Genomic DNA, 57,671 nt, shown 5'->3' on the forward strand with positions numbered 1-57,671 from the left:
TTGTTTCTGTAAACGTTTCGAAATCCTGCGTAGTGGTATAATACATCCGGTGATTATTTCTTTCCTCCTCTTCTCCTTTCGGGAAACGCTCGGGAATGGTTGACGCCCAGATAATAATAAACCGGTCTTCCTCGTCATCGTAGAACAGTTCCGGTGCCCATATATTAACCGTCGTGGCTTCATGTTCCATAACCGGCACGATCTTCTTATTCTCCCAATGGATAAGATCTTTAGAAGAAGCATAGCCGATACCTTCATTCCCTTGCCAACCTATCGTCCAAACCAAATGATAGACACCCTTTTTATCGCGTACCATGGATGGATCACGCATAATCTTTTGTTCGCCCAATTCGGGTTTCAGAAAGACACCGTCAATCGCTGTCCACGAATAGCCATCTTCACTATATAGATAGCGTAGTCCTTCATCGGCAGGTTCATGAAAAGAAGTAAACATATAAACATCCCTCTGGCAAGAAGCCAAAAGGGATGCCGCTAACACAACAACTAAAAGATTTAATTTTGTTCTCATTATAAACTATCTAAAATCAGCACCCAATCATTCCCGTCTTTCTCTTCACCCGCTGGTTTGAATGTCTGTACACCTGTATTTTCTACCTCACCAATAACGGTCTCTTCACCACTGCGTGGATCGAACCAAGAGGCTTTCACTTTGTCTCCGTTGATTTTACCCATATTGATTTTCATTTCTCTACCGTTGTAGTTGTAGATGAATGCATAATTATCGGTACGGGTTGCTAACAAGCGATTATATTTCTCGCCATTTTCGGCAATCAAGGTTTGGTCTGGAATCCGCTCAAAATAGGCATCTCTGGACAACATCAGATCTTTTAGATATTTCATTTGCGATGCTCCCGGTGCGTTTAATCCCTCTGTCCATAGCTCCGATGAGCCGTATGCTGTAGTAGAATCGGACGCCGAATGCATCTGCATGACTGAATTCTGCCCATACGTATATCCGAAAGCGCCTGCAAATACCGACCAATATCCATAGCGACGCACATCGTGATCTTGCCAACATGGTTCTTTAATATCATGCAAACCTTGCGGAATACCCTCATACGACGGTTCGCCATCGATCGTTGGTTTTACGGGACTTAATGCCCAGTCAACCTCCATAAACTTCCAGTTGTCCTCTCCGTAATGTTTCTTTTCGTTGCTCGAAGTATCCTGGTCATAGCGTCTGTGACCCGACTGCACCATATTAAAATCTAACCACGGTTCATTGTGGAACCAATCCGAAGAAGCGGTCCGACCGCGTGGATGGTATGTCATTAGATGATTTTGATCAATGGATTTGATGGTTTTTCCCATTTCCAGCCAAACAGCCGTGGAGTCCGAACCGGGAATATCCCCACCATTCAACCAGATGATATTCGGTCTGTCTTTCCAACGCTCAGCGAGGAAAGTAGCGTATTTTGTTGTTTGTTCAACAGAAACTTTACCATCTTTTACCGGCGAGCCCCATACCGGTACAAGCGCCATATACATTCCTTTTTCGGCCGCTTTGTCAATAATGTAATCGATATGATCCCAATAATCATATTCTTCGGCTACCTCGGGGTTGTTCCCTTCGGTCACCAATGGATGCGAAATATCCTTATTCACAATGGATGAGTCCCCGTACACATTAACCGACGGTACCGTGTGCAATACCATGGCCTGCACGACATTGAATCCTTTTTGTTTCCGGTCTTCCAGATACTGTTCCGCTTCGTCCCTATTCAATTTATTAAATAACAACCACCCCGTATCGCCAAGCCAAAAGAACGGTTTGCCATCATCGGTGGTTAAATACCTTCCATTTTCCGATACCTTCAGTGCAGGCATTTCCGTAGACGATGCTTCTTGATCAGAAGAAGAAGTACAGGAAGAAAAGAGTGCTCCTGCCAATGCAAATGGTAATAATTTTTTACGAATAGCGTTCATATTATTTCTTGGTTATCCAGATAATCTCTGGAGCATTTTTAAAATTCTTGATGGTTACGTTCTGTCCTGTTTTTATTTTCTCTGTAGCTAAGATAGCACCAGATTTAGGATGAATATGATACATCTTATAATCTCCCTTCCACGGGGTTAAATCCGCCTGTAACGGCTTCTTATCATTGTTGTAAAAGATAGCAGCATCTTTTCCCTGTAATGTCCATACGCCTTGCTGGACTTTAGTCTGCATAGCGGAGGCTTCTTTGTAAAAATCGGCATGTGCTACACGCGGAACATTGGCCATCGATCCCCCGGCCATAAAGACTGCCCATGCTTGCTCGGGAAAGCCATTACTATGGTAGACAACCGCTTTGTCGGGAAATTTTGTTCGGTATTCGGAAACCGCCCGATACACTTGCTCCGCCGATGTCTTTTTTGATTTTATCTGGCGTGCATGTTGGCGGGGAGCCAAGTTTGCGCCTCCAGGCGGGGCATACGCCTCGCCATCTTCCTGATAATACCAATAACGGATATCAATCACTTGGATTTCTTTTGCTCTTTCTGTGTCCGCTAAGATCGCATCCTGCACATCCTTCGTCGCACTAAGCCCGATGATGGGGTTGTGACCCGTTTCTGCTTTCCACTCCTTGATCACATCGATCCAAAACTCAACAAAATGCAGTGGACCGGTGTATTCGGCGCTGATCAGCTGAATGACGCCGGTATTATCTTTAAAATTCTCCAGACATTGACGAATATAAGCTCGGTGCAATTCCCGTCGTACCGAATGGGTAACATCATAGAATTGCTCCGCCATAAAAATCCGTTTATCACCTGCGTACGGTACCGGTTCGGGGAAACCTACATTATTGATATTATTTGCTGTACGCCAAGGAGAATCCGTATAATGCGCACCTGCTTCCAGGATATTGTGCTGAAAGTAGTTCTGATGCAGCAGTACCAATCCTTTTTGATCTGCCAAATCCGCAAACTGCTTCAACCGATTCCAGTAAAAGAGATTGTATTTCGTTAAATCATATTTCGATAGGCCATCATACGCCAATCCCTGTCCGCTCCTTGCGAAAGGCAATTCATAGAACGGTGGCCACACTTCGCCATCCATACGCCGGATACGTTCGTGGTCATCCCTTCGCCTATCATACCAAAGCCCGTAATTATGGTCTATACTCAACACATGGTTTGCCAACATACTATCAGCAACTTCGTTTAGATCATCGGTCAAACCTGTTCCTATCTCTCCGGGAACATAGCGGGTAATATGGGGTTTTGCGTTCTCCAAACCATGGGGGCGAATATTGCCGTTCCACCATGGTACATCGTTCTTATAGCCAACCAACACCTCATTTCCCCGCACTAGCCAACCATTCTGAATCACCATATCCGGTGCTTTTGCGGGTTCACTGTGCCGTGGAACATCTTTCTCTGCTAACACTTTGGCACCTTTGGCACTTATATCCAGTGGCTCCCGCTGCGTTGCCTGTACTATAAAATCTTTTAATTGTACGGGTGGTTCATACGCTATTTTTGTCAACTCTTGCGCTACGGCTATTGTCGGACTACTGGAGGCATCGGTTAGCATAGGCAATACGATGTTTCTCTTTTTAGCATCCGCTCCGACACGTTCCTCCAGCTGTGCATAATATAAACTTCTTGGTTTGATATGGCTGTTAGATTCTGTCCAATACGCGTCCCCTTGGAACTGCGCCCACAAGCCAAATCCCCAATTCTGCGCTGTTGGCGGATGTACATTTTCGATAAGCGCAGCTGTACATTGCCAGAAAACGCTATTAACAGCTGTCCAACCGGCCCCTTTGCCATCTTGCCCTCTATTCTTATAGCTTAGTGCCTGCGCATCCATGTCGACAATGTCGAATAATACGCCCGAAGCCCAACTATCTATCGCACCGCTAAAACTGTATGGTTCTACTGCCTGACATTGTACAAAAGCATTCGGACCAGCGGTCGCAAAACCGACAGCGAAATCATGGTAGCCTTTTTCAGCATATAGACGTTGAAACAAGGTTTGTTGCCCACGGGTATAAAATGTATATCTCCGCTGCCCACCGATTTCAGACACCGGATCAAGAGAGATACAGTCCTCTACAGTGAGCTTACTCGCTGTCTCTTGTGCGTATACCGCTGAACCGGCAAAATGTCGGAATTGCATTTGGCGAACCCAAACATTCTGTGCATTTTCAACGGTGATCGCCATCCACCGATGATCTTCGTCTTTTGGATTATCTGCATTAAAGGTGGATTTTAATTGTATATTTTCTATACCGATTTGTTCCACCCGGCCGCTCCAAGTATATTTTTCCACTGCCGCACCACCGTAACGCTGGTCCAAGGCAGTCGTTATCGGTACATCTACTGTCACTGTATTCCCATCTATACGAACAATCTCCCGATCCCACGTCGTATTCCAGTATCCGGGTCTCCATCCCAAAAACGACATTCCGCCGCCAAATTCCTCGGCTTTCAAATCTTTAATCCATTCCTTGGTAGACGGACGTGTGATCATAATACGGTCGCCGGTTTGAAGACCGGAAATGTTATCTAGTTGAAAAGTTACTGCATTAACAGGCACATAATCGTTCTGCACCTGCCGTTTCTCTTCCCGCACAACGTCACGCTTTCCGGCTATACGGATCAATGTTTCCCGGGTTGTGCCTTCACCTATCAGTACCGTACCGCTTTCTGTAAAGCCGGAACCTCTCAACACCACACCGGACGTATGCAACTTTAAAGAACCAGACAGATGATATTCACCGGGCAGCAACAATACAGTTCCTCGCAAACCGTGTTCATCCTTCGGTAATTTTGAAACATAATCTATCGCCGCTTGAATACGACGAGTTGCATCCCCTGTATGTATAGGCACAACAATTTTTACTTGTGCTTCTGGAATAGCTTTATTTCCTCCTTCATATCCTGCGTAGGAAAAATCGGGAATGCGGTTACCCAGGCTATCTGCTTGGTATACCAATTTCCCTTCTTTCCAAACTAATGGTCTATGTTCTTCTTGCGTATATCCTACAAAATAGCTCGCCATAAGCAAGCTGACAGCAAACAAGAATTTACCTAGAAACAATCGACTATATGTGTGTATATTGTTCAATGCCAAAACAATTTAAAAAAAGATTTACAAAGCTCAAAATAAAGGAGTTGCCAATATCTTATATCGCTTCAACAACACCTTGATAAACTTATCCATCCCTTATACAAACATAGCCAAATGGGCAGGGCTATGTTTGTAGTATTTTCTCCAGCTATTGTATCATTTTGTCGGTAGCATCTAGCCTACATTAGCTTATCGTATCGACGTTATTACCGAGATTGCGATAATCGATTTTCTCTTTCGGATTTGTGCCATTCAAATATTCCTCCACATTGGTATAACCGTCTCCATCGGCATCTTTTGCACCATCTGTAGGATCCTTTGGGTCTAAGCCGTATTTTATTTCCCATTCGTCTGGCATACCATCGCCATCTGTATCAACAGGCACTTCGGCCGGATCATAAGTCAGATCCGGATAACCGCCGACCTCAGCAATTTCCTTGATGATGCCCGTTCCGGTTGTTGGTTTCCCTGTCCGCACGGTTTCTACCACACGAATATCTACCGCGTCACGTTTGGGTAAGGTTGCGCCGGCTTTCTCGAGCACCGATTCGAAAACTACATCGGCAGTTTGGTGCGGAGCCACCGGCCAGCCTTCAAAAGGCGTATACACGCGTGCATATTTTTCTGCTTCGCCTGCCTCTGGAATGATCGATCCTTTCGTTTCCTTCATGCGCATGCCTGCCCAGTTATTGTTGGTCACTTCTTCATTATCATGCATGATATTACCGGCCACATACCATTTGCCGGGGCGATTTGGTTCTTTTGGATACCAATCGCCTGCAGCCCACGCATTACCGGGAGAATACATACTACGCTGCTCAATACGGGCAATGACTGCACGCATATTATCATTTGTCGCTGGACCGGGTTTAAAGTAATTGTTTATGATATTGATCATGGACGTTTCATCTCCCCCGTCTATCGACCGATGGCGCCAGTTGAAAATAACATTGTACCGAAAGTCAAAGGCTCCCGACATACCGATAGATGGATTTCGAGCGGTATTGCTGGCAAAAAGATTATGATGGAACGTAGACGGATTGCCTCCCCATGTACCACCAAAAGCATGTCCTTTCGCATCGAGCGCCTCACTGGAAATCGTCCATTGAATAGTAACATGCTCCGCAGGATCTTTTATTTGCGTACTTCCATCCGCAGAAGGCCGCATGTGTCGGTATAGGGAAATATTCTCATCCATACCCCAGCTGGTAGAACAGTGGTCAATGATGATATGATGGTGTGGATTTCCACCAATATTATCATCCCCCTGTCCGCCTACCGGAACGCCACGGCGTACGCGCAGGTGACGGACAATAACATTATGGGTATTGATGTTCAATGTACCGGCAAGGCAAATACCGTCGCCCGGAGCGGATTGCCCTGCGATGGTGATATTCGGATGATTGATGTTTAAATCTCCATCGATTTTGATAGTTCCAGCAACACGAAACACGACAATACGTGGCCCGTCTGCTTCCAACGCAGCACGCAAGCTCCCTTCTCCGCTATCATTGAGATTCGTGACCGCCATTACTTTGCCTCCACGTCCGCCGGTGGTAAACATACCACCACCCCATGCGCCCGGAAATGCCGGAATAACCTCTTCAGGCAATCGTGGTGGATGTGGCGGTATCTGCCCAGGTTCAGGTTGACCTGCAACAACACCTTGTTGCGCATGAGCACTAATTCCTGCTGACAGTAATGCCAGTAAAAGCAAGCTTTTTTTTAATGGTTTATACGGAAACGTTTTCTTGGTCGTCATCATACTATTTATTTTCATCTGTATAAATTTTTCTTCAATAGTGATGAAGCTATCAGATTTATTCATCCCCCTGTGTGGTTTGAATAAATCATGATGGTTTCGTTTACACTAAAAACAAATCTAGGTAAAAGAGCCGAAGCGTACTTATAATATATTCTCCGGCTCTTGTATCATTTTATCGGTGGCTTACGATATGCGTTGTGTAGTTGACTAATAATTCGGATTCTGTCCAAATTCTTGTGGATTTGCAATAGCATCCAGGAAGGATTGTGGAATCGGACGTACAATGTGTTTATTGGCATCGAAGAACTGAATATCCGGATTTGTTGTCCGCAAATATTCGGTAGTCAGTTTTCCCATGCGTTTAAGGTCATACCATCGTATCTGCTCTCCTGCCAGTTCGCGGCCTCTTTCGGCCAGGATAAAATCCAGTGTCACCTCGCCTGCACCTACCTCCATTTCACCTTGTCTTGAGGTAACCGCCGCTCTTTTCCGGACGGCATTGACGTACTCCTGCGCTTTAGCTGCATCGTTATTATACAACAGCGCTGCTTCGGCTGCAATCAGGTATACCTCTCCCAAACGGATGATCGGCACGTCGCCTAACCAATACTGCCGATCCATTACATATTCCCAACTCGAAAATTTCTTCAAAGACGGATATATTTCTCGAGTATAAGTTGCCATGTTGTTACTCTCTGGCTGCACCCATCGCCCATCGGCCTGAAACCAGTCGGAAGGATCAACAATCCAGAAGGGGAGATCTCTTTTCTCGGTTGCCGACATCACCCAGTTTGGTGTAAAAATCGACAAGCCATCCAACCAACCATCGCCATCCTCATCCGTCATATTCACCACGCCCATACGCCAGGTATTCGTTCCTCCGTTCGGCAGTGTCGGGTCACTGTCGGCTGTATTCTTGATTACATGACCGACAAGGTTTGGGTTTTTACCATATTGATTCACCATAGACTGGCTAATCGTTACATCTGCCCATTTGGAATTGTAGTGTTCATAGAAAAATGTCTCTTTAAACCGGGTATCCGCCGGATCGGCAACCGGTTCAAATAGTTCCGTCAACAAATATTTCGTCGGCTTAAAGAAACGGCTGTTAGAGCGTCCTGTCCATGTTTCGTTTTCCTGTGTCCCCCACGGCGCGCCCGTGGTACGTGTATCCATCAAATAATATTGACGTGTCCTTCCCCTGTTCCATCCCTCGGGATTTCGGCCAGACGCGTGATCTACGGCTTCGATGAACAAAAACTCTGTGTTATTTTTATTGTTAACACCGTCCCATAGCTTACCAAACCCGGATCGATCGTCATCGCTCTGGTACAAGGATACACCATATGTACTTCCATTGGTTATCAGCTCTTCCGCTGCCTCCAATGCCAAACGGGCATTTTCCTGTACATCACCCAGACGCGTACGCTGCAGGTATGCTTTCGCTAACATGGCATACGCCGCTTTTTTGGTTACGCGTCCTCGTTCACCATCCGGTCTCTCGGGCAAGTGTTCTGTCGCGAATATTAAATCCGAAATAATCAAATCGTAAAAATCTTGTTCGCTTGCCCTTTCCGGACTATTAACCGGGCCGGTTTCTGTCGAAGGAATAGTTGTCAGCGACACACCTCCGAATTGTTCGACCAGATGCCAGTTTGCCCAACCCCTCAGGAAATAGGCCTCTGCTACCTTAGCATTCCGCTCTTCCTCAGAAGTATAGTCTTCTACCAAATCGGCATAATAAATTGCGGTGTTGCAATAATTTACCGTTGCATACATCCCGTTCCATATGGTTGCCAATGTCCCCAACTGCGCATTCATATTGCTGTTGTAGAGGACAAAACCCGTTTCATTATTAGCAACATTCGCCCACAGATCGGTTCCCATTTCCATCGCACCTATACCATCTATTTTACCATAGAAATAGTACAGCCCATCATAACAGTAATTAATCAAACTTTCGTATCCATCTCTATATTTATAACCCGTTTCTACGTCCACAGTAGAAGGATTCCATTCGTCCAGCGAACAAGCGCTAACGCCGACAGCTATTGTCAGTCCGAAAGCAACTTTATATCCTAATCTTTTCATTGTTGTAATTTTCATCTCATTATTTTCTTTTTGTTTAAAAAGACATATTTACTCCGAAAACCATCTGTCTGTACAACGGAAAGGAATCCGATGCGCCTGTTTCCGGATCCATGCCTTTCAACAGGTGACTCCGGGTAAAGATAATTGGGTTATGCATCGTTGCATATATACGGAATCTAGACAGTCTGATATTTCTGCTTATATTTTCCGGTAAGGTATATCCTAGTGTGATATTCTTAATTTTGATAAAGGAGCCGTCTACCACATTCATCCCTAACAGCGGATTACTATGACTTGTGTTCCGGTTTAGATACGGCCTTGGATAATCGTTGGTCGGATTGTCCGGTGTCCAATAATTATATGCCGATGGTATATTTATCGAACCATAACTGTTCATGTAGCCCAGCAGTTCCGCATCAATATGATGTCCCCAACGAGCAATGGTGAAGATGTTTAAATCGATCCCTTTGTACTGGAATGTATTCTGCCAACCAGCTGTCCATTTCGGAGTTCCTTGTCCGAGGATGACGCGGTCGTCGGGCGAAATCGAATATGGATTATCTGCTGAGTATTCGACACCTTCTGCATCCTCCCAGATCCCGTCACGCACTTTGGTTAAAGTGGATAGTGTTTTTACATCTCCTGGTTCTAAGCCGAATGCTGCTGCATCTGCTGTTTCATCCGTCTGCCAAATACCCAGCTTCTTATACCCAAACAAGGTATTGCTCGGACGTCCCATAAACAATCCTAATGAAACTAGGTCGTCCACCGTTGTACCACTACCTAGGTCGATCGATCGTACCTGCTCGTTGTTACGTGCAAAGGTTACCGTAGAGTTCCATTTAAAAGCGTTACCGTTCAGGATATTGTTACCGTTCACGGTCACTTCGACACCCCGGTTATTCATCCGTGCGATATTGTCAGTCATCCGGTAAGGGATCTTCGGTGTAAAACCTCCGCTGGAGAACGGTAAGCTACGTGCATACAAGACGTCTCTGGTATCGGTATCATAATATTCCACCGAACCCGTAATGCGGTTATTGAATAAACCGAAGTCCAACCCGAAGTTCAGGTTATAGGATTTTTCCCAGGTCAGCATGGGGTTCCCCATCGCTTGCGTCAAAACACTGACAGGCAGCAAACCTGCACCAAGATCGATTTGATCCAATCCAGAGCTGGTCACCTCCGTTAAGGTAGAATATGGGTTAATACCCGAGTTTCCAGAAACACCGTATGAGGTCCTGAGTTTTAATTCGCTGATCACATCCCGTGTACCCTCCATAAAGTGCTCATCGCTGATCCGCCATGCTCCTGCTGCTGCCAAGAAGGTATCCCACCGGCGTGCCAATTGCGAAACCCCGTCTGTACGCTGTGTTAATGTCAATAAGTAACGGCCTTTATACCCGTAGTTAATCCGGGAAGCCACAGACATCCGCTTACTCATGGTATAGCCCGTATTCACGAACGGTTGCGTTCCTGCCTGCAAACTGTAATATAGATATTCGTCGTACAGAAAGCCCTGATTACTGGATCCCGATGATTCATTTTGGTTATGTGCCCAAGAAGAAACCAAGGTAGCGGACAGGTCGTGATCCTGTCCGAGGATCGTTTGATAGTTTAGGATATTCTCCCACACATAACCATATCTTAGCTGCGTGTCATATCCTGCAGTGCGCACCAGCGCGCCACTTCCAGATAGTTTCATATAGGTTCGGTCGCTTTCGAACCGCCCTGTTCTGGAACTGTTTAATGTCGCCCCTAATATCGAACGGAACGTTAACCCTTTCATGATGTCGATATCGATATGCGGGTTGATGGTCAGGTTCAATGCCTTCGAATTGTTACTTAACGTATTGGGGATATCATCCGCTAGCAAACTGGGTTCTTGCAGTCCCTCGATAGGCCACACATTGATATTGCCAAATTCATCGTATACCTGTCCAATAGGCGCAATACTGAACGTATTGTTCAGGCGGCTTGGGCGGGTATCGTTATCTCTCCAGGTTAATGCCGTCACGATACCACCTTTAAACCAATCTGTAATTTTATTGGTTGCCCCGGTTCGGACGGTAAACAAATCTGATTGATCATTCCGATATATTCCTTTTGTGGAGTTATAGCCCATAGAGAAAAAACCCTGTGTTTTTTCGGTTCCGCCATTTACTGACAGCGAATAGTTTTGTTGTACGCCTGTACGTAGGGTTTCATCCACCCAGTTAATCCATTGACCATTGTCAATGTAGGGATTAATCTGGTCGGGATTCAGACTCCAGGCTGTCAGTAATTCGTCCCGACTCTCGGGAGCACGCTTGTTAGAGGACACAAAAGCATCTTCCAGATACCGCAACCAGTCTGTTTGCTGCAAAGCGGCCGGGTAGCGGCCATTGGAATTGATACCGGCATAGGCATCTAAGTTAACGGATATTCTGCCCTCTTTTGCTTGCTTTGTTGTAATGATAAATACACCGTTCGCACCCGCTGAACCATAGATAGCAGTTGAAGCGGCATCTTTCAGGATATCAATCGTTTCGATATCATTGGGGTTAAGATTCGTAATATTCCCAGGGATTCCGTCAATAATATAGAGTGGTTCGCTACCAGCAGTCAATGATCTATTTCCACGAAGCAAGATACTCGAATTAGAATTTGCCTGCCCCGACTCACGGGCAATATCCAGTCCGGCAACCCGACCTTGTAATGCTTCTATCGGATTCGCCACGGGTGCCATCGCAATTTCTTCCGATTTAACGGATGCAACGGCGCCTGTCAGGTCTCTTCTTTTCACCGAACCATAACCGATGACTACTACTTCATCTAAAGTAGACTCACCCGTCTGCAAAACCACGTTTAAGGTGGTATCTTTTGTAACGTACACGATTGTAGGACTGTGTCCGATAGCGGAAAAAGTCACATCGCCTGCCGCGGTCAGCCGTATAGAAAACCTTCCGTTTTCATCGGCAGATGTTTCCGTACCGCTATAGCGAATGGTGGCTCCCCCAATCGTCCCTCCTTCGGATGAACGTATCTGCCCGTTTACATCGATAGCGTTTTGTGGTTGCTCCATTGGAACGCGCGCCTCCCCCGGCATAGGTAGCGCAAGGACCAATGCCGATGCACATGTCGCAAACAAAAGCCATTTTCTAGTTGATTTTGTCATAGTTAATAAGTGTTTATAATTTTAAAATGGAGGCCCCTGCTATTTTTTTTTAATAAAAATGCTAACATTATACATCACCGTTATACTTTGCCCCTCATTCATAAGGATACTTTAAGTACTTTTATTAATGTAACGATCTCGGAGGGCCTCTATTTCCTAATCGTCAATTACCTCTTTATAAGTTGAATTATTGATAATAATAACTGTAAACTAATCCATAATCGTTAGCTTCTACCACAAATTTGAAAAAAAATAGAGGGTGGATATTATATCCCATTGCCCTATAATTATACAATATTATCACACCAAACCAGCTGCCAATTCCTTCCCGTGAATCATAGACTGAGATCCGTCATCCTTTTTTGTATATCAAAGCATAAAAAATCCGAGCATGTTTTTGGCATGCTCGGATGGATATCATATTACTTTTATTCTCCGGTTGTTAATTTTGATATTTTACACTTACGCTTATATAGGGTCCCTCGTTATCACTCGTTGTTTGATTCACCAACATAGCGCCATATTTACCTTCCGGTGTTAAGAAATACACGAGATTACCAGGTCCCAATGCAGCATCCCACTCCGTAATATTCGTTTGCAAAAGATTGATGTTAACTGCTTTTGCGCGTGCTTCGATTGCACTGGACGAAACCAGCTGTTGGCTAAAGATAGTTCCTGCTGACTTTATAGGCGCACTAAACATGGTATTTCTTTTCTCCCAGTCACTAATATCATAAACAGGTAACGGATTCGTAGGCGTATTAATCGAATATAGGTTAAACGATGCCCGATTAAGATGTGCCGGACGAGTATCTCTTAACAAATGAATGCCAAAATCGATGTCTTTGGAGTTTGTTTTTCCGCTTTGGTAATCGAATGCCTCTGCACGCCTCAACGAAAAAAAGCTCCTTCTATCGATGTTATCATCCATTGCCACGCCTCCTGCAAAGTTAACTCTGGAAGCGTACACCTTCCTGTTTGGCAGATGCGTATAACTTGGTCTTCCGTCCACGGTAATGTTGGTATAGCCATCCCCCATGTATTCATTAAATATATTCATTGCATAAACCCGGAAAGTCACCTTACCGTCTCTCATCATCTTATGCTTGATGACACCGGAATACGAACGTCGTTCATTTTCTTTCAAATTAATTATTCTTTCACCGTAGTTGCCAGTTCCAATTGTCGTATCGACAACCACCCTATACATATCTTCATTCGCTGAAGTTATCGTATAGTGAATATGCACGCTATCTCCATCATTTAATACGGCATCTTCTGTAATAGAATACTCACTTTTATTATGGAAAGTGACCTCTATATCCTTAAACATTGTGAAGATACTTTCTGCCTCTTTTTTACAAGAGTTGAATGCCAACATCACTAGCAAAAAGGACAGGTATTTCAATATTTTCATTTTTTCCATCGTTAAAATTTTTGTTAACCAGTATACTTAATTTACTAATTGCTATCATCCAATGGGTCAAACGTTCCGCCTTCCCATCCGATCGTCGGATCAATATCTACCCCTCTATACACATAATCGTTGTGAAAGGTATAAAAATAATGGTACTCGGGGATATCCATTGTCCTAAAGCCATTACCTTGCGGTAAAATCGTATAAGGTCTAAAATACTTTAAGTATACCTCCCGATTGTTGATGTCGAGCCCATCTCTAAACGGACGGTTTGTCCCTGGATCAATAGTTTCCAATATATTAATTGCCTTTGTCCGTTCGTCTTCAGGTTTCGGTGCTAAACGGTCATATTCCAACTCAATCTGTATGGTCTCCAACAATTCACCAGACAACAGATGCCATCTTCTTGTCCTGCGCAGATCAGAGGTTCGTTTATTTTCAAAAGCAAATTCTATCATACGCTCGTTGATCAACAAATCCCGCATTTCTTGGATACTTGCAATTCTACCCAACCCATAATCATTGCCTCCTTGTTCGACACCGGCCCGTTGCCGGATTTCGCGTACCATTGTTTTGGCCAAGCCCATATCGCCCATCTCGTTGGCGCAATCCGCTAAATTCAGCATGACTTCAGCAAAGCGCATCTCGATCCAATTCATGCCGCTTCCTCCAAAATTATTGGAATACGGTACAGATCCGTAAGCCAACCCAGGTGTTGTGAATTTCTTATTATATACCGCCCAATTAGAACTCTCTAGTGCACCGCTATTGCTTGCCCCTACATAGTTCCATTGTCTTCTATTGTTATTACCACTCAGCGGCCAGTGACTTCCATTGTATGCCAGCGTTGCTTCAAAACGCGGATCTCTATCTTTCCAGAACAGCACATCATCATACGTATAATTGCCCGGTTCATCAATACGATTACCATCTTTCATCGGATAAGATTGTAATAATTTCAACGTGGCACGGTAAGCATTGTGAGGGTTTCCGTTCTCGGACCTGGGGCGGGACTTGCGTTCTTCATCATGGCCCCTATTTTCCCGTGTAGCAGAGTATGGCCTAAATATAATCGCTTCGGTATTAGCAGCTCCCTTTGTTTGAAAAATCTTACCGTATTCAGGTAATAAGCCGTGTCCTGCAGTAACACAAATATCATACGCTTCCTTATTGGCCTGCAAGGCTGCTTGCCAACGCGACTGGTCATACGGATGTTTAGGATCATTTAGTGGGTTAAATTGTGGGCTTGCCCAATATAATAGCGCTTTCGCTTTTAACGCCGCAGCCGCCGCGTATGTAATTCTGCCCAAATCATCACTTTCCCATTGAACACCATCTAAATATTCCATCGCCTTTGTCAAATCATCTATGATAACATCGAAACATTTTTTTGCACTTGCCCTGCCCCGTGCTTGTATATTATCCGGATCCTGCGGTTCCAACACCAATGTTACACCACCGTATACTTTCACCAACTCGAGATATACCATTGCCCGCATGGCATGATATTGGCCCAGGAACTCCCTCTTTTTGTCTTCCTCGATCGTCCCCTCCGGTATATATTTAATCGCATTGTTACAACGGGCAATATCCATATAGCGGTTGTCCAGATAATTGGTTGTGTACTTATTCCCTACATAACGCACATCATGATTATTCAAAGGAGCACCATAAATACCCAAAGCCTGCGCTCCGTATCGGCCATCGGAAGCAAAGAAATGTTCATCGCTCACTAGATGGATATCAAACCTATCTGGCACTGTCTGCCAGGGGAATCTCGGAATAATCAACTGATAGGTTGCATTTAGGTGCATATCGACAGCGCCTTCGGTACTCCATATCGCGGCATCCATCCCGCCCCTATCAGGCAGGATAAAAAAATCGTCGTTGTTAAAGCAGGAGGATAACATAGCCGATGACAGGCAAATCAATAATCCTCTTCTGAAACGGGTATATATATTTTTTTTCATCACTCTTCTATTATTATAAGTTAGCACTCAAACCAATGGAAATCGTCCTCACTGTTGGATAATCGTAAACACTCGAGGTATACGGATCTTTATAACTGAACGGATTGACCAATGTCCACAGGTTATTACCGGTTAATAGCACTCTTGCCCCTCCCAAACCTAACCGTGTGGCAAGACCTCCGGGAACCTTATAGCTCAGCGTCATGTTATTGATCCGGATCGTCGTTCCGTTTACTGCCCAGAAATCGGAATTGGCATTGATATACGGATCATCATTCCGCGGATACTTTCCACTCATCGGATCTTCCGGTGTCCAACGATCTTTCCAAAAAGACGGTACATTCGTGCTCACTCCTGCCTTTGTCCGCGCCCTGCCATCGTAAAACAATTTTCCTCCGAAGCGCGCATTGATATTGGTACTCAGATTAAAATCCTTATACCCTACAGCAATGTTGATACCCGAAGAGAAAATTGGCGTAATCTTATCAAATAAGAGATCTTGGTCAAAGTGATTGATCACACCGTCACCGTTGGTATCCTCGTAGATCAGCCAGCCCGGTTGCGGTATTTGCCCATTGATGGTATAGTTGGGGTTTTCAACTAAAAAGGCATCGATCTGCTCCTGTGTACGGAACATGCCCTGCGTTCGGTAGCCGATGTTACTGCTGGTGTATGTGCGTGGGTCTACTCCTAACTTCGTTCCCATCCACTTGCCATCGGTACGGTCTTTTGTCAACAGATCACCCATTGGATAAATTATGCGGGAAACAACGGAATTTCCCCAACCAAAGTTGATACCCGTATTCAAGCTCCAATCCGTCCCGATCCGCGTGCGGTAACCCACAGTAAACTCAGAACCCCAGTTATAGGCCTCCCGGTAATTAACCACCGGTGCAATCAGACCTGCGTAAAGCGGATTCATATTCTCCGCTCCCTTATCAAACCCATCAAACACCTTGTTTTGGAAAAACTCTATACCCAGATTTAATTTATTATCCCACATCGTGGATTCTATGCCAAAGTTAAATGTTCGTTTCTTTTCCCAGGTAATATTTAAGTTGGGGTATTTGCTTGGATTTACGCCAATGCCGTAATTGTTGTCATCGTCACCGAACAAATAACCACCATTCAAACTCACTACATATCTCTCCTGCCATAAACGTTCATCTACCCGATCATCTCCTGTAATCCCATAATTTACCTTGAACTTCAAATGGTTCACAAACGACACATTGTCCTTGAAGAAGTTTTCTTCACTGATAATCCATCCCGCACCGATACTGGGGGATAGCCCCCAACGGTCGCCCCGGGCAAAATTAGACGAAGCATCTAGGCGAGACACAAACTGCAGTAAATATTTTTTGTTAAAATCATAATTTACCCGCCCAAAAAAAGATCGCTTGGTATTCTCCCCAATGGATCTTGAGGTTAATTGCATACGGTTCACGTCAAATGCCCAATGATCTTCAAAACCTGGCAGCAACTGATCTGTCCACCGCAACCCCATATTTTCATTGTCCGACACCGTTTGCTCCCCACCAACCACAACATCTACACTGTGACCAGCAAATGTTCCAGCATAATTTAGCGTAACAAACCCCTGGTAGCTGTTGTCACGACTCAAGCTTGATGACAGGGTAGCGCTTTCAGGTGCCCGTCCCCATACTTCCGGATTGTCTGGATTCAATGTTGTCGAATAAAGCTGTCCATTATTTCCCATAGGTAGAAAATTATATCGTCTATAAGATGGTTGATATTCGTTACTTCTGCCGTTTCCACCACCTTGAGAGACCTGTAGTTTCGCCGTAAAACCCTTTAAAAAGGTAGGCTGATACGTCAAGCTTGCATTGATACGGTATGCTTGGCTTTTCTGCTTATGATTATAACCAGAGCGAATCAGTGCCAATGGATTTTCTGAATTACCCCAATTAAAATTTACAGGCATCCCGTCGATTTCCATCGGAACCCAGTCCGGTCTGGAGACTACCTGTGTGAAAAAGGTATTGTCCGTACCCAATCCTAAGCTGTTTTGGCTTTCCCGTATCCGATGGTCTATATTGAAATTGACGTCTGCCGTTAACCCTTCTAGAATTTTCGCACTTAGACCACTGCGCATTGTATACTTGTTCTCTTTCATGCCAGCATAATTTCCATTTTCATTCTGAAAACCGCCACCCACGAAGAACGTCACCCGTTCTCCGCCTCCGGATATGCTCAAATTATGCCGCTGCATCAACGACGCCTGCCATAGCTGATCATACCAACTCTTCGTATCCAACCCTTTCAGATATGCTAGATCATCATCTGAAAACAAGTCACTTTCCGGTCTGTTATTCATCCGAAATCCCTCATTAAGATACTCTGCCAGCTCGTAGGATGACAGCATGTCGGGGCGCCGGGCTGCATCGGTAACACCCACATAGCCATTGTAGGATATACTTGGCTTACCTTGCTTTCCGCGCTTCGTTGTCACCAATACAACTCCTTTTGCTCCGGCAGCACCGTATATAGCTGCAGAGGCATCTTTCAAGAAGGTTATATTTTCTACCATGGAAGCATCCAAAGCATCAAAGTCATCTGCACTTACCGTGATACCATCTATTATATACAGCGGTTCCGATGTCGATCCGATGCTACCACCGGCGTCACTTGTCGTTGCTCCCCGGATATTTAGGGAAATGCGGGATCCTGGTCGTCCGGATTCCTGGCTCACCCCCACACCGGCAACTCTATTTCGTAAAGCTCCCGCTATATTCGGCGCAGGAATATCCATTAATTCCTCGCCTGTTACCGTCTCTACCGAACCTACAATCTCTGAACGCTTTTGCGTCCCATAGCCCGTTACAATGACTTCATCAATCGCGTCACTGGGTTGTAACTCGACAGTGATACTAGTCATCCCTGCAACATTAATCTCTCGCACTTGATACCCAATGTAACTCACTACGATTGTCGTATTCCTTTCGGGCAGGTTGATTCTGAACGTACCGTTTTCATCGGTTGTCACACCCGATTTCGTTCCTTTCACCAACACGGTAGCACCAACCACTGGGTTCCCCTCCTGATCTACCACTTTACCCGTGACGTTAATAAATGCATCGAGTTCGTTTAACGTAAATAGTTTTTTTTCCGTTGAAGCAAAGCTTGCTATGGGAATCATAAGCAACGAAGCTACAATGATCTTTCGTACCCCTTGCAGAAATGCAACAGGCAACTCAGCACGACTCTTCATATATTTCATTTTAAGTTTATTCATTTTAAAAATCGGTTTCGTTTCCATTCATCTCTTCTCCAATTATGGTCTCCAACGCGGATCGCCAACGTTATAAAGTTCAGCTTCCTTAATAGTAAAATCTCCGCTACTAGGATCCGCAAATACTTGAGCAGAGGACTTACCTGCTGACATTAGACCGGCGATAGCAGTTCCTGTAACATCGGAGGTCATGAAAGAATTATTTATGTTGATGGATACCTTTCCACGAGAATTATTAGCGGCCGAAGAACCATATATACTATTATTTACTGTCAGGCCATTTGTAAACAGACCGTCATTATTCAAATCATAAAACCGTCCGGCGCCTGAATTATAAATTGTTACATTAGCAATTGTGAAAGAATCATCGTGATTCGACCTTTTGTTAACAGAAACATAAATCACCCTGTTCGCATTGTTGATTGTACTATTGGTTATAGATACATTACGTAAGTTAGTATTAAGCCTACTCACACAAGAAACACCAAAATCCCCAATATTCTGAACGATGCAGTTATTTATTTTGTAATTTCCAACCTCCAAAGAAGAAGAAGTATTGTCATCCGCAGCCCGAACGCGAACTACCCCACGGTGATCTGAGATAAGACAATTCTCAAAGATGATTTCAGCAATTTTACCATTCACCTGAATATTAAAGACATACCCTCCATTGATATTACTTGTCAGCTTAACGTCTTCAAAAACAATGGAACCTATCTCAACACCCGCTTTAATATTTAACGACGAACTTATCTGAATATGTGCTGGAGCTGTAAATCCGGGTTCACTAATAATTTTCACTGATTTGTCAAACAAAAAAGTCTCTGTAAAGGTATAAACCTCACCTCTTTTTAAGACAATAGTTGCTCCATCTGCGGCACTTTCTAAAGCCTCTCTCAATGCCGCTGGATTACCGGAAATTTGTCTAAGGTTTATAAAACTAGGATTATCTACTCCTAATTTTGTTTTGAAGGTTATCACTCCCATACTCTTTTCACCAGCAAAAAGTTGCGCTGTGTATTCTTGATCCGGCGTTAATCCTTCAATCTGTTTACTCGCGTTGGTCTTGTTATCGCCGGTAATCACAAACGGCTGATCAGCTATCCCTTCGGCCGATAGAACGACAGATGTGATGTCATCGTTTTTTTCCCACCGCAATATCACTCCTCTATCGATCAATTCATGGTTTTTGACGGACCGGAAAATATTGATTTCCCGTACCTTGTCCAGAATATGGAATACCTCGGATTGTAACCAATTTGATCGAGCCTCATTTTGTCCGGCGACAGCACGTATCCGGGCGTAATAATCTTCAAAGTGAGTTAATTGATTTGCATTCAGATGGATAAAGGCCGAATCTAGCTGCGTAGTATAGACCTCTTGTGTCTGGTCCGCAAACGTCGGATCTGACGAAACTTCGATTTCATAGCGGATATCGGGTTTGTGTTCTCCTTCCCACGCCGTCAATGCCTTATTCCAGCTTAATCTAACGGCAGTATCCAAATGTACAAGCCGAATGGCCCCATCGAGTCGTGTCAAACTCGTTGGCGGACCTTGTGCCGTATCCTTATCACACGCATAAATAGAGGCAATTAACAAAAAGAAAATGCCCAATTTACCCAGTGAAAATGCACTACCCATAAAGTACTTAAATCTCATGTCTTTAGGTTTTGTTATTAATTAAATTATTGTTTATTCCATAATAAATTTCATCTACCATTTTGGTTTATGCCACTATAGCAGAAAACTACATTAACGTTATTTTAGACGATTGGTAAATTTGCTAGTCAGTTGATAAAAAATGGTTCAACCAATACCCCTCATTATACTTGCCTGTTAATATTGTACATAAGATACACTACAGTATCTTGCGTTTTTGCAACATCTACGATATTTCAGTTATTTTTTTTCCGATCAGTCAGTATTAAAAAAAAACATCTATAATTTCATTGTTCACCCTCTTCACTAAACAAGAATTAAATAGAAACATGTTGTAACTAATATATAATCGCTAGTCGTTGTAACAAAATTGACAATAATTAATATTTTAATATTGTATCCCATTACCCTATTACTATAAGATATTAGCATAACTGCCACACATATGTTACAATTATGATTTGGATATCAAAGCTAACGTTGAAAAGCGCTAAAAAAGAGACTGGTCTTGAACGAGTGCAAAGAAGAAACGCTACAAATTTCTATGTTCCACTAAGAATATTAACCTGACGTGTCATGCTATCACCTTCTGCATCCGTAACTGTAAACTCAAATGAACCTACGCCAGCGGCTGACGGCTTGAAAACAGCTATTCCGCTTTTCAACGATACAGTGCCGTTCTCGGCATTACCTGCTTTGAATATCGGATTTTGCGTAAATCCTTTGGCCAACTCTTTAAGATCTATTTCTAAGGATTCCCCTGCCACCGCGCTAAAGTGCGCTTTGGACATCCATTGCAGATAATAATCCAATTCCGTGTAACCATCGCGATTAGTATCCAGATTCGTATCTGAAAAATCACCTTTCGGAGAATTCGGATTTAATCCACGATGGAGTTCCCACAAATCCGGTAGTCCGTCGTGATCACTATCCCAATGGGCAGCACGTTTTACTTGGGGGTAATCATCATAACCGCCTACATCATCTTGATGATCGGGGAAACCCGGTTTGCCGGATATGCTCCCGGTTGCTGAATAGGTGCTATCGATCGTTTCCTGAATAATACGTTGATCGTGTTCATCCAGCCCTGGTTGGTTATTGCCCACATCAGACAGCACCAGTTTATAAGCCAGCCGTGCACTATGGGTCGTTACTTTCGAATCGAAAAACGGCTCATCGACAAACGTTTCGTATTTTTCGGAATCGCCATTGCTATACCTTGCTTTTCTACCCTCTTCCTGGTTTTGTTCATCAAAATGCCCAGGCATCACATTACCGGCAAAATAGCATCGTTGCATTCCCTTTCCGACATTTTCATGATCGCCAATGAAAGCAAAGAATTGGGTCGTTCCTGCCCCTGGTTTATAATAATTATTTACAAAGTTGACTTCCTGCGCACCGCCGTCTGTCGCGCGACCACCCCAGTTATATACAACATTATTACGAAGATCCAGTTTGCCGCTATAAAACCCATCACCATTCAGGCCACCAGCCAGACTCCAGTTTCTGCCGTAGCAATGTGCCAATAGATTGTGATGGAAGCTTCCTATATCTCCACCAATGCTGGCAGCATAGCCATGCATTTTACCCTTTTCATATTTGCTGTGGCCGGCTGTATTCAACGCCTCTGAGATTAGCGTACGTTGTAGCGTAATATTTTTTGCTCCACGAGAACTGAAAGCTTCATCTATCGTCCAACTGATAGAACAATGGTCGACAATACTATAATTCGCTCCCGTTAACCCCATACCGTCCGCCGTTTTTCCAGCACCCAAACGGACGCGCAGGTATTGCGCGACCACATCATCTCCGGTAAATCCAAAAGGAGCCCCTGCAATACAGATTCCTTTTCCAGGTGCTGTTTGTCCAGCTATAGTCACATAAGGCTGGTTCGCGACCAAGCGAGATTTTAGATTAATAATACCCGAAACAGCAAAGACAATCGTCCGGGGACCGGTATGGTTCTCCACAGCTTCACGCAGACTTCCCGGTCCGCTATCGTTTAAATTCGTTACTTCCACGACGATTCCGCCACGCCCACCTCGTGCGTAGCGTCCGTATCCTTCCGCTTCTGGAAACGCCAATTGTGCAGGCTTAAAATACCAAACATTACCTTTCGTTTTACCGCCGTTGGTAATTTCGTCTACCCGCCAGTAATACGTATCCATACTGTAAAGATCTGCGGCTGTGTATTCGGATGCGCTTTGTTGTCCCTTAAATTCCGAAGAGCTAGGTGTGGCATCCGCAACTGCAGCCGAATCCAAACCAAAATAAACTTCATGTCTTGTGGCACCGGGAGCTGCTTCCCAAGTTAAGGTAAATTCTTTGTCTTGTAGCTCTACATGCTCATCGGCATTACCTGGTGAAGGTGACTGGGCCTGCTTTGCAGCATTAGGTGTATTGATTTCAAAAGCATTGATCGCCAAATTTCTAATAACGGAAGCCCTTTGGTCTGCCGCTTCAAATACAACAACAGCATCCCCGCCTTGTTTCACGTTTAAATAGGTATAGGCTGTTACCGCATCCGCCGTTTTGAGCGCCCTTACGCTAGGCTGCACCGTTTGTTTTTTACCGTTGTGCGAAATTACGATAGGACTGTACCTATTACCGTCGCTATGGGGAATATTGTGATATGTTAGCAAGGTGTTCTCACCTTCCGGCAATCCGCTAATACGCATCTCCATTTTTCCTGCTGCGTCTCCATCTTTCAGCGCTATCCCGTCGGAAACCAAATAAGCGAAATGAGGGGAACCCATACCTGTTTTGTACCATTCAGAAGCAAGTTCGCCCTTATTTGACCCCACTTTTACAAAGGTAATTTTTATATTGCCTTCGGTGAAACTGTCGGAAGTACCGGCTTTTATCTGCCAGGAAGAATAACCGCTTTCGTTCGTTTCAGCAACCCGGCGGTTGCTTTCATTAAGATCGACTTTCACCACTGGCTTTTGTTGGGCAAAAACTGCCAACGACGTTATAAGGCATGAAATTAATAGTAAATATCTTTTCATCTTGAACCTGATTATGGTTAAACTCTGTAAAAAACGGTAAAATAAATACAGTAAGGAAGGCGTCTGTTGAATCAGCTACTTACAAATTTATTCAAATCTAGGAGGCTTCGTATATTGTTTATTATATCATTTTTACGCGTTTTTCTAACATCTTACCGAATTAATAAACTGGTTACTAAGGAAAAGAGGGAGCACAAAAACAGACAAAAGGTTTAAAAACGCGCCAATTTTCGGGGTATCCCAAAAAACTTTCTGGCGCGTTTTTAAACCTTTACAGACGCTATTTGAGCTCCTTTACAGGTAAAAATCACGATTTTTGATGCCGTTAAGGCTGCTTTTTAGGATAGGTTATGTAAAAACAGTTGTTGAAAATCAGCTTCATGTTTTACAAAAACAACTTCATCTTTTCGGCAAACAGCTACACTATTGAACACGAAAGCATTACTTTCTGAGAGAAGAGGTTTACATTTTAACCAAATAGCTTTATCAACGACCCAACTAAGTCTTTCGTTTCTCTGGGCCTGATCAGTATCTATCGTGCATAGACTTTCCCAACTTGTATCCTAGCAACGCCGAAAGAAGAAATAAAAGAATATTTCCAACGAGAAAGCCCATTCCGTAAGAATTGAGGCTTCCTCGATTAATATGTAAAGTATGGTATATTTCCACTGCGCTTATAAAGGTCAAGGTGAGCGAACCAGTTAACACCGTTCCTTGTATCGCGCGTATCAATAAATGGCCTTTAAAATTCTTAAAGAAGTTCATCACTGATTACAAATTCCTCGTTTGGAGCGTACATACTTAATGTCACTGCAGATAACAAACCATTAGTAAACGTTCGACCAGTTTTAAAACAATCGCTTTCTGGCCCTATCACCACCGCATCTGTATAGGTTTTTGATACAGGTAGCAATCCGTATATAGCGTAGTGGCTTAAAATTATCTTTTTCTGATCTATCGGAGGATACGTGTTTTTATTGCTGACTATTAGTCCCAGTAAACACAGCATGTAAAGCAACTCGATTTTCATTGGATTGATAAAAAAATTCTATATTAAAAGTTCTTCGATTTTAATCGCCATTCCAGTGGGAAATAAACGATCTCTTCGTCGTCTATCCGTAGATATCCCATTCCTTCCATTTTTATAATTCCCGAAGAATGGCTGATGAAATAGTCTGCATAGAATTGTGGATGAGACGAAGCCGTCTGCCGTACTTTGTAAACATCCGTAAATGTCTTTCCAATAGCCTGTATAGTGGTGCTTGCCTCTACTACCTTATAGGTGATCGTTCCCGAAAGATCGTCATCCTCTGGATCCAAAGGTGCTGGAATAAAATATTCCCAACTGTCCCCAACCTTGGCATCTCTCTTTAACATCGTAAATTTCAGGTTACTGTCTGGCCAATCCGTTGTCATCGTAAAGGTCTGTTGATCGGCATACCAAAAATGATCCATCGCTGGTAGTTCTGAACCCACAAAATTCAACAGTACCTTGAAATAGTTTTCTTGCGTTTTATCAACAACCTTATAACTGATTTCTGCCTCACCGGCTTCGGTTATCATCCTATAGTTCCATTGATTACCCACTTTCATAAAGGGAAACGTTGGTTTCTCCAGTTCCTGATGTTCGTCGCGCTTGCATGATAACAATATCAACAACAACAAACCTGACATAAGAATTAATACAATTTTCTTCATAATATTTATTTTTTGCGAAACTAAGCGGATATCAACCTGAAAAGAACTGTAGTAAAGCGTATTAGCAAATTTTCCGTACTGGTACGGATGTCCTGCATCAAAATTCCATTGTATCTTAGTCGCTCGCTGATGCACTTCGTCGATCAATAACAACTTTAGTAGAAAGAAATGCGTAGAAAAATTAAACTACCTATATTTCAGCTCAATAAAGAATATTACTAGATTATCTATGTACACATTTTGTTTATTTCTTTTTGTCGTCCTGCCTTCCGAAACTTCTTCTTTCATAGAGAAGCAAGACACTACTCGGATTTCTCATTTAGTAGAAGTAGCGAAACAAAAACATAAGGAAAGGCTGTTGGATTCTGCGGAATATTATTTCAGACAGGCCGGTGATCTTGCCGAACAACTAAACGCTGAATCCGGCAAACTACTATTCGCCGGCAATTACAGTGTATTTCTATATGACCAAGTGCGATTTGAGGAGGCTATGGAATATGCACAACTCGCCTTGACCATAAGCTTACGCTTAAATAACCGACCGAAAGCGGCAGCGGCATACAATAATATTGCTTTACAACATCAGGCTCAGGGGCAATTGAAAGAAGCCGCCAAAAACTTAATCAATGCATTGGAAATTTCCAACGAAATCAAAAATCCGGCACGCAAAGACTTGTCCGATAGAAGAAAATATCTCAACAATTTAAGCTCTCTGTTTCTGGACCTCCATGACCTGGATAAAGGTTTACAATATGCATGGCAGTCTTATGAAATAGCCCGGCAGTTAAAGGACACCATATCCATGGGCAACAGTTTGGTAAATGTCATGGTTGCGGAAGCCATGGCAGGAAAACTGACTGACGCTGTACGTCATGGGAAACAGTATTTATCGATAGGGCGTTCTTATGGTGACCTACAGATGGAAATTAAAGCATTGAACAATCTTGCCGACGTATACCGTATGCAGCAGTTTTATCCGCTAGCACTGGAAACATTTGCTAAAGCCTTGGCCATAACGCCGAAGTCTATGCCCGGCAATGAAGTTTATACACTATCGGGAATGTCGCGGGTATTTAAAGAAATGGGGAACGTACAAGCAGCAAAGGAATATTTCGAAAAAGCACTTAAACTAGCAGCAACGGAACTGGCAACACCGCAGCTTGTCGATTTATATAAAGATGGTGCCGACATCAACGAAGCACTCGGGGACTATAAACAGGCGTTGGATTTTCACCAAAAACATACACAACTAAAAGATTCGCTACAGAGCCAAGAAACACAAAAAACAATACAAGAACTTGAAGTACGGTATGAAACGGTGCAAAACAGAAAACAAATTGCCGAACGGGACCTCAAAATCGTAGAGCAGGCCGCAGAACTCGATCGTCGGAATAAGTGGTTTATTATCTATATCTTCTCTATACTTATATTGGTGTCTGGATTACTCGTCCTAAGGCTGTTAAACCTGCAAAAACGAAAGGCCCAGTCAACGGAATTGCAAAAGAAGTTAATAGAAGCACAATTAGTAGGTGAGGAAAGGGAACGGGGACGAACAGCGAAGGAACTGCACGACGGCGTAGCCAGTATTTTATCGGCAGCAAGGCTGCAAATCAACGCGATGACTGAACATAGTGACTCGCGGAAGACGTTCAAAGATGTAAGTCAACTGATAGAAATAGCTGTGCGCGAAATACGGAATATCTCACACAACCTTGCTCCGGAAATGATTCTCAAGGAAGGGCTTGGTTATGCCATTCAATCATTTTGCCAAAGAATAAATAAGCCGGACTTTCAATTGCATTGCTACGTCATAGGAGAACTTCCAGAATTGGATAAACCCTCGCAGTTAACCATATATCGCGTTATCCAGGAATGTGTGACCAATATCTTGAAACACGCACAGGCTACTGAAGGAATAGTACAACTCATAGAAGAACAAGGACGCTTACTGATTACAATTGAAGATAACGGAAAAGGATTCGACACTGAACCTATTTGGGCCAACGGAATCGGTTTTCACAATTTGAATACCCGGATAAAATCATTGCAAGGTAACCTCGATATTCGATCTTGCGCAGGAAAGGGAACTTCTGTATTTATAGAAATCGACTGCCCTACGAATAAGTGTTTGGACAACATGACAGCCAGTCTCTAAAAAAACGTATTTCATACTATAAGGCTTTTTACGTACTAGTACGGTAAAATACCGCCCCAATTATCTCTTCTTTTGTACAAGAAAATAACTTCAGCATATATGATAACTATTGGAATAGTAGACGATCATTCCTTGATCATCAATGGGCTTCTAAAAATGCTACAAAATGAACCGGCATGTCAAGTCCTATTCACCGTTCAAGACGGTGTCGATTTATTACAAAAATTAAGTGAACAGCTACCGGATGTGCTCCTATTGGATATTGAGCTACCTGATACAAACGGCATTGATCTTTGTAAAAAGCTACTTATTTTATATCCGAAGCTTGCCGTTATTGCACTAACTAACCATGACGACGTCGTATATGTCCGAAAAATGATGAGAAACGGTGCAATGGGGTACTTACTTAAGGGCACAGAAAAAGAGCCTCTCCTGCAAGCTATCGAAACTGTCGCAGCAGGAGAACAGTACATCGATAGGCAAATTGAACAAAATATCCTCCAACAATCTATTCATGGAAGAAAAGCAACGGCCTACGTTAAGTTAACAAACAGGGAACTCGAGATTCTCGCTTTGATAGCGAATGAGTATTCCAATCAAGAAATTGCCGACAAACTTTTCCTTAGTGTCCGTACGGTAGAGTCACATCGGCACAGTCTCAATCAAAAGCTTAATATAAAAACGACGGCAGGACTTGTTAAAGAGGCTTACCTCCGTGGCCTTGTTTAACTCCGATGTACCAGGTGTTTACGAATCCGGCTTAAACTGTCCTGATGTATTGCCAAAAAAGACGCAATATACTTTAACGGCACTTGCTGAATAACAAGGGGTTGGGTTTCCATCAAATGGATATAGCGTTCTTCGGCCGTCATACAGATAGAATTGATCTGGATGTCCTGCAACCATCTAAGCAGCGTATCCATTACAGCCAGATCCATGGCTTCCATCTTTGGAATATGTTTTTTTAAGTGGAGCGCACTTTCCTTTTCCCAGATCAATACATCGATCTCACTCAATGATTCTAAGGAACAGGTAGAAATCTCACCACTTTGCAGATATAATGGCGTAGATAAGAAATAATTCCCGGAAACAATACCCAAGGTATGATCCACATCGTTATGAACGCGGTATAATCTTGCAATCCCCCGATTGAGAAAATACAATTTATCCACCTTCTTCCCTTGTTCCATCAGTACGGTATATGCAGGTAAAACTTCACGCTTGGTATATGTTCGTATAATATCAAACTCATCTGGAATGAAGTGAATGTCATACGCCTCCGCAAAAGCGCATACGTGTTCAAAATGGTGTCTCAAAAGCATATTGATTCTCTGCCAAATTGTATGAACACGAAGATAACAAAAATTACAGCAACTTCATTTTCTGACATTTGTCAGTTCAAATTCACTATGCTCCTATCTATTTTTGGAGAAATTTGATAACGATGGAAATGAGAAAACAAACTTTACTTATTGTAGACCGGGATTGTTTCTTTCGTAAACAACTCATTGCGGACGTGAAACATAGCCATTATCCCGCTATTTTCTGGGAGGCCGGCAATGGTCCGGAAGCTTTACGGTACATCGACGCGCTACAGCCAGATGTCGTATTCCTTAACGTAAGACTGCCCGGCATCAACGGATTTGAGGTATTGGACAGAACAGAACATTCGCCCGCCGTAGTCTTGACTTCCGAGTGTACCACCGATGCAGCTAAAGCTTTCGAATACGATGCGGTGGACTATCTACCGAAGCCTTTTACCACCAAACGTCTTCAGGCATCCTTACAAAAACTGTGGTGTAAGAATAACGTGGTGGGGAATCCATCTGATAAAAAATCAACCTTATATCCACGACGTATTCTAGTAGAAAAGGGAAATCGTCTGACCTGTCTTCCTGTTTCCGAAATCACGCATTTAAAAGCGGACAAAGATTATACCTGGATCTATACCCTGCACAACGAATCTTTTTTAAGTACGCAGGGAATAGGCCAATTTATGCAAAGACTTGACCCCCAACAATTTTTACGCATCCATCGATCATACGTCGTGAATCTAGATCATCTAAAGGAACTATACAAGGACATTCACAAAACGTTCATCACGCTACCCAACAATGTCGAGCTGAACGTCAGTCGAAACTATCTTCCGGTCATCAAAGATTTGATGTATTAGATTATCGCACATCACTTATACGCTATCAGTTCCTGTTTCAATGCTGCAATTTCACCTTGCCGGATACCATGGCCATCGGTAATCTGCCATATCAATCCTTGAATTCTACTATGGATTCTCATCCATTCCGGCGTAACATAATCCGGTTCATGGGCTTCCACGGGGTCCCAGTGCCGGGTTACCCTCAATTTCGGATGCTCTTTGACGATATCGATAAACTGTAACAGGTTTTTATCATTGGTTACCAGAAAATCCTGAAAGTTATTGCGTGAAATAGGATAACGTTGTTCCTCTGCTTCATTATCGTACCAAGGCATGGAGCGTTTTTCGTTCAAGCATGCCATACCGATATAAATGGTAGTGGTATCTCTTCCACTACCGATCCGCTCGGTAGGCGGTACCGGGACGAGGAACTTTTCTATGCTTATTCCGTTTTGCTTATCGTGATCCATACTAACGACTACTAAACCGGCAGGAAACTCAACAATCACCGGTGGTGTGCCGGGCATACGGTCGTTTACTAAGTTAACATCAACATAGAAAAAGTTGGTATGCGCATATAGCTTGCTGATATCAGGGTCAAACTTGTGATATCTCCGTTGCACGAGACGTATGCCTTCCGGCAACTTCAAGGGTTGCCCTAAAGGATAGGCGTCGCTTTCTCCTATTCCAGACTGTTCTCTTGATGTTTCGATCACGATTTTATAGTCGTCGTCGGTTCCGGGAAAAGGTTCTGTCTCTTCTGTATCGCCCTTACAGGACAGCAAAATAAATAAAGAAGAGAAAAATAGAAGGCTATTCATCCAGTTATACATAGCTATTGATTATATTCTACCATAAAACAGTTATCACATTGTCCGGCAATCTGAGGTTCGAAATCGAAAGTCAACGACTCCTGAAATGCTTCATTGCTGTTCCAAGGTCTCAGTTTTAACTGCTTGCCTCCGTAATGTGCTGTTAGTGTATATCGTCCGATAGGTATATCTTGAATTTGATGCCCATCCAGCGCTTTCCGTATCAGCATCTCCCCCGGCGAGCCGTCTATCAACTCCCCCTCCGGCACAAACCGAAACACAATTTCTTCACTTTCCAGATATACTCCGGGAAAATTAACTACAGTAATTAACCCGCCGTAGTAACCGGGAAGAGGCTCGAGCCTTTCCCCCGCCAGCTTCCAAGTAAAGTTACGCACGGCTCCTTCTCCACCGAAACCAGCAAAATTATCGGGATGTAGATATAGCTTATATTGACGATCATGATAAATTTTGCTCAGCTGGGCGAAAGCATACCAAGAGCCGGTTGGCACGGCCAGGGTATACTGTCCTTGCCTATCCGTTTTTGTTGATAGATAGCTATTAAAAAAAATGCTATTATCCACCAGAATGGTTACGTCCACCAGTGGTGAGCCACGCTGGTCTTGCACTCTCCCACTTACCCTGCCGGATCTATCTATATCCGTATTGTGCGAGCAGGCGAAGTTCAATAGAATTATACTTAAAATATACCTTTTCATGTCAGCAAAATTACCGATCAAAAGATGTCCCCTCTATCGTACTAACCCGGTATTAAACAGAATCAGTAATGCTACGGAACGGCATCCTATCCACCTAATACACTAGAATAGAGACACTACAGCTATACGGATTTTTTGGTATTCCGTAGTACCACGTAAAATTTGATCTTTCTCTTCGTCTAATTTTGCTTAACAAAACTTAAAACAAATCATGACGAAGATTAAAAACATTGCATTTATTACATTAATGTACATTTTGTATGCGACAACCTCTCCCGCACAGTCTTTCCAAAAAGGTGACAAGATGCTTAATCTAGGTGTAGGAATCGGGGGTGGCTTTGGTATTCCTATAGGGTTAAGTTATGAACAGGCTATTTCTGATCGAATCAGCGTAGGTGCTTACGCAGCATTTTCAACTAAAAAAGAATCTTTTGGCGGTTACGGTAATTGGAAATACACCCATATATTGGCCGCTGCCAAAGGGTCATACCACCTGAAAGTAAATTCAACGAAGTTCGATCCATATGGCGGAATCATGCTCGGTTATAACATCGCTTCCGTTAAATGGAATGGGACAGATGATGCTCCTATTTCTGCTTCTGCCGGAGGTTTCTTATGGGGAGGGCATATTGGTTCTAGATACTGGTTTACCGAAAAAGTCGGTGCCTTCGCAGAGATAGGTTATGGTGCGGGAATATTGAACGTTGGGATAACTTTTAAACTTAAATAATATACCCCAGATGAAAAACACACTGGTATGGACGAGAATTCTTCTAGTTGTTGCGATACACATGATATGTGTCGTTAGTCCACTCTATGCCCAAGGAATTCTGAAAAAAGTAAAAAGCAAAGCAGAGAACACGGCGGTGAATAAAATACTCAACGAAACAGACAAAGCCGTATCGAAAGGAATCGACAAAGCTATAGAATCGGTTTCTTCCAACGGACAGGAGACAACGGCAACACAACAACAGAACAAGTCGATGGACAATGTCACTGAACCTCAAAATATCAACACCCTCCAGTATTTCAGTAAATACGACTTCGTCCCCGGCGATTCTATAATATATGCAACGAACTTTTCAGAAGAACCCATTGGAGAATTGCCTTTAGGATGGAATAGCAACGGTAGTTCCGTTATTGTAAATTTAAATAACATCGAGGGAAAATGGCTACGCATGGCACAACGAAGCGTCGTTTTAACTAGTAATGAACATAGTTTTAGCCAAGATTTTAGCGTAGAATTTGATATGGTATTGGATATCGATTTTCAAGGATGGGTCGTCCCCGAGTTCCAGTTTGGTTTATTAGCGTCAGGTGAGCAGCTTCCTACAGCAAACAAACTATTGAACGATCAAAACGGCGATAAATCTTTCTATATGGCCATTTCTCCACAATCTAATTCTGGAACGTACAGCTTGGACTCCTATGAAAAGTATACTCGATATTTCAATAGCGCAGCAAAAACGGACAATAAGGTAAAAGAATGGTATGGACGAATAGCCCACGTGGCTATGCAAGTTCAAAAAGAACGTTTGCGTATATGGATTGATGGAGAGAAGCTGTATGATGTCCCAAAAGGAATAGCGAAAAATGGAGTATTTAACCAATTGTTTTTCAAATTAGCGAGCAGTCCTTACAAGGATGAACAGATCGGCATTTATATTAATAATATCAAAATAGCTAAAGGTTTGGTGCCACCTAGCCAACGGCTTCTTCAAAACGGTTCATTTACAACGACCGGGATACTATTCGATACAGGAGCTTCACGCATAAAACCGGAGTCGTTTGGTGTTATAAAATCCGTTGCCGATCTGCTGCTACAGGATCAGACACTACGCCTGCAGATCGTGGGACATACGGATAATGTCGGCGATGATAAGAAAAATCTGACGTTAAGCGAACAAAGGGCGGCTGCTGTCAAAGAGATACTAGTGACCTTGTATGGCATCTCTGCAGATCAATTAGAGACATTAGGAAAAGGTGAATCGGCTCCCGTTTCTGCCAACGTCTCGGAAGTAGGGAGAGCCCAAAATAGACGCGTCGAATTCGTAAAACTGTAACAGGCACTCATTGAAAAAGGCTGCTGCGTAATCGCAACAGCCTACCAAACTAACTAAACTAATAAAAGAGTGCCTTTAAAGGGGTTATAAAGGCTTAACAGTCTTTTCTGGAACTACACTGTTCAAGTAATTTTCTATATGTGCATATCCATTTTCACTTATCTTTGCAGCATCAGCAGCGTTATTAGGATCTAACCCCATCTTTACTTCCACATCGTCCGGAATGCCATCGCTGTCAGCGTCTTTATAAGGTGTTCCTATATATTCGGGATAACCACCAACTTGATTGACATCCGTAATAATACCCTGTTTATAAGAATCCATCGGCAACCGTCGTTTTACATAGGGCGATTGCTGTATGGGTTCTTTGGGTTCTATGTAGAACACTTTGCCCGTTTTCACCTGCTTTACGATACGTTCATCCACCGCATCACGCTTTGGAAGCGTAGCGCCCACGTTTTTCAAGACATAATCGTACGTCTCATGTGCGGATAATATCTTTCCAAAATGCGATAACGGAAGCGGCTTGTCCACCTTGATTTTCGCTAAGTAAGGAGTAGGATCACCATCGACTGCCGGCTGCACACCGCCATCCCAATTATCTTTCGTTACTTTATCGTTCCCTTCCACCACATTTCCGTGGACATAGGCTTTACCAAATGTGTTCGCATTTTCCTTGTCTCTACCGGATTCCGGTTTCAAAATACGATAAGATATAGCCTCATCTTTAGGCGTAATAGGTCCCGGCTTATAATAATTATTGATAAAATTAAATTCAGAACGATGGTCTCCCCCATCCGCACTTCGGTTCCACCAATTCCAGACTACATTATTGACAAACCCAAAGTCGCCATACATACCGATGGAAGGATTACGACTGATATTAGATGCCCATAAATTACGCATAAACGTACTGTTCAAACCACCTATTGTACTTCCGAAGGCATGATTGTACGTATCCAATGCTTCCGAAAATATAGAGTTTTGAATGGTAATATTTACTGTAGGTAATTTTAAATCTTTCCCACCCCTATCATACACATGCCGATACATCGACATATTTTCGTCTAATCCCCAACTGGCCGAAACGTGATCGAGGATAATATTTCCGACACCATTTCCGCCCAAAGCGTCATCCCGTCTGGTCACCTCTGTTGCTCCTCTGCGGAAACGCATAAACCGTATGATGACATCGTGCGTATCAATCAAAAAGGATTCACCTGCTACACAAACGCCATCGCCCGGCGCTGTTTGTCCGGCGATCGTGATATAGGGTGCCTGGATAGTAATGGGCTTCTCTAACTTGATAATACCCGCGACATTAAACACGACAATCCGTGCACCGCCTGCTTCACAAGCTTCGCGCAATGTACCCGGCCCGCTGTCCGCCAAACTGGTCACGACGAATATGCGACCACCTCTGCCACCTGGTGTGTATGCTCCTCCACCCTCAGCACCCGGGAAAGCGAGTATATCTGCCTGAGGCAAGTCTTCTGGTTTAGCTGCCCAGGGAATATAGGGTTTACCTTCTTGTTCCATGACAGCCTTTGCCGCTTCCCAAGCTTTCTCGAGCCTTTGTTCTTCTGCTTTCTCGCGTGCATCCGCCATGTTCTGCAATGAATCAGGAATGACCGGATATTGCGCGAACGACAGAAACGGGAGAAACAATAACAACCCAGGTATACACGATTTGATATTCATCCTTTATCCTTTTGAAGCTAATTCATTTAAATAAATCTCGATATTAGCATATCCTGACTCGGTGATTTCTGCTGCATCATTCGGATTTTTCGGATCCAATCCCATCTTCACTTCTACGTCGTCCGGAATACCATCATTATCCGAATCCTTATAAGGTTTCCCTTTATATTCCGGATAACCACCTACTTGAGAAATATCGGTGATGATACCTACTTTGTAAGAATCTTTCGGTAATCTCCTATGTTCAAAATCTTTCTCAGGCAAGGTCACATTTTTCAACGGAGTCGGTTTTCCGTCGCGCACTTCTTTTATAATACGCTGATCTACGGGGTCACGTCTAGGCAAAGTCGCTCCTGCATTCGTCAACACATGTTCATAAGCTTTCTCAGCCGGCATAATATGCATTTCTGCCGTCGGCAGGGGTTTGTTTACTTTGGATTTCAGCATATAATTTGTATAGCTTTCTCCCGTAGCTAAGCTCCCATCTCCTTCGTAAAATTGTACGCCTCCTGCCCAGTTGTCTGCTGTTACTTTCGGGTTATCTGCCACGATATTACCATGCACATAAGCCCGTCCAAATACTTTATAATCTAGCTTACTACGCCCGGTTTCGGGTTTTAATAAGCGGTAACGTATTGGTGCATCTTCTGGTGTGGCTGGTCCGGGTTTGAAATAATTGTTGATGATGTTATATTGCGCGGTATAATCGCCACCATCGATAGCACGGTGTACCCAGTTATAGATCACATTATTCGCAAAATTAAATATGCCATTCCATCCGATAGAAGGGTTCCGTGCGGCATTATTTGCCCAGAGGTTACGCATAAACGTACAATTTTCGCCACCTAATGTGCTTCCAAATGCATGGTTCCAAGTATCTAAAGCTTCCGAGAAAATAGAGTTTTGAATCGTAATATTTACAGTACCTAATTTCTTTTCCTGCCCGCCTGTACTATCGTTGTACATGTGCCGATACATCGACATGTTTTCGTCTAATCCCCAACTGGCTGATACATGATCAATCATAATATTTCCTACAGGATTACCTCCAATAGCATCGTCTCTCCGCCCTACATAAGTTTCCCCTCTACGAAAACGCATGTGCCGGATAACGACATCGTGGGTATCGATCCAAACAGACTCTCCTGCCACAACAACACCGTCGCCAGGAGCTGATTGACCGGCAATCGTGATATAAGGAGCCCGAATGATTAAAGGCGTTTTTATCCTAATGATACCAGCAACATTGAAGACAATGATACGCGGGCCTCCCTGCTCACAAGCTTCTCTCAACGTCCCCGGCCCATTATCTTCTAGACTGGTTACGACATATACTTTACCTCCGCGGCCTCCAAAAGCGTACTTTCCTCCGCCTTCAGCACCAGGGAATGCTGCAATTTCTGCTTGCGGTAGATCCGTAGGACGCGCTGCCCAAGGAATATATGGTTTTCCTTGTTTTGCATATTCTTCAATAATGGGAAGAGCTTTTCCCCAAGCGATATCAGACTGTCGTCTGGCTTTATCCATCAACTCCTCCGAAGCTTGTCTCACGTCAGCCGGAATCTTAGGGTACTGTGCTTTTGCAGTTTGTATAGCGGCTACCGTAAAAATAGCCACAAGTAATGATGATAGTATTTTGTACATATACATAAGTTTAATGATAATATCCAGGCATATAACCCAAAATTGATATCAGCTACATCAAAGCTAGGGATATATTACACCGTTTGTTTATATTATCTTCACGAGAGATTGTAAGATATTATCAAAAACAAAACGGGCAACTTTATAAGCTGCCCGTTTTGTTTTATTGTTTTTTATTATTGCAACGGATCGAATGTTCCGGCACCGTTTAACCCGTCCCAACCTTTGGTTTGTTCGAGGTATGGGGACACGCTCATGATATTTTCGTGTAGGCCGAAATAATAATATTGCGGATACCATTTAAATGTCCAATTCGGCGATAAGTCCGTACGGTCCATATCATCCCGTTCGTGAACAACGAAATAATTATCATAAAGATAGTCCACATATTGCTCATACGTTTCAACACCATCTGGATAATCTGTAGCATCCCTATTGATAACGGGTGCTTCGCCACCTAATAATGGGTCTTCCTCTCCGAAGTACTCGCTCGCTCCATCTTTAATTGTAATTCTGTAGCCAGTTCGACGTGTACCATTAAGTTCCGGGATACCTAAACGGCTGTTCATACCTGTCGAATTATCAAACAACATCCAACGTCTTAGATCGTTGAAACGTTTTCCTTCGTAAGCAAACTCTACTTTTCGTTCGTCTAAAATAGCTTTAAAAAGTTTGTTTCTGTCGCCTGCAATACCTGCCAGGCCAAATGAACCGTCGTTATTTTCGATACCTGCACGTTCCCGAATAGCCTTTATACCTTCCAATCCCTCGTTTAGCTGGTTTATCCCTATAGCGCACTCAGCTAAATTTAAGACCACCTCAGCAAAACGGAATTCCATAAAATCGGTTCCACTTTCCTCAAAGTTGTTGATCGCATTGTTCGCTCCCAAATTGGAAGCTTTGCGTACATAAATCCCACTGGCATTTGCGCCTTTTGTTTCTGTAGGTGTATATGCTGCATCACTGCGTTTTTTCCACGAGTAAGTCCATAATTTATAATTATCTTCTCCGCTATAAGGCCAAATAGAACCATTGTACGCAAACGATTTATAAAATCGAGGATCACGGTTTTTATAGAACTTATTAGGATCGTAGGTATAAGCCGAGGTTGGATCCCCAATTGGTTTACCGTCTTTCATCGGGAAAGATTCCACGATTTGCCGCGTTGGAGAAACAGAACCCGCACCATTGATTTCCCGTGGCCGGATAGCCTGCTCCCAACCACTGTTTTTGGTAAAGTTCCCCCCTTTTGCTACATTATTAAAACCATAAACAATGACGGCCTCCGGGTTACCTACTTCTTCTAACCACATCGCTTCCCAAGCTTTCCCATTTTCCACTCCTCCTGTTGTATACAGTCCGAAACCGTTTTGTTCTAGTAATTCCTTTGCTGCTTTGTTAGCATCATACGCTTCCTGCCATCTGGATTCTTCGTCATTGGGGTTAAATAGCGGACTTGCCCAAGTTAGTAATACACGTCCCTTCACTGCAGCTGCGGCACCACTAGTAATGCGTCCCCAATCTGCACCGTCCCACCTGCCGGGTAATAACTCCATGGCCATATCGAGATCAGCACATATTTGCTCAATACATGCAGACGTAGAACTACGGGGTACAGCATTATTCTCCATTTCTTCCAAGGAAGGGGTTTGAGCTTCCAACACTAATGGCACACCGCCATATAGTCTAACCAATTCAAAATATTGCGAGGCACGCCAAAAAAACATCTGTCCTTTTAATTTATTCTTGGCGTCCTCCTCCATATCATACTTATCAACCTCGGTCAAAAACATATTAATCTGTCTCATCCTAGTCCACGTATTGTTACCTACACTAGTTCCCATACGTTGACCAAAATACTTGTTGACATGATCATTGATATAGGAAATATTACCCCACTCCTTATTGAAGTCCGTCTCTCCTCCTAATTCATCTGTAGTCTGGGCAAAAACATTGTTATACGAGCCATTTTCAGAAGCAGTTTGGGTAACAATAAAACCTGTACTATTGTTAGCCGGCAAAAACATGCCGTATACATAATCGATATATGCTTGTCCTAATACCGGATCTTTAAATACATCTTCGTTTACTCCACCCAAATCACGTTTCTCCTCTAAGAATTTATCGCTACAACCGGTACCGAGTAACAATAAAGCGAAGAATATTTTAATACATGAATGTTTTTTCATCTCGATATTTTTTTCGTACAACTATTATAAAGTAAGATTAAGACCAAACGAGAATGTCTTTAGATTTGGATAAGCATCCCATCCTGTCCCGTAAGTATCTTTGTAACTATATGCGTGATAAAGCCCCATCGGATTCATTGCGGAAAAATAGACGCGGGCATTAGACACTTTCATACTTTCCACCAACTTGGTCGGCAAGGTATAATTCAGGTTAAAGCTTGTCATCCGCATCCGGAACGAGCTTACCTTCCAAAAATTAGAACTTTGATTATATATATCTTCCCAATTCGGGTTCGGCATGGTACCGGTGGGGTTAAGTTCAGGATCATAAATATCATTCCAGATAATCGGACGATTATCAAATACCCGCGTAATGTCGTTGTTCAGTTTTTTTCGCTCGCCCGATCCTATTTCAGCCCATCCACCCCAACTTCCGGCAATGACCGTCTCGAACGAAAAGCTTTTGTAACCGGCTTTCAACGTGACACCAAAACCATACAGATTGTTCTCTTTCTTACTGAGCTGTACCCTATCGTTTTCGTTGATAATGCCGTCAGGTTCGGCATACGTACCATCTGCCTGCAGCGGCCCTCTCACGTCACGATAATAAAGCATTCCAGGCTTTAGTTGACTAGCCGGTGTTTTAAATAACTCTGTAATATTATATTCACTCACGTAGGCGTCAATCTCTTCTTGCGATTTGAACATACCAAGGTAATCGTATCCCCACATACCCACATCTGTTGATGTGCCGTTTTTGGGGTTCCACGGAGCAGCCTCATAAGCTGCTGAATTATCTATATTTTTAATTTTCGCATCACCCCAGGAAAAACGGGTGCTGATACCATAGCGAAAATCTTTACCTACATTATCGTCCCAGCCTAATGCTATTTCATATCCATACGTATTTACCGCACCATAATTTTCCGGTGCTATGGATCCCCCGACAGTTACCGGCATATTACCTAAACGCTCCAATAGAATATTGGTCCCTTTGTTAAAATACCCTTCCAAAGTAGTCGACAAGCGATTATTCAAAAAGCGGGCCTCTATTCCCAGGTTATTCTTAAATTCATCGCTCCAGGTTGCATTTCGGTTCGGCGATTTTCCCATTTTCATTCCCGTATTCGCATTTTCATTACCTCCGAATACCGGGCCTTTTCCGACTTCATACGAAAAACGTTGTCTCCATGCCCATGCCGGGAATTGATCATTCCCCATAAGTCCGACTGAATAACGTAGTTTCAGAAAGTCGATTCCGTCCACCTTGAAAAAATCCTCTTCGCTCAATACCCAACCTGCAGACAAAGAGTAGAATTTACCCCAATAATTTTCAGGAGCAAACTTGGTGGAAGCATCCGTACGAAACAGAAACTCAGCGAGATATTTTTCGCCATAGCGATAGTTTACACGTCCGATATAGCCCAATGAACCAGATTCGTTGGCAAAAGTACGTCCATCAATTTCCCCGAAGGCTGTTCCAAACTGCCCGTCGCTTGTTTCTAATGGATCTGACTTCCAAACGTCTTCTTGCTGTCCCTCAGCTTCTCCACGCTCCACCGAAAACAAACCACTGATATTATGATTTCCTATCTGTTTGTCGTAGGTTAAAAAGAAGTTGATCTGTGTATTATTTCCACTTCTGTTGGAATAGTATAACCGGTTTCCATTGCTAACGGTCAACGGTGTAGGATTGGTCGCTCCTTCGTATATATGACCGTGCTGTCCCTGTCCAGTAAATTGGTATAACTGGTATTTAGTTCCTATCTGACTACCAACGGAATGCCGCATATTCCGGGAATAAGTTGCCCGCGCCTTTAAACCTTCCAAAAATGGTGCTTCATATTCTGCTGATATATTGATAGAGAAAAATCGCGAATCGGTTTCTGCCAGGTTACCTAAACGCTCAATTTCATAGAAATGGTAAGCAGATAGATCGTTGGAAGTTCCCGGTAACTTCACCGGTAAACCATCAATAAAAGCAGGTACATAAGGAGCCGCCAATAAGAGGTTTTTGTAGTCATCTTCGGGACCTTCACCCGACACTTTGTTAAAGGTTTTATCCAGCTTGTCTTCATTACCTGATACTTGTAAGCCCACTTTTAAGTTTGAAGCTACTTTCACATCCGTTCCGGCTCTGAAGTTCCATTTATTATAATCAAGCGTCCCCAAGTTTCCGTTCTGCTTGCTATAGGTCACGCCCGCGAAGTAAGTTGCTCGATCCGTTCCACCACTGACATTGAGTGCATGGCGGGTATTATAAGCAGCTTTCCAAGCATCATCCAGCCAGTTATAATCTAATCCTTTAAAATGCTCCAACTCGTCTTCGGTAAACACCCGATCTTTATAACTTTCTTGGAGTGGATCTGGGTTTGACCCATATTTACCGTTCATAATATTAAAATATTGACCGAACTCATACGCATTCATCATCTTCGTACGATAAGTTGCGTCATTGATTGCGTAGGAACCGTTATAGGAAATCTTGGGTTTTCCTTCTTGTCCTCTTTTTGTCGTCACCAGCACGACACCATTCGCACCACGAACCCCATAAACCGCTGCTGCCCCATCTTTCAAAATTGAAATACTTTCAATCTCCGATGGATCTAAATTATTGAATAATGTCGATTCCGGTGTATTTTGTTCATCCACTTGTATCATGCCATCAATAACATACAATGGTTCCAACGTTCCGGCATCTTTTCCAAATGGAACTGGCGTACGGACTTCTAAGCGTGCCTTCGACCCAGGCCTAGCGGTACCTCCCGAAACGTCAATACCCGCTAAACGACCTGCCAATGCAGCTCCCAAGTTGGTAGCTGGTAGATCTTCTATAGCCTCCATATCCACTGTCTCGACGGCTCCGGTGAGGTGGGCTTTCTTTTGTGTACCATACCCTACCACGACGACTTCATCAAGCGCATCCGTCGGCTCTAATGTAATTTCTAGCGTAGTCTGGTTATTCACTGGAAAGTCCAATGTTTTATAGCCCACATAACTAATGACCAACACCTCATTCCCTTGTGGCAGATTCAAACGGAATACGCCCTTCTCGTCCGTCTGTGTACTGGTGGTGGTACCTTTTATAGATACAGTCGCCCCGATGACAGGTCTTCCGTTGGTATCTAAAACCCTTCCCGTTACATTTACAAAATTATGAGCGTGTGTCGCCATATTACTGGGTGATTCCGTTGCCATCGCCATCTGTAAGGGTGTACAAAAAAACAAAGGACAGAGCAATTTGACACCTTTCCTCAAAAGCTTATTACTTAACATAAATTGACTCTTCATGGTTTATTTGATTGCGTATAAAATAAAATAGGTCTAAAGCAAAAAATAATATTGTATAGCTTTTATACTGTATATGCTTAAATAATACCCGTTAATTTAATTCTTGACTTTTATCCGTTTTCTCTTGCGCTATACGTTCTTGCCATCTAGTACGCTCCTCTTGGAGATTATAGCCTTCTGCTGATAAATAATTGTTAATTCGACCTTTAAATTTCCCGAAAACACCGTGTTTCTCTTTGGAGCCCGGTGCATCCATGGCCAGTTCACGTGCTTCGGTAAGGTAAACCAGGATTTTTTCCTTTTGCTCCGCTGTCAAACTCGGTATCATATCTTGATAGGCCTTGTATGTCAACGGTAACACGCCGTAAGTCATGCCATCTTTAATCTTTTCTATTTGCTCAGGCTGTATCAGGTTACCCAATGCGTCTACGAATGTGCTATGCATTTCTCGAAGCTTCACATCTTCCAACGCTTCATATTGCGTTCGTTTTTCTTCCAACACTTCTGCTTGTCCCGCGTATTCGGCCTTAAGTTTCTTAATCGCCTCTTCCCGCTCCTCATGATGGGCATTCACCGCGGCATATTGCGCGGCTAGCATATCGCGCACCTGATAAAATTTTGTCGAATCTGTAATATCCAACGTCGAGATGATTTTCTCTGAACGCTTGGTGATTACTTGAATGTATTCTTCCTGCTCAGATTGGGCGAGTACTTGACCCCCAAAAAGAACCAATAGTACGCATACATACCAATTCATCTTTGCTTTCATATTTATAAAATGATTATTTTAACAATTCTATTTACCATAGGATGACTTCCCTCAATTCCTCTTTCTCATTATCAACACTCTTCTGAACGAAAATATGTGTCAACAAGCTACATACTGAAAATCTTATATGTTATAGGTAAGCATATAAGAAACCTAACTCTCTAATAAAACCCTTAACAAAAAAAAGCTGTATAACAGCTAATTACATCAAAAAAACAGATCATAATAGATAATCTATTTATAATTGCATCATCAAAGTAACATAATATCAACTGGTGAATAATATGTGTATTTATCCACTTATTATAAGATATTACCATAAATAATTAGAAAGACAACTTCTGTTGAAATTACCACGAATTTTATACATATTATACAAACACAATTCACTCGGCTTATATCGGTATTGTTGTACTCGTGTTATGTAACAATCTCTTCGCATTGTAGCATATTATCATAAAAAATAACACAAAAACACTATCTTCGAAAAATAAAACAAGATTGTATAATATCAGTTACAATAGAATATGAAGCCTTTATATCGAAAACTTCCTGCCGAGTTAGAAAGCTCATTTTCCGCCCGACATGATATCATGCCCAATTTTGGGAACGTATGGCATTATCACGCTGAATTGGAATTACATTATACCATGCGCGGTGAGGGCATCCGCTTTATTGGGGATAATATCAGTCAATTTGCGCCGGACGAAATTATATTGGTTGGCGAAAAGCTATCGCACGCCTGGCGATGTAAAGATGAATATTTCCAGAATAATCCCGAATATAATATTGAAGCAATCGTATTACAGTTTCTGCCAGACTGTCTAGGGAAGCCATTGCTCCAACTTCCAGAATCTTACTTAATACCCAAATTATTTGAAAAAGCCAAAAGCGGCCTGCTTATTAAAGGGGAAACGAAACGTGTTGTCGCGCAATTGATGCACGACTGCGTCAAAGAGAGTGGCCTCGGCAGGATAATCTCTTTGTTGCAGATTTTAAAGACCATCGCTGAAAGTGAGGAGTGTGAAACCATCGTTAAAACACAAACTACTTTTCATCAGTCTAATGAAGCAGACAATATCCGCTTGAATAATATCTTTAATTATACTCATACGCATTACAAAAACGATATCACACTGGAAGAGGTTGCCAATATCGCGAATCTTAGCATCACGTCCTTCTGTCGATACTTCAAAATGATGACTCGCAAGACATATTACGATTTCTTAGTGGAAATCCGTATCAGCCATGCTTGCCGGCTGTTAGTTGAAAATAAGTTACCAACCGAGGTTATCTGCTTTGAATGTGGGTTTAACAACGTATCTAACTTCTACCGTCATTTCAAAAAGGTCATGGGATTGACACCGTTGGAGTACAAGAAGAGGTATTTGAGTAGGAATTAGTTTTCTTATACATTCCCCTCAAAAGGAGCGTACAAGCATTAGATCCATCCTTACAGTATTTACAGCAAACCCCGTTCCATACACCTTTTAATCAATCCCCGACTGCTATTCGCTCCGACTTTGCGCAACATCTTGTTACGGTACTGACGATATGTTTAGAGATACCCAGTCGTTGGACTATGGCTTCGTTGGAAAACCACTCTACGATTAATTGGAGAACCTGCAGCTCTCTGTTTCTGAGCAGGAGGTTCGTCTTCTGCACGATAAACTCGCGGGAAAGGTCAGCCTGGTAAAAATCTGTACACCCGTTGACACCCATTAAGGTAGCTATGTAGCTGTTCTGTTCCGTAAGATAGCGATATCCGTGTGAATAGGTGCGGGTCTTTCCATAAGCACAATTTCAATTTTAGGACTCTTTTCGTCAACACATTTTTTGCGATGCCTTCATTTTTTGCATAGCGGTCAATCATTTTAATTAGTGCTTTAAAAATACATAAAACTTCAGCTCAGAAAAAACAAAAAAATACCCTATAATGGGTATTTTTTTGTTTGCGATTTTAATTTTTATTTGCAAATAAACTTAACGAATTATGAATACAATTTTTCTTTTATGAAATTATGAAAAAATTACATATACTTTTTGTATTGCTTCTTAGCGCCGGCTATACCGGCGCGCAGGCACCACGCTATACCGGAGGTTCTTCGGGGACGGTTCCGGAAGGTATAACGGTAGAAATATTTACAGAATATAACCGTATATCCGAATATCAAAGGACATACTTTTTAGTGTCAAGTGCACTGTCTGATGAAGTAGAGGTAAAAATCGAAACAGCGATTACCTATACCTGTGGCAGAGTAGAAAGAGGTTTCATGGCCCTTACAGGTGGAAGTACCCTGCACCTAAAACCGAGAGAATCCAAAAAGACAGGGACCTGGCTGAAAGAAACGCAGGATAAAGAATGTATCAACGTGGGTACGGATGATGTCCATAGTACGATCGTCGGAATAACATATTCAGGTGTAATTGTCAAAAACTATTCTGCCGATGCACGAAAAGCCAAGCAACAGCAAAATGCCGAAACGACAGATGTTGCCGAAAGAGGGCAAATGAGCAAAGATGACCAAAAGGGGGCAAGAAGAAAAACGGATGATGATTTCTGGAATGATAACCCAAGTAGCAACACACGCAGCGCAGGTTCGCAAAGCCGTACCGAAACAGCCGCCGGGCGAAAAGCACGCGAAGATCAAGCCTATATCGACAATCTGAACCGACAAATGGCAGAAAACGAACGCCTACGTCAAGAAAGTGCACAAAAAATAGATGTTTGGAGCAATAACTTGTACAATACTTTTTATGCTGCCCAGGCCGCTACCGAAGCCCGCAACAGGTTGAATGAAAACTCCACACTTTCGGGAAACTTCCGTTCAGTTGAAGAACTGGAAGCTGAATTTAACCAGAAATACTATGCTATCAATCAGGATGTACAGGAATGGAATGAAGCCAGCAACCAGTCCATTCAGTCGGGTGTCAATCTGTTATTCAATGACGGGAGTGCATCCGGGCAGGCTACCGGAGAATTTGTAGGTTTGTTGGGTTCAGTGATCAACAACAATAGAGCTGAAAAAGAAGTAAGGGAACGTAAGGCATCTTTAGAACGCCAAAAAGAAGAAGCCCTCAAAGAGCTCAACCGGAGGAAATGGAACGCGATCGTCGAGTTGCGGACAAAGCTGTTCGAGCAATTCGCTGATGGTGGCACGCCCTTGTCCAAGCACCGGATACAATCGCCCGAGGTGTATTGCTTTGTCTACTCTTTCCCTGCCAATGGGATGAATGAAACGTCGCCCAATCTTTATATCAGCAATGTATTTCCGGTAGCGCAATATAGCGATGGCACCTGGCCATTCAAAAATACCTTAGTCACGGATATCAAAAAGAAAATAGACGCACAAAGCATTGTATGGATGGGTTACTACACGCAAAAAGAAATGGCCGAGCAGATGCGCAGTAGCCTAATCAACCTTTCGCAAAAAGCACAGCTAAACCCTCTAGGTATAGAATATAAAGGAACCCCGGCAAAGGCAACTATAAACAATGATGACTTTTGGGGAACTGGAGAAAGTGCCGCGAAAGCAACCGCTACACCTGCAAATAATAAGACGAATACAAAACCAACCACCACCAAAAAGAAAGAAGATGATTTTTGGAATAATTAAACAGAAAATGAATATGAAAACAAAGCTATTAACCTTATTACTCCTACTGTTATCCGTAGCAGTATTTGCACAAAACGACCTGAAGGCTCGTATCGAATACGAAGACGCAGAAACAGCATTTGCAAACAAGGAATATGAGATGGTTTTATCTCAATTAGAAAAAGCGAAACAAATACTCGGAAAAGAGAATAGCAAAATTTTGTATTTGCAGATTCTTACTGAAAGAAGACTAGCGGATCGAGATACTTCGTATTTTTCTAAAGTGACGACAACTATTAAACGGTTCGAGAAACTTCCAGATTATAAAATGTTTCCAGAAGAAAAAAGAGCGGAGATTTACCGATTGTACAGCAAGTTGGAGTCGGAAAAAAATATCGTAATTGATAAAATTAATGATACAAAAGCCTTAGAAGATAACTTCAAAAAATATAGTTATCAGGATTGGCCTATAGGTATTCCTTTGGACGAGTTAAAACTCCTGAAAAAGGATAGTTTCTTTTTCAGACACAAAACGAAAGCTGTTAAGAAACCAAATGAATATTTCGGTTTTCAGGTCGTTCAACTTCATACTTGGGATACTGGAATGATGGTCAGCGAAGGATTACAGTCTGTATATTTAGACGGAAATAATTTGGTAAAAGGTTATAAGACTACTTTTAAACAAGGATATTACAAAGGTACGCTAAGTCAGTCCGCTCTTGATCAGATTATTGAGCCAACCGTTAACGAGCTCTCCGGTCTCTTCGGCTTTTCTCCTAAAAAAAGCAAACAAAGCAGCGACACGGATAAATATGAATGGAGCAACGGAAACAAGTCTGTCATTATTACGTTTGGTGGTTATCAAAATCAGCCCGATCAGTTTGGGGTAATGGGTCAAATGAGTATTCTAACACGATAAAACTATGAAAGGGATAAAATCATTATTAACCGTTCTCATGATGATGTTAGCGTTAGGAGGTATCTGTCAGGACGAAATGAAAGCAAGAATTGAATTCGAAGAAGCTGAAACTTATATTGCAAATGAGGAATATGAACAAGCCTTAAACCATCTTAATAAAGCTGAGACATTATTAGGCACTTGGTCTTCCAAAATTGCTTATCAGCAAATAGTTGTAGCGGATAAACTGTGCAGTTATACAGATGACGATGATAAGAACGGTATTGTACTGCTAAAGCAAATGCCTCTTTATATGGCCTATGCAAAAAAACAGGGTAGCAAAATTGATATGGACAAATTTAAAGAAATCTATGCCATAGAAAGCAGAGTAAACTCTTTCAGCCGATTAGTAAAAGATAGTAAATCTCCTGATTTTGTTAGCGCTAAGAAACTGTACGATACAGACACTGATCTGCCAAAAGCAATGGCTCAGGCAATCAAAGAAGCCAACAACGGCAATGTGCGGGCAATGAATTTAGTGGGGTTGCTTTACGATAAAAGTAAACAATACGAAGAGGGTCTGTTATGGAAAAAGAAAGCTGTCGAAAAAGGCTGTGTGTTTGCGGCGCGCAATATAGCTGTTGCTTATTTATATGGTCAAGGCATAACTCAAAACTATACAGAAGCTATGAGTTGGTTTAAAAAAGCAGCAACATATGGAAATCCTTATTCTTATAATGATATTGGAGAGCTTTATGTTGAAGGCATTGGCGTGGAGAAAAATGAAAAAGAAGCAATCGAATGGTTTAAAAAAGGTGCATTAAAAGGTCATAAAGATGCGGTAGAAAATCTGGGAATATATCTCTCGAAAGCCGGTGATTACAAGAAAGCGATGGGTTATTTTAAATATGCAGCGAATAAAGGAAATACTTATTCAATGAATAGAATTGGTGATTTCTATTATGAAGGAAAAGGCGTAGTAAAAGATTTTGCAACAGCATTAGAATGGTACAGGAAAGCTGCCGATTTGGGAAATGGTTATGCTATGTATTCTATAGGTTTTATGTACACAAAGGGGCAAGGTGTACCCATGGACTATAAGGAAGCACTGGTTTGGCTTGAAAAGGCTGTTGAAAACAGAGATGTAAATGCCATGAAAGAAATATATGAAATTTATTCGAAAGGTGGTTATGGTATTAAAAAAGATAAAAAACTGGCTAAGGAATGGGAATCTAAATACAATGAGCAAAAAAAATAACAATAAACTACTAAAATTAATACATTATGAAAAAGCTAATTTTAACAATAGGAGTTGTACTTGGTATTATAGTACAAGGCTGGGGACAAGACGCTAATCAGACAATAACTGATATAACCACGACAAAAAGCAACTTAGAAGATTCTGAGAATAAAACCAATCAGTTAAATAACTTATATGATGACCTCAAAAGAGAAAATGAAAAACTGCAAAAAAGAAATGATAGCATCATAAAAGCCATAGATAATAGCTGTCTCTCAAATTATAAATGTCCTTACTGATAGCATGCCGAACCATAATTTAAAATTTGATGTAGCCAAATTAAAATCTGTTATTTCAAAACTTGAACAAACTAAAATTAAATATCCCGCTAGCACAATTTTCTAGGCGATGAAGTCTGGATGGTTTGTCGGCAAACCATAGCATAGGCGGAAGAAGAAAAAGTATACACCATCACTTAACATCAACCGCATCAATATAAATATCCTTAGCATCAATAGATTTGACCCTGATACGGTACGTTCCAGCATTGATCATTGTTCCGGTATCGGTATCGATATAATTCCATTTGCCTTCTCTCGTCGGCTCTAAACGGACTTGCTCCGCAGGTTTTAGTACAACATCGTCCATCGTGATCAGTTCAATAGTGGCTTGTTTCGTTTCTTTTGATGCATTATGATATTTCAGTGTGAGCGCGTACACATCAGCGACCCCGACTTTGATTTCAAACTCCATCCAGCCATTATTTTCCGTATACTGCAAACGATCTTGTTTTTGGAAGTCCACCTTCGCCATACTTTGATAATTCGTGGCTTCGTTTGCTTTATAGGTATCCGTTTTCTTCAGATCAAATGCGGGTTGTAAACCACTCTGTTGTTGGAAAACAACCAATTCCGCTTGTGCGTCCTTCGATAAATGCCATTCTTCATCTTTATGCAACACCTTACGGTATACTTGCAGATGCTGTCCCTTGTTGTTCATTACGGAATCATCCATAAACTCATATCCGGACTGTTCCGCGTTAGCGAGGAGGTAGAAATTTGTCGGGTGACGGAAAGTAAACGACAGGTCTTCTGTCATTTTTCTGACTTGAAAATAGTCCGCGCCATATAAGAAGCCCGGTAACTGTTGGAAAGACAGCTGCTGTACGGAATCATAGCGTTGACCAATATCCATCCAGCGTTCTATTTTCGGAGGGATACCGGATTTTATTTCCATATTATAGTGTGTCCGCTTCTTCGTTTCCTCTGGTTTTCTATCTACAGAAGCAATTGCAATCGCCTGAATGATGGCCTGCCCTGCTGCGACATGTGGAAAATGTATTTTCAACTGTTTGTCTTGGATCTCCACTTCATAAATACGCTTCAGCGCGGCATCGTGCCCTTCTTCTTTCCAGATATCCAGATTTTGCTCCTGCACAATGTCGTTGATTGCGACATCAAACAGCCGCATGGCTGTACCATCTTTTAGTCCTGCTCCTCCTACCCAGGGTTCGGCAAAATAAAGCTCGACCCGGTATATACCATTGGGTACATCGAAATGGTAAGACAGTTGATCCAAACCATATCGAAACGTTTGAAATAGCGGCCAGTCTGCTACGCCCTTGATGGGGTCAAACGTTCGCCGCTGGCTGGCGAAAACAGAAGAAATATCGTCGTAGCTGTCCGCCCAGGAAACGGAACCCCAACCTGCCGCTTCTGTATAAGGCTGGTCTGCCATCCAATGTTGACCAAATATATCCGTATATTCAGGTCCACCACTGTTCACCCGATACAGATAGTGGACATCTGTCTCCCCTTTCAATAAGGTCGACCCGGTATCGCGCATCTTTTCAAAATTCGGGCTTTGCGGCAAATTGAACAGCACAATGGTATCCCGCACAACAGTTTTGCCACCATTTCTCCCTTCGGCGTATAGCACATTATACTTTATATCTACGCCGTTAAATTCAAATGGTCTCCCGAATCCCGGATGCTTCTGTACACCCAGCGAAATATTTTCCAGATCGTTGAAAAGCTCCACTTCATCACAATTCGAGAAAATACGGATAGCGTCTTTAATGCCCGGTATTAACCAGCGGTTAGGCCATGTGTGGGAAGCGATATGGATCATCGGGTCATTTTTATCGCTATAATGTGCCCGGTACATATAATACGCATCTGTCGGTTCGCCCCACGGCGTTAGCAACCCCTTATAATTAACCGGGCCAATTTTATCTAAATCCCGAAGCCCCTCGCCTCCTTGAATACGTCCCGGATTATCGTGGGAATTCCATAGCCATTGATAATGCCCGATAGCTTCCCCTTTTACAGAATCCGCTAATCGCAATTTCGTTTCGAGAATCTCAGTAAAACGCGCTTCACTATACACCGGATGGTTAGGAAGATAAGGCGGTTCTGCATGCAATTCCAACGTCCTCCATGCGCCATACTCGCCTACTAGCATTTGGCGCTTTAAGTCTTCACCATAGGTGTTGTGGTCTCCTCCGTATGTTCCTGTCCAGTTTTGCGGCACATCCCAATCCGTACCGCTTCCTCCGTTACAGGTCGTCACTAATCGTTGGATGGAAGCCGTCGGATCTAGCGACCGGATGAGTTCTGTGCATTCCCGAGCAAAATCTTCTGGTAAGGTACTTTCGTTTTCCAACCCCCATAGAAAAACAGACGGACTGTTCCTACGTTCTTTTACCCAATCGCGTAGGAGATTTTTAAAGTTCGTCCGAAAGTCTTCGTTGTCAAACCAGATATGGGCCGCCATCTGTGTCCACAACAATATACCATTTTGATCCCAAAACTGCTGATAACGCAAATTATGCGGCTGGTGCGCATCGCGGAAAGAATTGAAACCTAAAGCTTTCATATCGCGCACACGCGCAGCGATTTCTTCTGCGGTAAAGGCGTGCGAACCGCCCAGCTTGTGTTCATATTCGGCAATACCGTGTATGAAAATGGGTTTCCCATTGACAAGCAGTTGATTTGTACCTACAGGTTTCAGTCCTTTTGGCCAGCGTATGGAGCGTATGCCATAAGGCGTTTCTAATCTATCCAGCACCTTTCTTCCCTCCTGTACAATGGTCTCCATCGTATATAAATAGGGATTTTCAGTATCCCATAGCGTTGGTTTGTCGACATGGAGAGGTGACAATTTAAATTCGTGCGTAGCATGTGCATTGATTTGTTGCACATCTTTACTACTGTATACTTTTTTTCCTTCTGCATCGCGCATGTTCGTCACGACGGTTAATCGGCGAGTTTTAGCGGATGTGTTCTGAACCTCGATCGTTTGTTGGATAGCTGCACTCTTTTCATCTGCTGTTTCATCGTTCCAATAATGCACACCAAAAGGTGCAATATTGACTTCGTTCTTTATGACAAGACTAACGGGCCTGAAGATTCCCATGGGCTGTGATCCTTCTGAAAACCCACGCTCCGCAGAACCTCCGCCATCTACCCAGGGTAAATCCCGGATTTCTGCCGGATGGTCGGCACGCACTGCCAACAAATTGGTTCGACCATCCGTATAAATTGCTTCGCTTACATCCAGTGTGAATGTCGTCCGTCCTCCTGCATGGTATCCCACCTTCTTTCCGTTCAACCATACGGTAGCATAGGAACCTACGCCTTCAAAAAAAAGATAAAAACGCTTGTTTTGAGGCTTCTGCTTCACCATAAATTCTTTGCGATACCACGCATGGCCAAATAAGTTTCCGCGAAGCAATCGCCGATATCCGCCGTAACTATCCCAGTTATGTGGAACGTCTATCGTTTTCCAATCTCCTGTTTCTACAAATGCTGCTTGTTCAAAACCTTGATAACGGGACGAATCCTGTTCATCCATAATCGTTTGCCATCCTTCATCGAGGGATATCGTTTGTCGGGGCGACTGTGCAAAAACGGAAGTAATAAAAACAAAGAGTACGGCTATACCGGCAATGATTTTATGCATTATTTTAAAAGGTTAAGTGCTGTATCGAATGTATACGTTTTTTTCTTTTTCGTAGGCATTTCTACAACTTTCCCGTTGTACCGAAGTTTGAGAGGTTTGCCTGCATTCGAACGTACAGCGATTGCTGTTAACTGATGATTTTCCCAAGTCAGGTCAATTTCAAAATTTCCACGCGCTTTGATACCGCGCACGGTTCCTCTGGAAAGTTCCCTGGGCAGCGCCGGCAAGATATCGACAAATGACGTATGGCTCTGTACCAACATCTCACCTATACCCGCCGCACCACCAAAGTTACCGTCAATCTGGAAAGGTGGATGGGCGTCGAACAGGTTCGGATAGGAACCTCCCGCTTTATCCGCAGGACGCAGTAACATCTTGATCATGGTATAGGTATGTTGTGCATCTTTCAGCCTCGCCCAAAAGTTGATCTTCCAAGCTAAGCTCCAGCCCGTACCATCGTCACCACGCATAATCAAGGATTTCTTTGCAGCCTCCACCATTTTCGGGGTGTCGTCCATATTAATTTCATTACCGGGATGTAATCCCCATAGATGCGACACGTGCCGATGTTTATTATCTGGATCATCGACGTCTTCCAACCATTCCTGCAACTGCCCATATTGCCCGATCTGGTTCGGTGCAATCTGCGGTAACATCGCTTGTATGGAGTCACGTAAAGATGCATCTTTTCCAACCAGTTTAGAAGACTCCGTGAACACATGAAATAGTGCCCGTATAATCTGGTGATCCATAGTTGGTCCTTTCACCAATCCACCATTTTCGGGGGAGTTAGAAGGCGTGCTAACCAACCAGCCGGTTTTTTCGTCTTTTACCAGGAAGTCCTTGAAGAACAACGTAGCCCCTTTTATAATATCATAGTATTCGGCAATAACCTTCTTGTCTTGATTAAACAAGTAATACTCCCAAAGATGAGTGACCAGCCATGCGCCGCCGGTCGGCCATATACCATGATTGGAATTATTGATCGGCGCTGTTCCACGCCAAACATCGGTATTATGGTGAAGTACCCAACCACGCGCACCATAATATTCGCGCGCAGTTTCCTTACCTGCTTCGCTCAGTTCCCGAATCATTTGGAACAGCGAACCATGCAATTCACGGAGATTAAGCATCTCGGTCGCCCAATAGTTCATCTCCAAGTTGATGTTTGTTGTATACTTACTCCCCCAGGACGGTTCTAACCAAGGATTCCATATCCCTTGTAGATTCGCGGGGTGTGTTCCTTCACGCGCGCTCGCAATTTGTAGATAACGCCCAAACTGTATATATAATGCAATCAGATCGGGATCTTCCGCAGATACAAATCGCCTTAACCGTTCGTCCGTCGGTATTGCACGTTGCTCTTCTCCTCCGAGGTTTATACTAAATCTTTCAAATAGACTTCGATAATCCCGTTCATGGGTACGTTGTAGTTTCGAAAATGATTTCTTGCGTATTCTTTTATGGTGCCTTTGCGCCTTGCGTCCATAATCAGCTGTAAGTTGCTTGTAATCTCCATAGTTCGTGGCTCCTGTCAAGTACACGTCGGCCGTATTAGCCCCCTGTACATGCAATTGCCGATCTTGTTCGGTAACCGTTCCCCCATCCAATTTAACGGTTAGAAACGAGGTTCCTTCCAGCGCTCCGCCTTTCACCTGAACGGTCATGGCTAGCGTATGGTCATCCAATTTCCATACCCGATGTTTTTGATGTTTCGTTTCCATCGATAAAGCGAAGGAAATCTGTCCCGGTTTATCTGCCGCCAAACGAATAGCAATGACATTATCCGGATAATTGGCAAAATATGTCCGTTTATATTGTACATCGGCTTGCGTATAGGCTACTTCCGCTACGCCCCGCTCCAAATCCAAACTGCGCTCATACTGCTCTGTATCCCCGTCGGGAAATTGAAACTTCAAACTGCCAAAAGGTTGGTAGGAAGCTTGAAAAACACCGACTTTGGGTACATCCGCATCTTGTATCCAGTACTTCCATTGCCCGACCAGGGAAATAAACTTACCGTTTGCATTTTTAAGCCCGATCGGGTTACGGGTATCCTTATATCCCGAAATCCCGCCTTTTCCAGCGAGGTTAATCACTTGAACAGCAACCACATTCTTCCCTTCCCGGAGATTTTCTTTTGGGATGTTGTACAAACGCTTTTCTTGGTCGCCTTTTTCGTGTCCCACCAAATGTCCATTGACATACGTATAGTCGTCTTGCCGAACCCTATTTAAGTCGAGTTCCCAATCACTCGTTAAATCAGCAGCGGTTAAGGTAAATGTTGTTCTGAACCAGATGGCGCCATCAACTCCTTCCAGACCCATTTCTTCCCAACCCTCGTAGGATGGCACGGGAATCGTTGGCCATCCCACATCATCAAATTCGTAAGTGTAGGCGCCGTCTGTTTTTTTTCGCTCTGCACCAACACGTTCGAGCCAAAGCGTATTATCTTCTGTTTCGCTTTTCAACCCCATAAACTCGCGCATAGCAAGTTCTTCTGCTTCACGCTGCTTACCTTCTTCTAAAAGCAATCGAATGGTATCTAGATATTGGTACGCACCTGCTTTATTATAATTCCTCGGCTCACCCGTCCAAAGTGTTTCTTCGTTAAATTGTATCTCTTCTACGCTATCGCCACCAAATATCATCGCTCCCATGCGTCCATTTCCGATGGGTAGTGCTTCCACCCATTCACTAGCCGGTGCATTATACCGGAGTTTCTGCTGCGCTTGCAAATAGGCACTACTGAGGATAGATAAGGTGAGAAAGAAAAACGTTAAACGCATCGTGTTATTTCTTTTGCGCATCAATATTGTTGGTTAAGACTACGGACGACGTTGCCCCTGTAACCGTTTGCTGCACATTTTTAAAATTATTGCTGTGAATAAAGATCGCCTTATTTTCATCTCCGATAAGCTCGAGGAATGTATTCGTCCCGGCACTTGGGAAATTCTGCTGTATATTCGCATCCGTTACTTCTTCAAAGACCAACATCGGGCGATCTGCCTTCGGTGAACGATTTTGGATTCCCGTGATATGAAGCTCTTGTACATTTGTTGCCTTGATGAAAGGTTCGTCAGCGACATCCACGTGTACATTGTTAAAGGAGATGTTTTTAGCGTTTTCAACTAAAAAACCAGCCTTCGATTGCATGTTGATATTGTTGAAACTCACATTTTCAACAGGCATCTCTTCCAAACCTAGTATCTGGCCAACCCGATTGGTTGTTCCGGCCATATCGCTGATATAGACATTTTTAAACAGCGGTGTACGCTCGCTAACAGGTTCTTCTTCCGTTTTTGCATATTGCATATTCAATACGATAGCTTGATCACGGATATTCCGCATGACGATATTGCTCACACGGATGTTTTCGACAACGCCACCACGGCCACGTGCCGTTTTGAGACGAATCCCGCGGTCCGTACCGTCGAACACGCAATTGGAAATCACAATATTCTTCACGCCACCGGACATTTCACTTCCAATCACGACACCGCCATGTCCACGTAACATCGTACAATTGGTTATCGTATAATTCTCCGCCGGAATATTTACTTTACGGCCGGAACGGTCTTTCCCGGATTTAATGGTAATGCAATCGTCCCCTACCGAGATATGGCAATTGGCAATATGGACATTGCTACAGGATTCGGGGTTAATACCGTCGGTATTAGGTGACGGCGGATTATCAATCGTAACGCCATCCACCGTTACGTTATCGCAGTACTGTGGATTGACCGTCCAGAAAGGCGAATTCTGTATTTTGATATCCTTAATCTGTACGTTGTTACAACGAATAAACTGGATAAACGGTGGACGTAAAAATCCTCGTTCCACCCATCCTGGCAAGTCGGGTGCTAAGACGTCTTTGTTCAATCGCTTAAATTCCTTTTGCCATTTTGTCTCTTCTCCTTCTTTTTGGTTTCGGATGGTCACTTCAGAATAACCCCACCATTTTTTTCCATGCCCATCAATCAGGCCACGACCCACAATCGCAATATTTTCCACATCGACGGCATAGATCAAAGGTGAAAAGTTTGTTACTTCCGTACCTTCCCACCGGGATTCTACCATCGGTAGATAATGATCGAAATCATCACTGAAATGCAGCTCTGCTCCGGCATCGATAAAAAGGGTGATATTACTTTTAAAGTGTATTGGTCCGGTAATATACTTCCCTGCCGGAAAATAGACCGTTCCACCACCTTTACTTGCTGCAGCATCAATAGCTTTGGCAATGGCGGCGGTATTCAACCCGGTGCTATCGTTGCTTCCGCCGTAATCCAATACGTTGTAAAACTGTTGTGCTTGTACGGAGATTCCCATCGTGGCAATCATCAACCATAATGCAATAATTCCTTTCTTCATTATCGTAAGTTAACTTTTAACGGTTTTAATTTTTTCGATTTAGCAACACGCTGACCATCCACATAGACGGTTAGTCCCTTTCCTTTTCCATATTGTTCACCACTTTCATCCCAATAGATATCGACTATTTTATCTTTATACGAAACACCCTGCAAGGTAAAATAAGCCCATTGCCCCTGCGGAATAAGCGGCTTAAGCTCAAATCCGTTACGGAGTTGCGGCTTAAACCCGATAAGGTCTTGGATCACGATATCGGCAAAGGTAGAGTGATTGTAAAACTTACTGCGAGGATGGTCACCTTTCAGCCAATAGCCGGTGCGTTCATCTTGGTATTCACCGATGTACGGTTTGCCGTCCATGACATGGGATGCGGCATATTGTTGCACGGCCTCATAAAAATCAGCTTTGGTGATCTGTTTTCCGCGTTTATAATCTGCCAAAAAGTTTGCCATTCCACGAAGTGTCTGTGTACTGGCGAAAGGCCAGATAGCGCCGTCCCATTCACATCCGTGACCAGAACCCCGCGTACGGAACGTTGGTTCTCTGCGTTCTGCTGTCGTCAATCCCCACGGTGCTTTAAAACCTGCGGCATCAACAACTTGTGACCACGCTTCGGCATACGAACGTTGGTCGGGAACAATGTGGAAGCCCCACGGGATAAACCCGATAGCTTCCCGTGCAGGATGCAAGCCCTTATTTTTTTCGACCCGTGTTTTAAAGAAGCTGTCTTTTTCATCCCAAAGGGAATCCAACAGCAACGTCTTTAATTGTGCCGCTTTCGTATCATAATTACGCTTCAGGCTATCATTGCCGACCATCTCTGCTATCGTCGATAGCGCTCGTGCATTGGCGAACATATAACTGTTAATCGTAGGACGCATATTTTCCTCTCTGCGTCCACCAGATACAGACTCTTCCATACCGTCCTTAACATCATGCTGCCAAAACAAGCCGTTGTCCAACTGCCGTTCTTCTTCCCACTTTAGATAATCTTTATCTAA

35 protein-coding genes (2 of these 35 only partly in view) are annotated in these 57,671 nt (G+C 43.1%); 10 read left to right on the top strand and 25 right to left on the bottom strand.

Going from position 1 to position 57,671, the window contains the following annotated elements; all coding sequences use genetic code 11:
• The 13 genes from H8B21_RS03135 to H8B21_RS03195 form a co-directional block, all read right to left on the bottom strand.
• On the bottom strand, positions 1 to 529 hold the 5' portion of the coding sequence (locus H8B21_RS03135; protein ID WP_190312313.1) for a glycoside hydrolase family 43 protein. The gene continues 392 nt to the left of window position 1, outside the view; only the first 529 of its 921 coding nucleotides appear in the window; it begins with the start codon at positions 527 to 529; the stop codon falls past the left edge of the window.
• Positions 529 to 1,947 carry a glycoside hydrolase family 140 protein gene (locus H8B21_RS03140; RefSeq protein ID WP_190312314.1) on the bottom strand — a complete coding sequence of 473 codons (1,419 nt, stop codon included), beginning with the start codon at positions 1,945 to 1,947 and terminating at the stop codon, positions 529 to 531. The genes H8B21_RS03135 and H8B21_RS03140 overlap by 1 nt, the downstream gene beginning before the upstream one ends.
• Position 1,948: 1 nt before the next feature.
• Positions 1,949 to 5,080 carry a DUF6298 domain-containing protein gene (locus H8B21_RS03145; RefSeq protein ID WP_223814805.1) on the bottom strand — a complete coding sequence of 1,044 codons (3,132 nt, stop codon included), beginning with the start codon at positions 5,078 to 5,080 and terminating at the stop codon, positions 1,949 to 1,951.
• A gap of 187 nt (positions 5,081 to 5,267) precedes the next feature.
• Positions 5,268 to 6,911, bottom strand: a complete 1,644-nt coding sequence (locus H8B21_RS03150; RefSeq protein WP_190312315.1) for a pectate lyase family protein — start codon at positions 6,909 to 6,911, stop codon at positions 5,268 to 5,270.
• 144 nt (positions 6,912 to 7,055) lie between these two features.
• Entirely contained in the window at positions 7,056 to 8,939 is a 1,884-nt protein-coding gene (locus H8B21_RS03155; protein ID WP_190312316.1) for a RagB/SusD family nutrient uptake outer membrane protein, read from the bottom strand.
• Positions 8,940 to 8,973: 34 nt separating this feature from the next.
• A complete protein-coding gene (locus H8B21_RS03160) occupies positions 8,974 to 12,096 on the bottom strand; it encodes a SusC/RagA family TonB-linked outer membrane protein (protein WP_190312317.1) in 3,123 nt (1,040 codons plus the stop codon).
• Positions 12,097 to 12,538: 442 nt separating this feature from the next.
• On the bottom strand, positions 12,539 to 13,513 hold the full coding sequence (locus H8B21_RS03165) for a hypothetical protein (RefSeq protein WP_190312318.1): 975 nt from the start codon (positions 13,511 to 13,513) through the stop codon (positions 12,539 to 12,541).
• A gap of 44 nt (positions 13,514 to 13,557) precedes the next feature.
• Positions 13,558 to 15,483, bottom strand: a complete 1,926-nt coding sequence (locus H8B21_RS03170) for a RagB/SusD family nutrient uptake outer membrane protein (protein WP_190312319.1) — start codon at positions 15,481 to 15,483, stop codon at positions 13,558 to 13,560.
• Between the two features lie 13 nt (positions 15,484 to 15,496).
• Entirely contained in the window at positions 15,497 to 18,739 is a 3,243-nt protein-coding gene (locus H8B21_RS03175; protein WP_223814806.1) for a SusC/RagA family TonB-linked outer membrane protein, read from the bottom strand.
• A 39-nt stretch (positions 18,740 to 18,778) separates the two neighbouring features.
• Positions 18,779 to 20,395, bottom strand: a complete 1,617-nt coding sequence (locus H8B21_RS03180; protein ID WP_190312320.1) for a DUF5123 domain-containing protein — start codon at positions 20,393 to 20,395, stop codon at positions 18,779 to 18,781.
• Between the two features lie 542 nt (positions 20,396 to 20,937).
• Positions 20,938 to 23,403 (bottom strand): T9SS C-terminal target domain-containing protein, encoded by a 2,466-nt coding sequence (locus tag H8B21_RS03185; RefSeq protein ID WP_190312321.1) that lies wholly within the window; start codon positions 23,401 to 23,403, stop codon positions 20,938 to 20,940.
• Between the two features lie 751 nt (positions 23,404 to 24,154).
• Positions 24,155 to 24,433: a Bor/Iss family lipoprotein gene (locus tag H8B21_RS03190; protein WP_190312322.1), complete on the bottom strand. Its 279-nt coding sequence runs from the start codon at positions 24,431 to 24,433 to the stop codon at positions 24,155 to 24,157.
• Positions 24,434 to 24,456: 23 nt separating this feature from the next.
• A complete protein-coding gene (locus H8B21_RS03195; protein WP_190312323.1) occupies positions 24,457 to 25,101 on the bottom strand; it encodes a hypothetical protein in 645 nt (214 codons plus the stop codon).
• 229 nt (positions 25,102 to 25,330) lie between these two features.
• Between H8B21_RS03195 and H8B21_RS03200 the strand changes: the two genes are divergently transcribed.
• Positions 25,331 to 27,256, top strand: a complete 1,926-nt coding sequence (locus H8B21_RS03200) for a tetratricopeptide repeat protein (protein ID WP_190312324.1) — start codon at positions 25,331 to 25,333, stop codon at positions 27,254 to 27,256.
• Between the two features lie 99 nt (positions 27,257 to 27,355).
• On the top strand, positions 27,356 to 27,985 hold the full coding sequence (locus H8B21_RS03205) for a response regulator (RefSeq protein ID WP_190312325.1): 630 nt from the start codon (positions 27,356 to 27,358) through the stop codon (positions 27,983 to 27,985).
• Here H8B21_RS03205 and H8B21_RS03210 read toward each other — a convergent pair.
• Positions 27,982 to 28,578, bottom strand: coding sequence for a Crp/Fnr family transcriptional regulator (locus H8B21_RS03210; protein WP_190312326.1), 597 nt, complete (start codon positions 28,576 to 28,578; stop codon positions 27,982 to 27,984). The two genes, H8B21_RS03205 and H8B21_RS03210, sit on opposite strands and share 4 nt — an antisense overlap.
• Positions 28,579 to 28,700: 122 nt before the next feature.
• On the opposite strand from H8B21_RS03210, the gene H8B21_RS03215 reads away from it, so the two are divergent.
• On the top strand, positions 28,701 to 29,429 hold the full coding sequence (locus H8B21_RS03215; protein WP_190312327.1) for a LytTR family transcriptional regulator DNA-binding domain-containing protein: 729 nt from the start codon (positions 28,701 to 28,703) through the stop codon (positions 29,427 to 29,429).
• A gap of 11 nt (positions 29,430 to 29,440) precedes the next feature.
• Here H8B21_RS03215 and H8B21_RS03220 read toward each other — a convergent pair whose 3' ends face one another.
• On the bottom strand, positions 29,441 to 30,232 hold the full coding sequence (locus H8B21_RS03220; RefSeq protein ID WP_190312328.1) for a hypothetical protein: 792 nt from the start codon (positions 30,230 to 30,232) through the stop codon (positions 29,441 to 29,443).
• Positions 30,233 to 30,246: 14 nt separating this feature from the next.
• The gene (locus H8B21_RS03225) at positions 30,247 to 30,942 is read right to left on the bottom strand and encodes a carboxypeptidase-like regulatory domain-containing protein (protein WP_190312329.1); all 696 of its coding nucleotides are present in this window, start codon (positions 30,940 to 30,942) and stop codon (positions 30,247 to 30,249) included.
• A gap of 211 nt (positions 30,943 to 31,153) precedes the next feature.
• Between H8B21_RS03225 and H8B21_RS03230 the strand changes: the two genes are divergently transcribed.
• Both H8B21_RS03230 and H8B21_RS03235 read left to right on the top strand, forming a co-directional pair.
• Positions 31,154 to 31,672 carry a hypothetical protein gene (locus tag H8B21_RS03230; RefSeq protein ID WP_190312330.1) on the top strand — a complete coding sequence of 173 codons (519 nt, stop codon included), beginning with the start codon at positions 31,154 to 31,156 and terminating at the stop codon, positions 31,670 to 31,672.
• Positions 31,673 to 31,682: 10 nt separating this feature from the next.
• On the top strand, positions 31,683 to 33,005 hold the full coding sequence (locus H8B21_RS03235; protein ID WP_190312331.1) for an OmpA family protein: 1,323 nt from the start codon (positions 31,683 to 31,685) through the stop codon (positions 33,003 to 33,005).
• A gap of 84 nt (positions 33,006 to 33,089) precedes the next feature.
• Here the strand turns inward: H8B21_RS03235 and H8B21_RS03240 are convergent, their stop codons facing one another.
• The 5 genes from H8B21_RS03240 to H8B21_RS03260 form a co-directional block, all read right to left on the bottom strand.
• Positions 33,090 to 34,706 (bottom strand): pectate lyase family protein, encoded by a 1,617-nt coding sequence (locus tag H8B21_RS03240; protein WP_190312332.1) that lies wholly within the window; start codon positions 34,704 to 34,706, stop codon positions 33,090 to 33,092.
• A 3-nt stretch (positions 34,707 to 34,709) separates the two neighbouring features.
• Positions 34,710 to 36,350: a polysaccharide lyase gene (locus H8B21_RS03245; protein WP_190312333.1), complete on the bottom strand. Its 1,641-nt coding sequence runs from the start codon at positions 36,348 to 36,350 to the stop codon at positions 34,710 to 34,712.
• A 176-nt stretch (positions 36,351 to 36,526) separates the two neighbouring features.
• The gene (locus H8B21_RS03250; RefSeq protein ID WP_190312334.1) at positions 36,527 to 38,539 is read right to left on the bottom strand and encodes a RagB/SusD family nutrient uptake outer membrane protein; all 2,013 of its coding nucleotides are present in this window, start codon (positions 38,537 to 38,539) and stop codon (positions 36,527 to 36,529) included.
• 24 nt (positions 38,540 to 38,563) lie between these two features.
• Positions 38,564 to 41,830, bottom strand: coding sequence for a SusC/RagA family TonB-linked outer membrane protein (locus tag H8B21_RS03255; RefSeq protein WP_190312335.1), 3,267 nt, complete (start codon positions 41,828 to 41,830; stop codon positions 38,564 to 38,566).
• 91 nt (positions 41,831 to 41,921) lie between these two features.
• Positions 41,922 to 42,599, bottom strand: a complete 678-nt coding sequence (locus H8B21_RS03260; RefSeq protein WP_190312336.1) for a DUF3826 domain-containing protein — start codon at positions 42,597 to 42,599, stop codon at positions 41,922 to 41,924.
• Between the two features lie 527 nt (positions 42,600 to 43,126).
• On the opposite strand from H8B21_RS03260, the gene H8B21_RS03265 reads away from it, so the two are divergent.
• The 5 genes from H8B21_RS03265 to H8B21_RS03285 all read left to right on the top strand — a co-directional run bounded on the left by H8B21_RS03265 (position 43,127) and on the right by H8B21_RS03285 (position 48,632).
• The gene (locus H8B21_RS03265) at positions 43,127 to 44,002 is read left to right on the top strand and encodes an AraC family transcriptional regulator (RefSeq protein ID WP_190312337.1); all 876 of its coding nucleotides are present in this window, start codon (positions 43,127 to 43,129) and stop codon (positions 44,000 to 44,002) included.
• 618 nt (positions 44,003 to 44,620) lie between these two features.
• Positions 44,621 to 46,216 (top strand): hypothetical protein, encoded by a 1,596-nt coding sequence (locus H8B21_RS03270; RefSeq protein ID WP_190312338.1) that lies wholly within the window; start codon positions 44,621 to 44,623, stop codon positions 46,214 to 46,216.
• 13 nt (positions 46,217 to 46,229) lie between these two features.
• A complete protein-coding gene (locus tag H8B21_RS03275) occupies positions 46,230 to 47,114 on the top strand; it encodes a hypothetical protein (protein WP_190312339.1) in 885 nt (294 codons plus the stop codon).
• A 4-nt stretch (positions 47,115 to 47,118) separates the two neighbouring features.
• Positions 47,119 to 48,351, top strand: a complete 1,233-nt coding sequence (locus tag H8B21_RS03280) for a tetratricopeptide repeat protein (RefSeq protein ID WP_190312340.1) — start codon at positions 47,119 to 47,121, stop codon at positions 48,349 to 48,351.
• A 26-nt stretch (positions 48,352 to 48,377) separates the two neighbouring features.
• Positions 48,378 to 48,632 (top strand): hypothetical protein, encoded by a 255-nt coding sequence (locus tag H8B21_RS03285; protein ID WP_190312341.1) that lies wholly within the window; start codon positions 48,378 to 48,380, stop codon positions 48,630 to 48,632.
• 172 nt (positions 48,633 to 48,804) lie between these two features.
• On the opposite strand, the gene H8B21_RS03290 is transcribed toward H8B21_RS03285, so the two are convergent.
• The 4 genes in view from H8B21_RS03290 to H8B21_RS03305 are tightly spaced (at most 4 nt apart) and all read right to left on the bottom strand, a layout consistent with a single transcriptional unit that may run on beyond the window.
• Positions 48,805 to 52,296, bottom strand: a complete 3,492-nt coding sequence (locus H8B21_RS03290) for a malectin domain-containing carbohydrate-binding protein (RefSeq protein WP_190312342.1) — start codon at positions 52,294 to 52,296, stop codon at positions 48,805 to 48,807.
• A complete protein-coding gene (locus H8B21_RS03295) occupies positions 52,296 to 55,085 on the bottom strand; it encodes a glycoside hydrolase family 95 protein (protein WP_223814807.1) in 2,790 nt (929 codons plus the stop codon). Before H8B21_RS03295 ends, H8B21_RS03290 begins: the two co-directional genes overlap by 1 nt.
• A 4-nt stretch (positions 55,086 to 55,089) precedes the next feature.
• Positions 55,090 to 56,670, bottom strand: coding sequence for a glycoside hydrolase family 28 protein (locus H8B21_RS03300; RefSeq protein ID WP_190312344.1), 1,581 nt, complete (start codon positions 56,668 to 56,670; stop codon positions 55,090 to 55,092).
• Positions 56,670 to 57,671: the 3' portion of an MGH1-like glycoside hydrolase domain-containing protein gene (locus H8B21_RS03305; protein ID WP_190312345.1), read on the bottom strand. 546 nt of this gene lie beyond the right edge of the window; only the last 1,002 of its 1,548 coding nucleotides appear in the window; its start codon lies off the right edge, out of view; its stop codon occupies positions 56,670 to 56,672. Before H8B21_RS03305 ends, H8B21_RS03300 begins: the two co-directional genes overlap by 1 nt.

This window comes from Sphingobacterium chuzhouense, assembly GCF_014692525.1.
Taxonomy (GTDB): Bacteria; Bacteroidota; Bacteroidia; order Sphingobacteriales; family Sphingobacteriaceae; genus Sphingobacterium; species Sphingobacterium chuzhouense.

What these genes read in the sequence shown, in the direction of transcription:
- H8B21_RS03185 (WP_190312321.1), bottom strand. Translation starts at nt 23,403, where the DNA reads ATGAAAAGATATTTACTATTAATTTCATGCCTTATAACGTCGTTGGCA.
- H8B21_RS03205 (WP_190312325.1), top strand. Translation starts at nt 27,356, where the DNA reads ATGATAACTATTGGAATAGTAGACGATCATTCCTTGATCATCAATGGG.
- H8B21_RS03220 (WP_190312328.1), bottom strand. Translation starts at nt 30,232, where the DNA reads ATGAATAGCCTTCTATTTTTCTCTTCTTTATTTATTTTGCTGTCCTGT.
- H8B21_RS03210 (WP_190312326.1), bottom strand. Translation starts at nt 28,578, where the DNA reads ATGCTTTTGAGACACCATTTTGAACACGTATGCGCTTTTGCGGAGGCG.
- H8B21_RS03240 (WP_190312332.1), bottom strand. Translation starts at nt 34,706, where the DNA reads ATGAATATCAAATCGTGTATACCTGGGTTGTTATTGTTTCTCCCGTTT.
- H8B21_RS03250 (WP_190312334.1), bottom strand. Translation starts at nt 38,539, where the DNA reads ATGAAAAAACATTCATGTATTAAAATATTCTTCGCTTTATTGTTACTC.
- H8B21_RS03300 (WP_190312344.1), bottom strand. Translation starts at nt 56,670, where the DNA reads ATGAAGAAAGGAATTATTGCATTATGGTTGATGATTGCCACGATGGGA.
- H8B21_RS03260 (WP_190312336.1), bottom strand. Translation starts at nt 42,599, where the DNA reads ATGAAAGCAAAGATGAATTGGTATGTATGCGTACTATTGGTTCTTTTT.
- H8B21_RS03170 (WP_190312319.1), bottom strand. Translation starts at nt 15,483, where the DNA reads ATGAAAAAAAATATATATACCCGTTTCAGAAGAGGATTATTGATTTGC.
- H8B21_RS03165 (WP_190312318.1), bottom strand. Translation starts at nt 13,513, where the DNA reads ATGAAAATATTGAAATACCTGTCCTTTTTGCTAGTGATGTTGGCATTC.
- H8B21_RS03215 (WP_190312327.1), top strand. Translation starts at nt 28,701, where the DNA reads ATGGAAATGAGAAAACAAACTTTACTTATTGTAGACCGGGATTGTTTC.
- H8B21_RS03200 (WP_190312324.1), top strand. Translation starts at nt 25,331, where the DNA reads ATGTACACATTTTGTTTATTTCTTTTTGTCGTCCTGCCTTCCGAAACT.
- H8B21_RS03190 (WP_190312322.1), bottom strand. Translation starts at nt 24,433, where the DNA reads ATGAAAATCGAGTTGCTTTACATGCTGTGTTTACTGGGACTAATAGTC.
- H8B21_RS03235 (WP_190312331.1), top strand. Translation starts at nt 31,683, where the DNA reads ATGAAAAACACACTGGTATGGACGAGAATTCTTCTAGTTGTTGCGATA.
- H8B21_RS03290 (WP_190312342.1), bottom strand. Translation starts at nt 52,296, where the DNA reads ATGCATAAAATCATTGCCGGTATAGCCGTACTCTTTGTTTTTATTACT.
- H8B21_RS03270 (WP_190312338.1), top strand. Translation starts at nt 44,621, where the DNA reads ATGAAAAAATTACATATACTTTTTGTATTGCTTCTTAGCGCCGGCTAT.
- H8B21_RS03265 (WP_190312337.1), top strand. Translation starts at nt 43,127, where the DNA reads ATGAAGCCTTTATATCGAAAACTTCCTGCCGAGTTAGAAAGCTCATTT.
- H8B21_RS03175 (WP_223814806.1), bottom strand. Translation starts at nt 18,739, where the DNA reads ATGAATAAACTTAAAATGAAATATATGAAGAGTCGTGCTGAGTTGCCT.
- H8B21_RS03255 (WP_190312335.1), bottom strand. Translation starts at nt 41,830, where the DNA reads ATGAAGAGTCAATTTATGTTAAGTAATAAGCTTTTGAGGAAAGGTGTC.
- H8B21_RS03140 (WP_190312314.1), bottom strand. Translation starts at nt 1,947, where the DNA reads ATGAACGCTATTCGTAAAAAATTATTACCATTTGCATTGGCAGGAGCA.
- H8B21_RS03285 (WP_190312341.1), top strand. Translation starts at nt 48,378, where the DNA reads ATGAAAAAGCTAATTTTAACAATAGGAGTTGTACTTGGTATTATAGTA.
- H8B21_RS03225 (WP_190312329.1), bottom strand. Translation starts at nt 30,942, where the DNA reads ATGAAAAGGTATATTTTAAGTATAATTCTATTGAACTTCGCCTGCTCG.
- H8B21_RS03245 (WP_190312333.1), bottom strand. Translation starts at nt 36,350, where the DNA reads ATGTACAAAATACTATCATCATTACTTGTGGCTATTTTTACGGTAGCC.
- H8B21_RS03195 (WP_190312323.1), bottom strand. Translation starts at nt 25,101, where the DNA reads ATGAAGAAAATTGTATTAATTCTTATGTCAGGTTTGTTGTTGTTGATA.
- H8B21_RS03155 (WP_190312316.1), bottom strand. Translation starts at nt 8,939, where the DNA reads ATGAAAAGATTAGGATATAAAGTTGCTTTCGGACTGACAATAGCTGTC.
- H8B21_RS03160 (WP_190312317.1), bottom strand. Translation starts at nt 12,096, where the DNA reads ATGACAAAATCAACTAGAAAATGGCTTTTGTTTGCGACATGTGCATCG.
- H8B21_RS03280 (WP_190312340.1), top strand. Translation starts at nt 47,119, where the DNA reads ATGAAAGGGATAAAATCATTATTAACCGTTCTCATGATGATGTTAGCG.
- H8B21_RS03275 (WP_190312339.1), top strand. Translation starts at nt 46,230, where the DNA reads ATGAAAACAAAGCTATTAACCTTATTACTCCTACTGTTATCCGTAGCA.
- H8B21_RS03180 (WP_190312320.1), bottom strand. Translation starts at nt 20,395, where the DNA reads ATGAGATTTAAGTACTTTATGGGTAGTGCATTTTCACTGGGTAAATTG.
- H8B21_RS03150 (WP_190312315.1), bottom strand. Translation starts at nt 6,911, where the DNA reads ATGAATAAATCTGATAGCTTCATCACTATTGAAGAAAAATTTATACAG.
- H8B21_RS03230 (WP_190312330.1), top strand. Translation starts at nt 31,154, where the DNA reads ATGACGAAGATTAAAAACATTGCATTTATTACATTAATGTACATTTTG.
- H8B21_RS03295 (WP_223814807.1), bottom strand. Translation starts at nt 55,085, where the DNA reads ATGCGTTTAACGTTTTTCTTTCTCACCTTATCTATCCTCAGTAGTGCC.